The sequence below is a fragment of the Rothia gullae genome (genome assembly GCF_024294905.1).
Classification (GTDB): domain Bacteria; phylum Actinomycetota; class Actinomycetes; order Actinomycetales; family Micrococcaceae; genus Rothia.
The window spans coordinates 1-57,671 of the sequence record NZ_JANCOC010000002.1; the positions used below are offsets into that span (position 1 = coordinate 1).

The following is a 57,671-nucleotide window of genomic DNA, read 5'->3' on the forward strand; positions in this document are numbered from 1 at the left end:
CATGTGTTTCGAAAAGCCACGTTTTTGGTGGCTTTTCGAAACACATGTGGCTTCTGCGTGTCTGCGGGGGTTATATTCATGCCCCCACCCGAGGCAGATGGAGGGTGCACCGGGTTCATGGATTTTCGATAGGTTAGTGACTTTAATGCGGGTTAAAGACCCACCGCGAAGACACTAACCTATCGAAAACCTCTGTCTAAAAAGCAGGCGACCCCGGATGCACCAGGTTGATGGGCGGGAGCCGGTTATGGTTTAGCTTTTTCGGTGGCGGGTTAGTGACTTCAGGCTGGGGTTTTAACCATTACTAAAGACGCTAAGTCATGACTGAAATTGCTAGGTCATTACCGAATTTTCACCGGCGCTGAGGTGGAGCCTCTGCAGAGTTTGTGCCATGGTTTAGGGTCTTCGACCGTGGCTTTTAACTACGACCAAAGACACTAACCTATCGAAAACCTCTGTCTAAAAAACAGGCGGCCCCCGAATGTTCAAACATTCGGGGCCGCCTGCTGCGGTTATCTATATATTGGGTCAGAGCTGGTTTACATGTCGGGCCAGTCACGGTGCAGCGAATACTCCGTGTCCCCGTCACCGTTATCGTTCAGATGCCAACGCTGGCCGCTACGGATATCAGCCTTGCGCAATCTGGGGTTCGGGTTATCCTTCTTACCCATCGTGGGGTCGTTCTTGCAGCCCCAACGGGTGTCGTCGTAGCTGCAGTCGCCGGCTACGCGTCCCACATCAACCCACCACACACGGATTAGCAGCGGATCGACAGTTTCCTTCGTCAACACGACATCCAGAGCCTGCCAGTCGCCGCCGTTCACACGGAAACGACCAGAGTATGACACCGTTGCGTAAGCGTGGAAGTTGCCTGAACGCTTATAGACATAACTGGTCGCGGTCTTGCGTGACTCTTCGCCACGTATCCTGCTAACCGGCTTACCCATCGTGTAGAAGCTGCCCTCGTCACCGTTGCCGTACTGGATGGTCATCTGAGTAGGGTAGGACTCCATCTCAACGTGGCCGATCATGAGGTCGCCTTCCCACCGTGCAGTGGGGGCGTCAACATAGAAGTTGACGGCCTGGTTTTTGTAGACGTTGGGGTTGTCGTTACCTTGACCAGAGCCAAGGTTGTAGGACTGCTTCAAAACAGGGGCCTGGATGTCGGTTTTAGCGAATTGGTCCTCAATCTCTTGGAGCATTTCTTCAGGAGAAGGACCCTTGGGTTGTTCAGGGTCATTAGAGGTGAAGGTTTTAGCATCATTAGGCTTGCAGAACTTTGATAATTCGACCCCACCCCCTCTTTTTAACGTCTGCACGGCCATTCCATCTTCTAACATATATTCCAAGTATTCTTGTTTTCCGGGACGGTAATCCTCCGTATAACATGTATTATTTCCGTCAAGTGGGGCATAGTAATCAAGACCGATGCTGTCTTTCATGACCCTGTGCGTTTGACGTATTTCATTCATCCAAGCGTTATAGGAGCCATCTACTGGCTCTGTAGAGTTATTGTCATTTGAGGGTACATCTTCCTTTTTTCCTTGATCATTTCGACTTTTTCCACCTTTGCGGTGGTTGCCAGGAACTTTTACGCAATGTCCACTGGAGTCCTTAGTCGTGCACTCTGCACTCAAAGCGGATGAATTGTCAATTACTGAAAAAGTTGTTGCTAATACAACACAAATAAATATTCTTGGGTAACGGATTAGATTCATTTTATTCTACAGTTCCTCTTCTGACTTGCTACCAGCAATTTTCCAATAGCCGTCAGAATAGACGAAAAGGAAATAGAAAGTATCGTCACTGGTATCAGTGTTGGCCTGCATATCTAGGTGGCCTTCAGAATCTACATACAGGACTGAGTTCCAGAATCGACGATGCAACATTCGGTACTTTTTCTTTGCTTCATCGTAGATAAGTGGACCTTCTGGCTGATAAGCATCGAGGCCGTCGACAGTCCACCCGCCACGTCGGTAAAGATCCTCAATGTACTGGTAGAACTCATATTCTTCAGCATCTTCTGTCACATATTTGAAAGCGTAGGAGCAGTCGCCTGTCTGAATGGCATAGTTATGGGAGACAAGCCAGTCCTTCATCATCCGGTAGAGGCCTTCTTCGGTCTCAGGGTACTGAGCGGGCTCATTACGAGGCTTGGGAACATTCTGCGCAGGTCCATAGCCGTCTGCCTTACGGTACTCTCCATCGGGTGCCTTGGACTGCCCTGAGTATCCACGAGTAACCTTCGGTTTAGGGGTTGCACTCGCCGAAGGCGACTCAGATGCCGAAGCGGTCTCACTCGGTGCGGCGGAGGCGGTGGCTGCCGCCTCATTGTTAGCCTGCTGGCCGCACGCCGCAAGCAGGGCACCAAGGCCCAGTAGTGCGCCGCTACCCAACAGGGTACGGCGATTGAAAATGGTCGAATCCATAGAAGATACGCTCCTATCATCGGTGATGATGTGTTGTTTAGTTACTAGTCGGACCGTTTTTCGCAGGTCAAACTGACCACCGGAAGGAAAACAGCCCCGTAGCGCACCCAACAAACGCATCAATGCGTTATGGAACACTACAGTTACCACTGTAGCGCATCTTTGTGTCTATTTGCGTTGCTTTGAGTACAATAGTATCTGAACGTCATTATTTGGACACATCAATGCTTTATGTATCAAATAAATCTACACTCACGGAGGCACCGCCCCTCCAGAATTTGTGCCATGGTTTAGCGTCTTCGACCATGGCTTTTAACTACGACCAAAGACACTAACCTATGGCACAAATCCGCAACTCATGACCGGATCCCCATCTGTGACAGGTAGGCGGGCTACACGGCGAGCGCATACATATCGCGGAGGGCCTCTTCTGCCTCGTCGAGGGCGTATCCGCTCTGGCAGAGCGCGTCGCAGCCGTTACCGTAGCGGAGGCCGGCGAGGAACTCGCGGTCGGTCACCTCCGGCAGGTACACCATGAGGTATTCGCCGTTGTCAGTAAAGAAATCGTCAATGTTGGCGGCGTCCTGGCCGGAGTAGAAGGCGCGGAAGTCTTCGTCATTGTAGTAACCAACCGTGTACATGAGGGGCTCCTTTGGTCGCTCGGCGGAGTGGACGAGAATGCGTCGTTGTTCTCTACCACCAAGGTACGGGGCGCCCCTGACAAGATAAGGGGCTGCACCGCCTGTACCGGAGAAAATACACAAAAATATTGCGCGACGAGGGGTTTTCTGGAGGCGCACTCCCCCGCCAAACTCCCCCGCTGCACGGAAGATTAGGCGCAGACTGGCTTGCCTTCTGTGTGCCGTTGCCCCGCCTCCCACACACCGGGCGGAAATTCGGTCATGGGTTACGGACTTCGACCACGGGTTAGTGAATTTGGGCTGGGGTTTTAACCCCCGCCAAAGTCACTAACCCATGACCGAAAATCGGTGCTGCAGAGGTGGTAGATCACACGGCGGGTAGCTGACTGTTTCGATAGGTTAGTGCCTTCGCCGTGGGTCTTTAACCCGTAGTGAAGACACTAACCTATTGAAGGAGCCCCGCCTCTCCCCCATAAACGGCGAGAAGCCACATGTGTTTCGAGAAGTCACCAAAGAAGTGGCTTTTCGAAACACATGTGGCTTCTGGGCGGGATATGAATCCGGCTACGACTCTTCCCCAGCAATAATCTGCAGGCTCTGAATACCGCCCTGATTCACAATATCCAGAGCCAGAATACGCAACGGCGACAGAATATCCTCAATCGGTGCTAGTGGATCGATAAATGTAGACACCGGCTGAAAACGCTTAATGGGTTCAGAGTAGCTTTCCTCCGTAAGAACCTGCATAAACCCATCAAAGGTTCTCACCAAGATTGGGCTATTAGAATCACCCACCAAACCAACACGAATACGGAATCCCCCAGATACACGACGTTCTTTCGCGTGTTCCCGAAGAATGGAGAAGAAATCTATTAGCGCACTCTCAATATCCTTGGACCTACAATGATTAGGTTTTCCGACTGGATACTGGTTTGAAGCGGATGGCTTATTGTACACGCCCCCGAGCTGATACGCTCCCAACAAAGTCCCGTCATCGTGCAGGTATTTGCGATATTTACCAGCAATTGTTTGAGGTAAGTTCCGAATCACCCACCGGCGCATTCCTTTGACGTGTTCTCCTTGATTCCAAATAAAATTAAATTCAGTCTCGATTTTTTCTTCTTTTGAACAATTTCCTCGCCGTGAAGCAATGAGATAGGAATAAGCCCACGGGTTAGTATGCTGAATAGCTTTATCTCTATCCACTGAACCCGCAGAGATTTTAGGGGTTACAGGAACTGCTGCAATGGCAAGGAACACTCCTTGTTCAGGGTTAAGCGCTTCTGTCGCTTGTTCAAAGTACCCCTGCAGGGTCTTTTCCTGCTCGGCCCTACGCTGGAAACGCTCACGGAAACCGCGCTCAATATCCCGATAGGTCATCGGTTTTGTATGGGGGCCGTTACGGCGTGGAGCAGAAAAATTATTCTTCTCCTCCCGAGCAAAATGGGGAGCATCCACCGAATCCGGAATATGCATTAGTACAAGTTTTTTATCGGAGTTTTCCCCACAAGAAATTTTATTGAACTCCAGACCTACAACCGGAGGGTCAATTTTGGTATAGGCAATATTCAACATCTGCTGTTCTTCTGTAGCAGTCCATTCACAAGGGTGTATAGATTCAGCAATATCGGATGCTCCTTCGCCCACACCATAAATAATCCATCCGCCGCCGCTATTCGCCATAGCAGCGATATCCTTAGCAATTTCTTGTTTAGATTTATCCTCTTTGAGATTTGGAACAACTCGTTTCATGTCAAAGTCCGCAGTCTCTTCCAGGCCTGCCTCAATAGCCTTTTCAATAAGCTCCAGCGTGAGATCCCCAGGTTCCAAACCCAGGGCGCGGTGAATGGGTGTAAACATTAGAACTCCTTATCAAAAGAGGAAATACCCATAGAATCTGAGTGCTATCCGCCCTCAAACCTCAGTATAGATTCCTCACGAAATTTCTGCCCCTGAATCGGTCAAATTGTGCAGGTATGCGGGAGGGCTGCGTGCCCGCCGAGAATAACTCAGCCAGCACACAGCCCCCAACCTATAGAATCAGCTACTTAGCGGTTCGCCTGCGAGCGCGAGGCTTCTTAGCCGGCTTCGCGGCTTCCTCCGCCGCCGTCAGCTCCTGGTAGCGCTCAAAAAGAATCTTCAAACGCGCCTCATCAGAAGAACAACGACGCGACGCACCAAACGCGACATCCACCGCAGAATCCAACTCATCATGAGCCGCACGCAACGCAGGATCCATCGCCGCCAACGAAGCATACATATCAGCCAGCGACACCGGTTCACCCGCACGCTCCTCAATCGCCTCACGCGCAGCCAACACCTTACGGCCCGCAGCAATCACCTTACGACGCTGCTCCTCAGAAATCTCAGGCAACGGAAGATTATTCCACACCACCGTATTCGAGAACCTCAAATCAGACTTCAGCTGACCACCAACAGTACGCTGCCAGATGATAAACATCGAAGAAGAAATCAGGCCAAAGAGGAATCCGTCCGGGTCCAGAGCAGTAAACGTAGCATTACTCGCAATAGTATCCGCAGAAAAACGCTTAACCGTAAAAATCGGACGATTCGCAGATACCACAGACGGGATGCACACATACGGCTCTACAGGGCGCGCCTTATTCGGACGCATGAGATGCGGAATATCGCGAAGCTTATATGCGTCTCCCTTCTGAGGCTGAGCAGAACGCCACTCGCGGTTAGCCTCCACGCGAGCGCTCAGCACCGGGCTCGAAGCAATTTCCTCTTCCGAGGCATCTTCCAGCCACAGGCACCAGCGTTCCAGTCCCTGCACCAGCTCCTTAGCACCAACGAAAGGACGCAGATAACGGACCGCCACCGGGTCAGCGGCAACCACCGGGTAGTCCTCCACCTCAACAATCAGATTTCCACCATCCGTCGGCTGGCTTCCACGCACCACTTCAGGAATCAAAGAAGACAGAGGCTTAGATCGTTTCTCCGCCAAGACGTTCGGGCCCTCCACCAGGTAGGCGTTCAGAGCATGAACCGGTTCCTGCTCTACCGTTCGGCGAGTCGACCAATCATAGTCAAAGACACGCACATCACGCGACTTCTCTGGAGCTTCCGAACGAGTAAAGCCCGTAATCACGCAGTGCACGGCAGCCTTACCCGCGGCTTCAGAAACCCACGGGAATGTACGATACGCAAACTTAATACGCCAGCCATCCCGGAAAAGCGGGCCAAAGAGCGAAGCAACCGGCTGACCCTGAACAATCGAATTCGTAGACACGAAGGCAAAATCACCAGGAACTACCTTCACATCCAGCGCTTCAGTCTGCTCCTGCAATGTCTTCAGATAGCGAGCAGCCTTAGCCAACCACGCCGTCGCAAAATCCAGATACCCGGCGTAGTCATCGCCCCACGCCAAGCGCATACCCTGGTCCTGAGCATCACCCTTCTTCGCCTGACCGACGAAAGGCGGGTTACCCGCAATGTACACGCGCACACCATTCGCCACATCCTGCGCGGTCACCGGCAGAACCTTTGACCAGTCACGATCAACCTGCTCGCCCGAGAACTCATCAATCTCGGTCAGGGCATCGCCCTCAAGAATGTGGGCGCTATGGCTCAGAGGAAGACGCACCGGGGCGTAGCCAAACTCCTCCATCATCTTCTGATCCATCTGACGCTCCACCAAGAACATAGCGGTACGTGCAATCGACGCAGGCCACGAATCAAGCTCCAAACCATAGAAATTATCGATGGTTACCAAAGGCTCAATCGAGCGGGCACGCTTACGCACGTCCTCACTCACGCCAGCCTTACCTACGACCAGCGAGCTCAATTCACTCTCATCAATCTGACCCAGATTGCGCAGGCGAACCAGAATATCCAGCTCCAGCTTACGCATCTCACGGTACGCAATGATAATGAAGTTACCGCAACCACACGCCGGATCCATAAAGCGGATATTCGCCAATTCACGGCGCAGGTTACGCAGGCGAGTCACCTCATCTGACTTCTCCTCTGCCCCCGTGAACTTATCCCGCAGTTCATCCAAGAACAGCGGGCCAAGGGTCTTCAGCACATCCTCCTCCGAGGTATAGTGCTCACCCATCTCACGGCGAGTCTTCGCGTCACGCACCGACTGGAACATCGAGCCAAAAATAGCCGGAGAAACCTTCGACCAATCACGCTCCGAAGTCGCCAACAGCTGCTGACGGAACGTCTTCGCCACCGCGCCGCTCATCGCAGCAGGAAGCGGCACAGCGTCCGCAAACATGCCGCCGTTCACGTACTTAAAGCCAGACAGATACTCCGGAGCATCCGCCACAGCAGAAACACCCGAAGGCTTCTTATTCAACAGGTCAAAGAGCTCATTCAGGCGCTGCGCCAGATCCGTACCCTCCTGATGAGTACCACGAATCATCCGCTCAAACGAGTTCGAATCCTCAGACTCAGACCACATCTGCGTATCATCAGCAAAGAGCAAGAACAGCAGGCGCGCCATCACCGTCGAAATCTGAGCCTCAGACATGCCAGCCTTCGCCAACGACTCAAAAAGACCCGCCATCTGATTCGACGCAACACGAGTCTCATTCACCGTCTCAACATCAAAACCACGACGCATACGGTCCAAAAGGTCCAGAATCGACACGCCATTCGCAATGTCATCAGAGGTCAGATAGAGCAGAGCACAACGCTCCAACAGCGCCTCAACCTGAGCCTCATCCGTCACCAACAGCTCATGACGAGTCAAACGCGACGACGAAGCGCTCGGCCAACGCCACACCTGACGCGGCGTAAAACCAACACCCTCCTGCACAAAAATGCACAGGCGGTGCATGCTCAACGCACGCAGCGTACGGTCAACCTCAAGCTGCGAAGTGTTCGACGGAATACGGTCCACACGGCACACCCACACCGGAATGCCCGACTGCTCCGCCACACACTCCACGTTCAACACGCCAGAAGGAACCAGCGGGTCATCCACCTTCACAGTCTGAAACGAGGAATCTCCCAAATCCGACTCATCCCAGCCCAGAGATTCCCTAAAGAAATCACCCAGGCGACCCTCCACCAGGTACGAACGCGCCTGGTCCAGGTCATCATCAGGCCACACAACAGCCATAAAAATACTCCTTCACAAGAGAATAGTGAACCAACCGATTCACAGAAAAACTACACACAGCCCCGCGGTGCGAGACGCTTCACCGCGCCCCGCACCACAGACCACAGCACCCACCCGGGGCGCACTAACGTACGAGCTTCTTACCCTCAAAATCAGGATTTGCAATCGCCAACGAACACACCACACGTGCCATCTGCATATCAGATTCCTTCACCAACAGCTCATCGTCCTGCTGCATACGCAACAACGCATCCAACAAAGAGCGGTTATCCGCCTTACGGCGCAACATACGGCGAAGCTCAGACTCAGCCTGACGACGCAGCGGGTAATGGTACAGCTTATCCAGCACCTTCCGCTCCCGCTCCTGCAGTTCCAGAGTATCCAAGGAAGCCGTGCTATCAGCCCCGTAGAAACGACGGAACACCTGACGGCGCACACCACGCAGATTACCGTGCGTCGTACCTTCCTGCCGCAAAACGTACTGAGTCAACTTCTGCTGCAGGTCATAATCCTTCGGATCAGTTTTCTGACTCGGCGTCGAATACTCAGCATAGAACAAGCCCAGAGCCTTCGCCGGCGGCACCATGCTCTCCTTCGTGCTGTCCGTAGCCGGGTCATACGACCTCACCGCAAACAGGTCAATCTCAGAGTTAGTGCGCACATACGACACCATCAAAGCATTATCATCCGCCGGATGAACAGCCGACTCACCGCGCAACGCACGAGTAGCCAAACGCTTATCCTGCATCTTCATAATCCGCTCAGCATCCTCAGGATACTTCTTCGCAAAATCAGCCCAACGCTCAGCAGCCTCAGACACCGCGTCAATACCCTCTTCATCAGGTTCCGAACTATCCAGATTGCCCGAGTAGAAATCCTCAAGAGTACGAGCCGCAGCATCATCAGAAGACATGTCAGTAAAGAACGCCTGATCAGCACCAAAAGCCTTAGCGGCAGACTCCAAACGCTCACGAATACGCGAACGCAACTTCAAAGTCCTCTCCACCGTCTGATGCGAAATCAGATACACGTTCACCTCATGATGAACCTGACCCACACGATCCACACGACCCGCACGCTGAATCAGACGAATAATCGCCCACGGCAAGTCATAGTTCACCACAACGTGAGCATCCTGAAGGTTCTGACCCTCAGAGAGCACATCGGTCGCTACCAGCACACGCAGCTCAGGACCATTCAAGGCAGGAGCCTCCGCGTCAGATGCCTGCTCCGTCGGCACACGGTTCGACACCGGCGAGAAACGACGAGCATACGAAGCCGGATCATCAGTATCACCAGCCACCGCCGCCACATTCTCAACGCCCAACTTCCGCAGGCCCTCAGCAATGTAGTACGCAGTGTCCTTATACTCCGTGAACACCAGCACCTTATCATTCGCGTGCTTCTGCTCAATCAAATCACGCAGAGCATGCAGCTTCGAGTCAGTCTCAACCTGCCACGTGCCAAAGCGCCTCAGCATAGCCTTAATCAGCTCGCTATCATGCTGCAAATCATCACGCAGACGAGACGTAAACACAGTCGACGAAACCCACTTCGTCTGAGCCGGTGCACTCTGAACCAGGCTCTCATACATCTGCTCCAGGTTTCCGCTCAAGTCCTGAACCTGCAGGCCATCCACAGACTCAAAGTCAGCCGCGTCAGAACCCTCCAGACCCAACTGGTCATCCGAGAAACTACCCGTCGGAACACTCAGCTGATGATCAATCGCATAAATCCACAACTCATTACGAATCAACTGACGAGTCAACGACTGAATAAACGAATAACCCGAAGAACTCAAACGCTTATACAGACCCGAAAGCACAAAGCCACGTACATTACCACGACCCGAACGAGCCGCCTCAATAATCGCCTTATCCTCCGGAGAATGGTGCGCATTCGGGTTGTCATACCCAGAAATGTCATAACGCGGCAGACGCAAATCCCTCAAATCATCAAGGGTCTGATCATCCTCCATAAAACGAGCAGGATCATCAGCCTTAAAGCTATGGCTCACCGGCTGCGACACCCAATCCGGGTAATAGAACTTACCCGTCGACAGCTCCAGGTAGCTGCGCTCCTTCGTCACCAAACCATCAGGAGAAGTCCACATCTCCGTCGGTGCCTGGCGCTTAGTGTACGCACGAGTACGACGCACCAGATGGTCACTCATCAACGTGCGCCAATCCTCCGGCTCCTCAGAAATCTCAAAAGCACGCAAGGTCGACAGGTTACCCTCCAGCTTGTCGAACTTCTTCGAGTACTTCTCCAGACCCTTCTCCGGAATGATGCCCAGATCAGCGTCCTCATCAAGATACAGAGCCAGCTGCGCCTTCACATCACTAAACGACAAGTTAAACGGGGTCGCAGTCAGAAGCAGAACACGCGACTCATTACGCGAGACATACTCCTTAATGGCACGCCACACCTGCGTATTCTCATTACGCAGATTATGCGACTCATCACAAATCACCAGCTGATAACGCGCCAAATCAGGCAACTCAGCAGCCGCCATCGAATAGCGAACCACCTTACCCACCACGTCATACTCGCTCAGATGCTTATCCCACATCTGCTCCAAGTTCTTCGGGCACAACACCAGAACGCGCATATTCTCTTCGTTCTGCAACATCGACGCCACAGCAATCGCAGTCAAAGTCTTACCCAGACCCACCACGTCACCCAGCATCGTGCCGCCACGGCGCATCAAACGGCGCGCAAGAGTATGAGCAGCCGACTTCTGATAATCCATCAGCATATGCTCCAAACGCGGAGAAAGCGCATACTCCTGCTCACCAAAACGAGCGTCCTCAGACAGCTCGTAGCAGACCTTCATATACACGTCATACGGGTCAGCCGGCTCAACCCACGACTGATCAATCAAATCAATAATCTCGCGGGTAATATCAAACGACGTACGCTCACGCCACAGCTTCTCAAACCAATTCTTCAACTTCGCCGCATGATCCGAATCAGTCAACTCAACATTGAGCTCCAAATTCGTGTGCAAACCCGGACGAGTAAAGTTCGAAGAACCCACAAAACTCATCACCGGATGCATATTGCCAGGCTTCGGAGTGTGCGCAACATACGTCTTACCGTGCAACGCCTGCTTCGTATACACCTTCATCTGCACACGGCCAGACTCCAAATGCTCCTTCAAAGTCAACAAAGCCTGACGACGCGCAGAACTCGTACCACCAGCCATCAGCTGACCACGCAAATGCTGAACCAGCTCATCACGATAACCCGCACGCTCATCATTCTTCGGCACCGAAGATACCGACTCGCCGCGCATCTCCGCCTGCGCCTCAGCATGCATCTGCTCCGTAATCGAACGCGGCACCATACCCAGCAGAATACGAGCCACCGGAGTGCCCGGCTCAAACGGAGCCTGACCAATCTCATCAGCGAACTCATCCCACGCGCTCAAGTTCATATAGCCCGTCGCAATATCCAGACGGTCATAGTACTTCATCGTGCGATGCAGCGCGTCAGCAAGCTTCGCGCCCTTACCCTCCCCCTGCGGAAGGTAACCAAGATTATCGTAAATTTCAGCCATGAAAATAACCTTTACAGGTGAGTGATTAAAAAGTGAGTGAAAAAACTAGGCAACCAACAGCGCCTTAACCAGCTCCAACTGAGCCTTAACCTTCGCAGTACGACGCTTACGACCAAAAGTCGCCAACACAGCCGACTCAACATCCTGACCCTCATCCATCAGCTCAGGATTCTGCTCATAGAAGCGCCACGCGTTCGCAATCTCAACCGGACTAATCTGGTCAAACTCGCGCACCGCACCATCAACCGAAGGACGGAACTCGCCATACTCCTCGCGCGGCTCCTCAACATGCCACACGAACTTATGCTCATCCACCTGCAGCTCAGGCATGCGGTCCGCCAAACGGATAATCCAGTCGCGGTTCTTCTTCGCCAAACGGCTCACACCAAAGCACTGCGCCGCCAAAGTAGCCAAACGATCCGCCTGAACCGGACCCTCAGCAGACACAATCTCTTCAAGAGCAGCAGACATCTGATCCTTAGAACGCTTACTGCGCAGCGAATCAAAAATATCGCGGTCACCCAGCGAAATCGGCTCCCACGGCTCAAACGGGTAACGGCCCTCCCCCACCGCAAGACACAGCGGAGGAACCGAGGAATCAGAAGCCGGGGCCGGCTGAGAAGTCGAAGCAGGAGCCACCGTCTGAGCAGGTCGAGAAACCGGTGCAGGACGCGTCGGGCGAGTAAACGCACCACGAGGCGCAGACACCTCAGCCTTCGACGAACGAGCCGCCGAAGTCGCCTGACGAACCTCCTCATCCAACTCACGACGAACCGGAGCCGTCTCACCCGCACCAAACAAATCAGCATGCACACGGCTCAGCTGGCTCTCACACCACGCCTGCTGCTCCGACGCCCCCAACGCCTCAAAAAGACGAGCCGCCGAATCATAAATACGCACCGCATCGTTACGGTCCAAATCAACATAATGCGCGCTCTTATTACGGAAAATACGCAAATCCTGCGCATAAGTACGCACCTTACGAGCACCGTCAGGTTCAAAAGGGAACCTGTCATTCTGGGGACCCACACCTTCAGTAAACATACGAAGCTGAACCTGAAGGTCCTTCGGGTTATACAGATCAGGATGACGGAGGCGGTCACGATTCTCATCATGAATCTTCAAAATGATGGTCCAGCCACGCTCTTCAATAACCTTCTGAGGCATGAACTCCTTCTGAGCCAACAACTCAGTCAGCAGAGGGTCAAGCTCACGGCTCAGATAATACAGGCACGAGGAAATGTGAGCGTTTGCCTTTTCAATAGACATATAAAAACCATTTCGTTGTATGTGCAGCGGCGACCATTGCCACCACATTCATTATGCCTAATGAGAACGACATATGCGTACCGGTTCGTCATAATGGAACCCAACCCGCTTAACGGCGAAAAGCCACATGTGTTTCGAGCAGCCACCAAAGAAGTGGCTTTTCGAAACACATGTGGCTTCTGGACGTAGAAAAGTACTTACGCCTCCGAGGGTTTCGCGCCGGTCAGGCGGTACGCCTTGTACACGCCCGTCACGTTACGGACCACGTTCAGCACGTGCTCCAGCATGAAGCGGTCACCCAGCTCCAGGGCGAAGCGGTCCACCACGGTACGATCCTCCGAGGTATGCACGCGCGCATCCAGAATGTTCACACCCGATTCAGAAATTGCACGGATCAGGTCGCTCAGCAGGCCCTTACGGTCCAGCGCCTCCACCTGAATCTGCACACGGTACGTAGCGGTCGGCGAAGACGCCCACTCGACCGTAGTCACGCGCGGCTCCTCGTCAGCGTTACGCATGTTCGGGCAGTCACGGCGGTGCACCGAAATACCGTTGTAACGGGTCACAATGCCGATAATGTCATCCGGCGGAACCGGGGTGCAGCAGCGCGCAATCTTCGTCAGCACACCCTCAGCACCGGGCACAACTACGCCGTTATCGCCAATCGCCTTGCGGGTCGACTTCAGCAACGTCTCGTCAAAGTCGCTGACCTCAACCTCGGGTGCCGGCTCGTCGCCGCGGTGCACCTCAACGAGGGTGTCGATGACCTGCTTCGGCGCGATTTCGTGCTCACCAATCGCACGGTACAGCGACGCCACATCGTTCTTATGCAGCAGCTGAGCCACCTGAGTCATAATCTCCGGGCTCATCATCTTCTGCAGCGGCAACTCACTGTTGCGCATGCTCTTGGTGAGCATCTCGCGGCCGGCGAGTAGCGCCTCCAGGCGGCGTTCCTTCGCGAAGTACTGGCGGATCTTCGTGCGAGCGCGTGAGGAGCGAACGAACTTCAGCCAGTCCTCACTGGGGCCGGCGTCTTCGTTCTTCGTGGTCATAATCTCCACGGTCGCGCCGGTAGGCAGGACCGTGTGCAGCGGCACGAGGCGGCCGTTGACCTTCGCGCCGACCGTGCGGTCGCCGACCTCACTGTGGATGGCGTAGGCGAAGTCCACGGGGGTGGAGCCGTTGGGCAGGGCGATTGCCTCACCGTTGGGGGTGAGGACGACGATTTCGTCGGTATCGAGGGTGTCCGCGAGCGACTCGTAGAACTTCTCCGACTCGGGGTTGGAGTTCGAAATCTCGGCAATGGACTGCAGGATGCCGACGTTCATCATCGCCGAAGTCTGGGTGCCCGGCTCCTTCGGGTCCTTCGCGGGCGCGCCGCCACGAGCCGCGACCTTCTCGCCGCGCGACGCCGCCTTATAGCGCCAGTGCGCCGCCACACCGTACTCAGCTTCTTCGTGCATCTTATAGGTGCGAATCTGAATCTCAAGCGGCAGGTTACCCGGACCGTACACGGTCAGGTGCAACGACTGGTAGTTGTTGTTCTTCGGGTTCTTAATGTAGTCCTTGAAACGACCAGTCATCGACGGCCACAGGGACAGCACGTGGCCGAGCACGGTGTAGCATTCCGCCTCTTCCTCAACCATGATGCGCACGGCGAGGATGTCGTTAATCTCGTCGAAGCTGCGGCCCTTCGTCTTCATCTTCTGATGAATTGAATAGTAGTGCTTGGGGCGGCCGGTCACGGTTGCCTCAATGCCGACCTGTGCCAGGCGCTCCTTGATCTTGGTGCGCGCCTCGTTCAGGAACTTTTCGAGGGCGGGGGTGCGTTCGCCGACCATGCGCACCATTTCGGCGTAAATTTCCGGGCTCATGGCGGCGAAGGACAGGTCCTCCAGCTCCCATTTAATCGTGTTCAGGCCCAGGCGGTGCGCGAGCGGCGCGTAAATTTTCAGTGTCTCTTCTGCCTTCTTCGCGGCAGAAGCCTGCGGCACAAAACGCCAGGTGCGAGCGTTGTGCAGGCGGTCGGCAAGCTTGATGAGTAGCACGCGGATGTCCTTGCTCATGGATAGCACGAGCTTGCGGATTGTCTCAATGGAGGCGTTCTCGCCGTAGGTCATTTTGTCCAGCTTGGTCACGCCGTCGACCAGGTAGGCGACCTCCTCACCGAACTCTTCGGTGAGCTGCTCCATCGTGTAGTCGGTGTCTTCCACGGTGTCGTGTAGCAGGCCGGCGGCGAGCACGGGGCCGGCCGCGCCCATCTCTGCAAGAATGGCGGTCACAGCGACAGGGTGGGTGATGTACGGGTCGCCACTCTTACGCTTCTGACCCTCGTGGCAGCGGTTCGCCACCTCGTAGGCGCGCTGCAGCACCTGGATGTCTTCGTCCGGGTGGTAGCGGCGCACGGCACGCACGACCGGCGCAATCATCGGGGAGAAACGGATGGTGCCGCCGTGCGAGTCGGAGGCTTCCATCTTGCTGCTGCGGCTACCGAAGACCAGGCGGTTCGGCACACGTCCGCCAGCAGCCATGACGCGGTGCGAGCCGCGTTTCTTCTTTGCGTCAGACGAATCAGTTTCAGGCAGAGGAATCGGGCCAGCGGGCCGAACCGCGGGCTTCTCGGCGGTCCCTGCAGGGTTCTCAGCGTTGGTGTTCACGGCAGGTTCTGCACTCATTCCAGGCTCCTTCGGACTCAAGATAATCAGCCGCACACTCAAGTTCCTCATCATTGAGGGCTACACCGGCCAAACCAGCTATCAGCAGGCTCAAACGCGAGCGCACAGTATCTTCACTTCTTATCCTACCCAGCGGTCTGGAACGCGCCAAACTATGCGACGTTTTAACACGCCCGAGCGCGTTGTTTAGGAAATAATCGGGCACACTAAAGGGGAGCCGACACCTCTCGGTATCGACTCCCCTATCGTTAGTAACGCCAGTAGCGCTGGTGGAACGTTGGCTAACCGTTCAGGTTCACGCGGTGAATCTCAATGGTTGCACGTGCCGGCTTCTTAGCGGGCTTTTCGGTTGCCTTCTCGTCCCCTGCGGAATCCTCGGACTCCTCAACCTTCGCGGGCTCCTCCGAAGAGTCACCCTCAGCCTCGTCAGCATCCTCAGCGTCCTTGAAGCTGCCGCTCTCCACCTTCGCGGTGTGCTCACGAATCTGAGCCTCACCCAAACGCAGCGAAGCATACAGCGGAGCAGACACAAACAGCGTACCGAACATGCCCACCAGAATACCCACGAACAGGGACAGGGACAGGTCCTGCAGAGTACCCGCACCCAGGATGAACGCACCAATGAACAAGATCGCGCCCACCGGCAGAACACCCACAATAGCGGTGTTAATCGAACGGACCAGAGTCTGGTTCACCGCCAGGTTAATCTGCTCGGCAAAGGTCGCGTCACGGCGTTCCAGCACATCCTCGGTGTTCTCACGGATCTTATCGAACACCACCACCGAGTCGTACAGCGAGTAGCTCAGAATCGTCAAGAAACCAATAATTGCACTCGGAGTGATCTCGAAGCCGAACGCGGCGTACAGGCCGACCGTTACCACCACGGTGAAGAACAGACCCGCAATAGACGCCAGCGACATCTTCCAGGTGCGGAAGTAGAACGCCATACCAATCAGCGCAAGCACCACAAACGCGACCAGACCCCAGAACGCCTGACGGGTCACATCCGCACCCCAGGTCGGGCCCACAAACGAAGAGGTCACGTCATTCTCAGAGACGCCGTAACCCTTCTGCAGAGCCGCCTTCACCTGCAGAGTCTCATCATCGCTGAGCTTGCTCATCTGGGCACGAATCGTACCCGGCGCAATATTGGTCACGCGAACATCCGAAGCGTCCTTCGCCTTCTCGTGAATAATGCGCTCACCCGTAGCAGTATCAACGTGCGCGGTCTTCGAGACCACGAACTCCGAACCGCCACGGAAATCAATACCCAGGTTGAAGCCGCCACCAGCAGCCGGAATCAGAACCGAAACCGCCATCAGCACAGCCGCAAGCAGCAGCCACAGGCGGCGCTTACCCACGAAGGGGTACGAGCGGGCACCCGAATGCAGGTCATTACCGAAGCGGGCAAAAGCATTAGGTTTCACATCGGTAGCCATGCTTAGCTCTCCTTCTTCTCATCAGAAGCAGACTCGTCAGCCTCAGCGGCAGCACGCTCTGCACGGCGACGCTCAGCAATGCTCAGCTGCTTCTCCTCCGGGGTGCGGAGGCGACCGGCACCACGGTACAGCGGCGTAGCACCCAACGACTCAGGCGACAAGCCCGAGTGGAGGTGACCCTCACCGAAGTAGCGGGTATTCGCCAGCAGAGTCAGCATCGGGTGGGTGAACAGGTACACGACCACAAGGTCAGCAATCGCAGTCAAACCAAGGGTGAACGCGAAGCCCTTCACCGAACCGACCGACACCACGTACAGCACCACAGCAGCCAGCAGGTTCACAGCCTTCGACGCCAGAATAGTGCGGGATGCACGCTGCCAACCGTGGTTCACCGCCGACGGGATCGTGCGGCCCGCACGGATCTCATCACGGATACGCTCAAAGTAGACGATAAACGAGTCAGCTGTAGCACCAATCGCCACAATTAGACCCGCCACACCAGCCAGGGACAGGCGGTAGTTCAACGCCCAACCCAGCAGTGCAATCGCCTCGTACGAAATGATGCCCGCAACAATCAGCGAAGCAATCGTCACAAAGCCCAGCAGGCGGTACTGGAACAGCGAGTACACGAACACCAGCAGCAGACCAATCAGGCCGGTCAGCAGACCCACACGCAGCTGCTCCGAACCCAGGGTCGCAGAAATTTGCTGCTCCGACTGGATCGTGAAGCTAATCGGCAGGGCACCGTACTTGAGCTGATCAGCGAGAGCCTTCGCCTCCTGCTCGGTGAAGTTACCGGTAATCTGCGGCTTACCATCAGAAATCACTGCCTGTGACACCGGGGAAGACAGCACCTTGCCGTCCAGCAGAATCGCGAAGCGGGCACGCGGATCATTTGCGTTCTGTGCACGAATCGCGTTCAGGCGAGAAGTAATGTTCTGGAACTTCTCACGAGCCTCATCGTTGAACTGAATGTTCACAGCCCAACGGCCCGTAGTCACGCCCTGACCGCTCGTCTCCTGCGAGTGGCTTGCAGTAGAAATATCGCTACCGCTCAGCTCCACAGGACCCAGAATGTACTTCTCCCTACCGTCAGTGGAACACGCCACCATCGGCTTAGTCGGGTCCGCACTATCGGCGTCCTCATTACGTGCCGCGGTGCAGTCCTTCGCCTCATACTGCTTGTACAGGTCCGCAGTAATCCAGTTACGGTCCGAACCATCAGTCGGCTTCGCGGACGGCTTGGGCAGCTTATCGTTCGCAGTGCGGGCATCCTCAGCCACCGCAGTACCGGCACCAGAAAGCAGTACCGGGCGGAACGTCATATTTGCAGATGCCTGAATCAGCTGACGAGTCTCAGCGCTAATCGTTCCGGGAACCGAAACAACCACGTTATTACCCGAGCCGAAGGAGGTCGTAACCTCCGCCTCCGAAACGCCGGCACCATCAACGCGCTGACGAATAATCTCAACCGCCTGGTTCAACTGCTCCTGGGAGACGTTCTCATCCGAAGAGCCATTGACCTTCGGAGAAAGAATCATCTGAGTACCACCCGAAAGGTCCAGGGCGAGCTTCGGGGCCCAAGAACCTCCCGAGTAAGTGGTGCCGAAAATACCGGCAGCCATAACAACCATGAGCAGGACCATCGAGAGGAGCGCCCCTCGCGCGGCTGCAAGCGGTGAACGCTTAGCCATAATGTTCCTTCTTCGTGTGAATAGTATTGAGTGTTCTACAGATTCCGTAACGCGAAAACCCGACGCCGCTCACTGGGCGCCGGGCTCATACGCTCTGAATTACTTAGCAGTATCAGAAGAGGTATCGGAAGCGGGAGCTTCGGATGCGGTAGCCTCGTACGCGCCCTCGGTCAGGGGCGCTGCGGGGGCTTCCTCCTCAACAATGGCCATAATCGCGTTCAGTGCCAGGGTGATAACAACACCGTCCGCAATCTGAAGCTGCAGCTTGTTGTTCTCAAGGTCAGTGCTGACAACGGTGCCGTAGATGCCGGAACCAGTCATCACCTGGGTGCCGGGGACGAGAGACTGCTGCATTGCGCGCAGTTCCTCCATCTGCTTACGCTGACGCTTCTGGGCAGAGAACATCATCCATGCCAGTAGCGCCATCATGGCAATCATAATCAGGAGGTTAAAATCCATGGTCTCACTTTCACATCCGCACCCGTGCCGTTCACCGTGAGGGTTGAGCGTACCAGAAGGTGTGGAATCGTAGATACAGTACGTATCCATCCTACGCGAGAGCATGAGCTTTATCGCCCCGAACCAGCGTTTTTGTGAGGTTAACCTGAGTTTTGGACTCTCTCGGCGTAATTTATGTCGCTGATCAAGACCAGCGGAGCCCAATGGAACCCTACAGCGCCTGCAGAACCGGTAGGAGAGCTGCCGCGTCTGCAGAAGAGCTACCGCCCCTACAGAAGAGCTACCAGGGGGGCACAGAGAAGCCCGCAGGAGGCGGATACCTCCCACGGGCTACTACAAGTGTTATCAGCTGATACGAGTCTAGAGCTGATACGAGTCTAGAGCTGAATCTCCGGGGCCTCCAAGCCGAGGTGCTCCCACGCCGCGGGCAGAGCCACACGACCGCGCGGAGTACGACCGATCAGGCCCTCACGCACCAGGTACGGCTCGGCAACCGTCTCCACGGTCTCCGTCTCTTCACCCACCGCAATGGCGAGGGTGGACAGACCCACCGGGCCGCCGCCGAACTTGTGAATCAGCGCCTCCAGCACGGCGCGGTCCAGACGGTCCAGGCCACGCGAATCCACCTCGTACATGTCCAGCGCGGTTGCGGCATCGGTCGCGTTAATGCGGTCCACACCGTTCACCAGCGCCCAGTCACGCACACGGCGCAGCAGGCGGTTCGCAATACGCGGCGTGCCGCGGGAACGACCGGCAATCTCCGTGAAACCCTCGGAGGTAATCTGCATATCCATCAGACCCGCGCTGCGGCGCAACACCAGCTCAAGCTCCTCCACCGAATAGAACTCCAGGTGACCGGTAAAACCAAAACGGTCACGCAGAGGACCGGGCAGCAGACCCGCACGGGTCGTCGCACCCACCAGGGTGAACTGCGGCAGCTCCAGCGGAATGGAAGTCGCACCCGCGCCCTTACCGACCACAATGTCCACACGGAAATCTTCCATCGCCATGTACAGCATTTCCTCAGCAGGGCGGCTCATACGGTGAATCTCATCCAGGAACAACACCTCACCGGGGGTCAGCGAAGACAGAATCGCCGCCAAATCACCCGAATGCTGAATCGCCGGGCCGGAGGTGATGCGCAGCGGTGCCTCCATCTCCGCCGCAATAATCATCGCGAGAGTGGTCTTACCCAGACCGGGAGGGCCCGACAGCAGCACATGGTCGGCGCTACGGCCACGCATCTTCGAAGCCTCCAGCACCAGGGACAGCTGCTGACGCACACGGCGCTGACCCACAAAGTCATCCAGAGACTTAGGGCGCAGTGCCGCCTCAATCATCTTCTCTTCAGGCTCTTCTTCCATCGCCACCAGGCGCTGGGCGGGAGCTGAAGACGCCTGAGTACCGGGCACCTGACCGGGAAAATACCCGCCGGAAACCAGGGACGCCGCGGGCTGCGGCTCATAGGGATTCTGGCTCATAGAATTCTTCTTTCACAAAAGTTTGAGTGGGATACATCGAACAGGGTGCGCCACTTAGTGGCGACCCACCGTGTTCTGAGTACCCAAGGAGGCGAGCACACCGCGCAGAGCCACACCCACCGGCTCAGTCTCTGCGGCAGGGTTGTGCTGCACGTAAGCGTCAATAGCGGCGGAAGCGTCCTTCTCACTCCAGCCCAGGGAGGTGAGAGCGTCAAGCACCTGCGGCTTCCAGACAATGCCCTGGCTCAGCGGTAGCTCATCGGTCTGGCCATCGCTGAGAATCAGCTTGCCGGCAAGCTCCAGCACAATACGGCGGGCACCCTTCGGGCCAATACCGGGAACCTTCGTGAACGCCTTATCGTCACCGGTCGCCACGGCGCGCTCCACCTCAGCGGCAGTGTGAACACTCAGCACTGCCAGAGCAATACGCGGACCAATACCGGAAACCGAAAGCATCATATCGAACACTTCACGCTCGGCAGGCTCCGAAAAACCGTACAGAGTCATCGACTCTTCACGCACAATCATGGTGGTCAGCACGGTAGCTTCTTCACCGGTGCGCAGCTTGGAGAGAGTACGCGCGGTAGCGTACACGAGCATGCCGAAACCGTTCACATTAATCACCGCATGATCAAGGCCAACCTGAGCCACACGACCGGTCAGGGATGCAATCATTTCTCTCCACCTTTCAACACCGCGTCCCGAATCGGGCTCGCGGCAGTGTGCGGGCACCGGGAACTCCGGCACCCACAGAACGCACTCCCCCAGTTCAATGGGGAGACACTACAAGTATATTAGAATATTTCTTCTGAAATCAAGCATATATTCGAACTTCTTAGCGAATACACGCGAGCCAGCAGGAGGCAGCGCAAAGGCCCACGAAGGCTCCTCTAACGGCGGCACCTCTAGCGGCGAGCGCGCGCCTCCGCCTCTATCCAGGCACGCTGCGCCGGAGTCAACGACCCGCCACGGCGAGCCTGCACCGGGCGTGAACCCTGGTGAGTCTGCGTCTGGGCGGACATATTAATGCCCGAACCGATGCCGCCGCCACGCCAACCGTGACAGATTGCAATCGCCAGGGCATCAGCAGCATCGGCGGGCTTCGGCATGGAATCCAGCCCCAAAATGCGGGTCACCATACGACCCACGGACGCCTTATCGGCGCGGCCACTACCGGTCACCGCCGCCTTCACCTCCGAAGGGGTATGGAAGAACACCGGCACGCCACGCATTGCCGCAGCAGAAATCACCGCACCCGAAGCATGCGCCGTACCAATCACCGTGTTCACCTGCTCCTGAGCGAAGATACGCTCAATCGCCAGGGCATCCGGCTTGTAGGTGTCAATCCAGTGGGAGGCGGCATTGAAAATCCAGAGAATACGCTGGTCCAGAGACTCCGCCGGGATCGTGCCGGCAACACCCACGTTCACGAAGTGCGCCTTACGGTCGGCGGTCATATCGAGCATGGAGAAACCGCAGCGGGTCAGACCCGGATCAACACCCATGATGCGGGTTGCACCCGGCACACGCTCCACAGCGGCGGCGGCACGGTTCTCACGCATGCTATCGCGTGCGGCAGGTTGAGCGGCGGCCATCATCTTCCCTTTCGACAAACTCCCTATAGAATCTCTAGATTCTAACCCTTCAGAATCCTAGCACCCGGCACCGGGGCGTGCCACGAGCGCTGTCTCTACAAGAGCAGTCACCACACGCGCGGTCACCGTATCAACAATCACCACGAGAACAGTCACCGCGCGCCCCGCGAAAAGTACCCAGCGCATCCCCAAAATAGCCCAAGACGCTAAGAAGCCACTCCCCCAACCAGCCACCCTACGGCGGCTCAGTTAAAGGAGCGGCTTCTTCAAACATCAGATATCAGAATCCGAGTGATTACTCAGCTTCCAGCTCTGCCATGACCTCAGCAGAAACGTTAGCGTTCGAGTAGACGTTCTGAACGTCATCGAGCTCTTCAATAGCGTCTGCCAGCTTCATGAATTTCTTAGCACCCTCAGCGTCCAGGTCAACCTGCATGGTCGGGCGGAAGACCGGGTCGTCGTTGTTGTACTCCAGGCCAGCCTCGTCCAGCGCCTTACGGATCTCGGGCAGGTCGGTCGCTGCGGACACAACGGTGAACACGTCGCCCTCATCCAGAACCTCTTCGGCGCCTGCATCCAGAACAGCCATCAGAACGTCATCCTCGGTCAGACCGTCAGTCTTGGTGACCTCAGCAACGCCCTTACGCTCGAACAGGAACGCAACCGAACCCTGGTCAGCCATGGTGCCGCCGTTACGGGTCACAGCCAGGCGAACCTCAGACGCTGCACGGTTACGGTTATCGGTCAGACACTCAATGTACAGAGCGGTACCCTGCGGGCCGCGTGCTTCGTACATGATTTCGGTGTAGTCAATGGTCTCACCGGTCAGGCCAGCGCCACGCTTGATTGCGCGGTCAATGTTGTCGTTAGGAACGGAGTTCTTCTTCGCCTTCGACACAGCCAGGTCAAGAGCGGGGTTACCCGCAATATCAGCGCCGCCCATACGTGCTGCAACTTCAATTGCCTTAATGAACTTCGCGAAAGCCTTCGCGCGCTTAGCGTCGATAGCAGCCTTCTTGTGCTTAGTAGTCGCCCATTTAGAGTGACCGGACATTCGTATCTCCCTTAGTCAAAACCTCCGTGCGGGCACGGGGAAACGTCCCACGCACCGTACTGTACTCACATAACTATACCGTAGCGGAGGCGCACACCACCTCAGAAAGTACACGCCACCACCAGGAATAGGCTAGCGGGGGCGGGACGCAGCCGAAGCGCGCGCCTTCTCCACCAGCGAGTCGTCAATCATGTTCGGCGTGAACTCGCCAAACTTACGCTGAGCCGCCTGCTCAATCAGGTAGTCCGAAATCTTCGGGTTCTTCGGCAGCAGCGAACCGTGCAGGTAGGTGCCAATCACGTTGTGTACGCGCGCACCCTCATGCGCATCGGTCACGTTGTTGCCCTCACCCTTGGTGACGGTCGCCAGCGGGGTGCAGCCGGAACCCAGGTAAGTCAGGCCCGAGTGGTTTTCAAAACCAATCACGGTGCCAAACTCCTCAGACTCCTCAACAATGTTGCCGATCAGGCGGTCATCGCCGCCGACCGTGTGCGCATCAAAAATGCCGATGCCCTTCAGCACCTCACCCTCACGGGTGCGGAATTCCTTGCCGAACAGCTGGTACAGGCCACAAATGACGAGCATCGGCACGCCAGCCTCAGCCAGCGAGCGCAGCGTGTCACCGTTCGCGTGCAGGTCATCCTGAATCACGGACTGACCCGAGTCCTGACCGCCGCCACCCAGAATAATGTCAACATCTTCCGGGAAAGGCTGACCGGGGTTGTGGCCCAGAATCTGCACGTCAAAGCCGTGCGCCTGCGCGCGACGAGCCAACGCCAGGGTGTTACCCCAGTCGCCGTAAATGTTCATGTCGAGCGGGTACAGCTGCAGAATGCGCAGAGTCTTACCATTATTGGGGCCGGAGGCGGGGGTGCCCTCAAAAGTGTGAGTTGCCGTCATTAGGAGACCCTCTCAACGTCAGTGATCTTTGCGAGCTCTTCACGCAGAGCCAGCATTGCGGTGTAGGTGCAGAAAATACGCATGGGCGCGTTACCGCTGGAGGCGATGAAGCCCTTGAGCGCATCGGCGAGGTTCTCGTTGACCTCGTCAACCTTCACGCCGTCATGCTCCAGGCGCAGCGCCATATCCCAGGCACGCACACCCGAAACCATCTGCACGCCGGTCTTCTTCAAACTGTCGAAGTCAACATCCCACAGCCAGGACACGTCACGACCGTCAGCGTACTGGTCGTTAATCGTGATCATGGTGGCGTAGTCGTCAGCGTTCGCGCTCGCCAGGGACAGGCGGAAACCGCTCGGGTTCTTCACCAGCAGCAGCTGAAGCGGGCGGCCGGTCACGTTCAGAGTCTCACCGCGACCGAAGGCGGGGGTGATCTTCGCCAGCTCGGCGATGAGCTTATCTTCGTTGAGCTTCTCACCCATGACGGCGCGGGTCAGCGCCATAGCACCTGCCGCGTTGAAGATGTTGTAAATGCCGTAGAGGTTAATCTCGCCGACTCGCTCCGCACCCGCCAGGTCGAACGTAGCGGAGGTGCCGGAGAACGCGGTCAGGGTGACCTCAGCGTCGGGCAGGGTCGCCTTCGAGACGGTGCCGCCGCGCATCTCATCATCCGAAGGGAAGTACGAGCGCAGGGACTCATCCAGGCCGTAATACTTAACGGTCACGCCAGGCTGCACGTTCTCAGCGAGGGAGCGGATACGCGGGTCCTCACGGTTGAGCACCACGGTACCGGTCGTTGCGGAGGCGACGGTCGCCAGCATGCGGCGGGTCGTGTCAATCTCACCGAAGCGGTCCAGCTGGTCACGCAGAACGTTCAGCAGCAGGGCGTAGTCGGGCTTGACGGCCTTCACGAAGTGCACGGCGTGCGCCTCGTCCAGCTCAAGCACAGCGATATCAGCGTCAAGCTTGCCGCCGAGGGTCATCTCGCCCAGCAGTGCCGCAGCAACACCGCGCACAAAATTCGAACCGGTGCGGTTAGTGAAAACCTTCAGACCCTGAGCTTCAAGCAGCTGCACAGCCATCTTCGTGGTGGTGGTCTTACCGTTCGTGCCGGAGACAACAACCACGCCGTAGGGCAGCTTCGCGAGCTCTTCAGCGACGAAGTCGGGGTGCAATTTTTCCATGACAAGGCCGGGGAAGGCGGAGCCACCGCCGCGAAGCTTAGTCGCTGCGCGTACGCCCTGGCCGAGAAGACGAATGAGGGGTTTGGACATGCTTACAATTTTAGTACACGCACGCCAGCGGCTGGATGGTCCGGCGGGCTCGTTCGCTCATGCCGGACGGGGCGGGGTTACTGGGGTTTTGGTGCGGCGGGGGTTTTGGGGTGAGGGTATTGGCGCGGGGCTCCGGCTAGGGCGGAGCGCCGGGGGTATTAGAACAGCAAGCCCGCCTAGTACAGTGAACCTATCTAGAACAGAGAACCCTGCACCCTCACCCGCGTGAACTCCTGCGCAGGCTCCACCAGCACATTCCGCCACGCGGCAGTATTCACCAGGAACGCCGCGTCGGCATCGCCGGTGTGGGCGCTCAAAAACTGACCCGCCGCACCCGTACAAAAGAAGCCAGCCGCCCCGCTCTCAGGTCCGAAACCACCCAAACCAGAATCATACGGCGCCAGCGGTTCGGGCGATTGCGCCCGCAGAGCCGCATACGGGCGGTTCATGGCAAGCGACGGAATCCACGGCTCATCCAGAGCGGTGAGCGGCACCTCCGGGTCGGTGCGCGCCAGTTCGGCGAGCGCTTCGCGGGCGCGGGCGACCGCCTCCTGGTGGGCAACACGAAGCTGCGTGCCGGGTAGCGGGTTCATCCAGGCGCGGTACTTGCTCGCGACCTGCTTGACCTGCGGAATCTTCGCGAGGGCAGTTACGGCATCCTCGGCGCGGCGAATGGCAAGGCCGTCGGGTGCAAGCGCAATGTAGGTGGCGGTGGCGACCGCCTGCTCATCCAAGCGGCGCGGGGTCGAATGCAGTGAGCTCGTGCCGACCTTGTGCGTGCCGTCGGGGAAAGTCGCGATATAGAGGCGATGCTCCAGCATGGCGTAGGCGCGCATGGATTCGGTGAGCGTTCCGGGGTACAGGTGCGCGCTGTGCAGGGCGGTAAATTCATCGCGGGCAGTGCAGCGCGGGCACTGCTGGCCACGCTGGATGCGGGTGCCCTCGGGGCACGGTACGCGGCGGATTCCCGCGGATTCGGGGGTGGCGTCATTGCTCGTGCCGGTGGTGTATCCGGCGCAGTAGCGGTAGAGTTCCCCCTCGCTATCGCGCGGAATGCGCAACCCCAAATAGGCGCCGGGGGTCAACGGAATCTGGATGCGAACCCCGCTCGGAACGCCACGCTGCGCGGGGATTCTTTCCTGGATAGGGGCGCTCTCCCCCGTCATATGGGGCACCCCTGCCGCTTGAGATGCCCGGTTACGAACTCCTTCAGCAACCCCGCTGGGCACGACCGGCTCTACCTCAATGAGCGGGCGGCGGTTGGACCAGCGGATCTGCCTCCAGATGAGCAGCTGCGGCGCGCCTGCAGAATCACCGGCGGCGGCATTACCGGCGGCGGGCGTAGCGCTAAACTCGTCGAAAGCATTCTCAAGCAGGTTGGGGTAGTCCATAGCATTCCACTCTAGCGGGTCTGGCGGGTTCTTTCTCGCGGGCTCTTTCTTGCGGGGCGGGGCGGGGCGGGGTGCGGTGCATCCGGGTAACACGTCTATGGTGGCGCATCCAAGCGTTCGGTACAGGCACGCATCTTCGGAAGGCAAAAAAGAGGCCAGCGTCCTTCACGCTGATCCGCACCCCCGCAGTGTTGCCGTGCGTTCACGCACGACCGGGTGGGTTCTCAGCTGAGGTGCTGACCTCTGTGGTTGAGGCAGGGTATTCACCCTGCCAAGCCCGAAAGCGATCGGTGACCGCTATTCTTCGGTGAGCTATGCGGTGGTTCTGGAAGCCGGAAGCTTTCCAGCAGTGTCGCTACACTTAAAACTTTGCCATATCCAATGGACATAACATCATTCAAATACGCGTCGACTGCCTAATCTACGCATTTGTGACACAGAATTTCTGTGCACTAGCTGGCAAATTGAAGCAATTAGTGCAAAATTTCAAAATCACCAAGCCGCTCAGCCGGACTATCTGACGGATGATCTACGCCATCTAGCTGAGGCGGGCGAACCCCTCCGCAATAGCCACGCGCATATCGTCAAGCGTGCGGGACATAGTCTTGGTGTGAGCGATAATCGGCAAGAAATTCGTATCCCCACTCCAGCGCGGCAGAATGTGCTGATGCAGGTGATCAGCAATACCCGCGCCGCCCACCTTGCCCTGATTAATGCCAATGTTGAAGCCGTCATTATGCGACACCTCGCGCAGAACCTTCATGGCGAGCTGGGTCAGCTGCGCAATCTCCATGGTTTCTGCCTCGGTCGCATCATCGTAGAACGGGATGTGGCGATACGGGCAGACCAGCAGGTGCCCGGGGTTGTACGGGTAGAGGTTAAGAATCACGAAGGCATGCTCGCCGCGGTACACAATCAGCGACTCTTCGTCACTGCGACTGGGCGCGGTGCAGAAGGGGCAGGTCTTCTCGGTGTAGTCCTTCTGGCCACCGCTCACGTAGGCGGTGCGGTGAGGGGTCCACAGGCGCTGGAACTGGTCCGGTGCGCCGGGCAGCTCGAAGGAATCCTGTACCGAGGCTGCGGTGCCATGCTCGGGGGTCGTGTTCTCGCTCATAGTCCCATTCTATAGCCCGTACGCGGCAACGGGAACGCCCCGTCCGTCATGCGTGTCAGATATGAGATAACTCCCCCGGCAGCTCGCTTAGCTGTGCTGATTTTCCAGGTGAATGATGCGGGTGGCACCCTCAAAGGTCATCGGGAAGCTCAGCACGCCGTCCTCCATAACGAATTCCTTGGTTTCCTTATCGGAGGCGCACGGCGCGTGCTTCATCTTCTCGCGGTTCGCATGGGAAATATGGGTGAAGTTTCCGGTCTTCGCCTCAAAAGTGCCGACCCAGAAAATGGTCGCCATTTCCTCATTATTCAGGTGGTAGGTGACCACAATATTGCCTTCGTGAATGACTGCATCCATGTAGTTCTCAAGGCTGGTGGAGTCCTGCTGAACCCAGGTGCCATCAGCACTCGCAGTCGAACGCGTTGTGGGTTTGAGCGCCAAACCTCAACTGAACTGTTATAGCTACGCTTATATCCGCGCTACCGCAGCCCGGTCACTGTTCACGGGCTACTATTCGCAGACTCCTACTGCTTGCGGGAACGCAACGAGAACTTCTCACGAATAATCGTGAACGTCTGGCGGGTCTCCTCCAGCAGGGCGACCGGCTCCTGCTCACGCACCGCAACCTCATGAGATGCCGAGGAATCGGCGGGTTCACCAGCCCGCGCGGCACCCGGAGTAGTATTCGAGGCTGCCGCAGAAGCCGCCGACGTGGCAGTTGAGGCGGGCTCAGCAGGAGCACCCGCAACCCCAGAAGTGCCAGGAGCGCCAGGAGTACCAGGGGCAGTAAAGCCCGCGGCGGCGCTGAAACCGGCGCGGCGTGCCGCCTCCGCATCCGAAGGAACCGGGTGCACACCGTCTTCATCCACGACCTCACGCAACGTGTAGTCGCGGGCTTCACGGCGCGCATACTCACGAGCCAGCAGGGCACGCAACTCAGAAATCTCCTGGCGAAGATCGTCCACGTCAGCCTTGGTTGCGGGGTACTCCTGCTCCTCCCTGCCACCAAACTTTTCGATAATCCAGCTCGCGAGCGCACCGGTAGCAACCGCGACCAAGCCCCCGCCGTACAGCATGACGATCACGGCGATGACCCTGCCGATACCGGTGACCGGGTAAACGTCTCCGTAGCCGACCGTGGCGAGGGTCGTGAACATCCACCAGTAGGCGGTGGGCAGGTCACGAATCATCGCGCCCGGCTCGGAGGACTCCACCGAATAGATCGACAGGGCAAACATGATGATGAAGATCGCGGTGTATCCGAAGAGCTTCACCGCCAGCTCTGAGAGCCTCTTATATTGGCGGTTGGCGGTCATATAAATCATGGCGAGGAAGCTGACAATACGCCACGCGGGCAGCAGCACAATCGCCAGGTTCATCAGGTTATGCGTGATGAAGTAGAGTCGCCGTGGCGCCAGGTACAGGCGAATACAGTAGTCGGCGGCGAATAGGCCCCACAGAATCAGCTGAAGGATGTTGAGGTACCCGTCGTACGGCTCCTGGATGCGGGTGCTCATAATGGGCGCGGCGAACGCGAGCAGGTACAGTACGGACGCCACGAACATGGGCGTGGAGGAGCGTTCCTCCCACGCCGCCAAGTTCTTCTCGCCGCGGTACTTGCTGAGCGTGCGGAACAGGCGGGTGCGCGGGGCGCGACGCGGCGGGTCCGTGACGGTGCGGGTAACCGTGCGGATAGTCGTAGTGTGCGTTTCAGGTTCGCCCGCGTCAATAATCTCGGCGGCACCATCAGGGTTACCCTGGGTGGCTGCTTTCTGGTCGCCCTGCTTGCCGTGCGGGTGATGCGTGGTGCGGGTGATGCGGCGTTCCTCGCGGTGCGTGCCGTCCGGCGCATCGGTGGTGGCGTACTCTTCGACGACTTCTTCGTAGTCGTCGTCGGGGTCCAGGTCGTTGGAGTAGACGGAGTGGGTGCTGTCCAGGCGGGCGCTATCAATCTGCACGGCATCAACCTGTACTGCCTCCATGCCGGGGGCGGTAGCCTCTGCGGGGCTACTTGCTGCAGCACTAGTTTTGGCGGCACTGGATTCTGCCGGTGCCGACTGGGTATAACCAGCCTTCGTGGTATTCTCAGCGGCGGCTTCAGATGCGGTAGTTTCAGATGCAACAGTTTCAGGGCGCGCAGACGCACCCACCGGGCTGTTCCCCGGAATATTGCCCGAGGTATTCCCCGAGGTATTGGGTGCTGTGCCGTTCTTTACCGTGTTGTCTGTCTGGTTCTGTTCTGCCTTATCCATAGTGTGAATGATACTCCACGCCGTTGCGTTTGCGTTTCTATTTCGTTGCACTGTGACCTTGTGCTGTGACCTTTGGGCGGCGGTCTTTACACCGCGGTTTTGTGCACGATACTGTGTCGAAATCGGGCGGCGGTTCGGTTGCGGTGGAGAACCGTTCGGGTGCGAAGATGACGGTGTATTGTGCGGGTGTGGATCGTAAGGAGCGTAGTGTGCCTGCGGGTGGCCGCGTGTTTGTGGAGGATTTGGGGGTGCGTGCTTCGGCGGGTTCTCCCCTATTTTGTGGTTTGGTGACTTCTGATAGTACTGCTAGCTGGAATGTTACGGCCCTCGGCGGGCGTGCCTAAGGGCAGCTGCGGCGCTAATAAAGCCTGCACAAGGGAAAACAGGCACCTCTGGTAACGATTATCTTTTGTATTAGAGGTATATTAAGAACGGACTACCCGCCGTTATTAACCAGCCGTTATCAATCAATGGAGATACACCGATGACCGCTCAGTCGCCTGATACCACTGAGGTTGAACTTCCCAAGTTCTACGAATTCATTCCCAGCATTCTTGCTTACCTATCTGACGGCAACTCCCGCACCAATAAAGAGATTTATAGCGCTGTAGCAGAGCGCTACCCGCTTTCTGACGAGCAGCTACTACCCTACCTGCCGAACGGCAAGCGTCCCGTCTATGTGGACCGCATTAGTTGGGGCTTGACCTATCTCAAGATGTTCGGTGCGGTTGATTCCCCTCGCCGCGGTCAGCAGGTTATTTCTGACGAAGGCTTGAAGCTGATTGAGGCTCATCCTGGGGGCATCCCCGATGATGTCGTCGCGCATATCGTTCGTTCCGCCCGCAGCACGCGTGAGCGTTCCCAGTCTGATAGTTCCGAGCAGGACCCGCAGGAAACCCCGAAGACCGCTACCAAGACTGTTGCCGTCACGACTGCACCCTCTGAGGTGTCTGATAGCACCCCGCAGGAACTCATTGATGAAAGCATCACTCAGATTGAGTCCGCGCTGACGCACGATATTTTGGAACGCGTCCGCGCAATGTCTCCGACTGCTTTTGAGCATCTGGTGGTGGATGTTCTGTTGGCGATGGGCTACGGCGGCCCGGCAGGACGCGGCACCGTTACTCCGGCTTCCAATGACGGCGGCGTGGACGGAATCATTGACCAGGATGCGTTGGGTCTTTCAAAGATTTATGTCCAGGCTAAGCGTTACGCCAAGGACAATGTGGTGGGACGCCCTGCCCTTCAGAGCTTTGTGGGCGCACTGCATGGCAAGGCAACGCAGGGAGTGTTCATCACGTCGAGCTCCTATACGTCTGACGCACGCGGCTATGCGGAGGAACTTGGTGGCGGAGTTTCCCTCGTTCTGATTGATGGTGAGCACCTGGCGCGCCTCATGATTAAGTACGGTGTTGGCGTACAGGTGGCACGCACGTACACCATCATGAAGCTTGATGAGGACTTCTTCGACGAAGCCTAAACGTTACACAAGCGTGGGGTGGAAAGCATGTAGCTTTCTGCCCCACGCTTTCTTTTGGGTTAGCCGCCTTTTGGGTTAGCCGCTGGAATGTTACAACCCTCGGCGGTCGCGCCTAACAGCAGCCGCAGCGTTCAGAGTGTGGTGGGTGCGCCTCCGCAAGCCCGCGCTTACTCCCCCGGAAAACCAGCAAACACGCGGCAAAGCTACGCATCAGCACGGTGTATAACCCACTCCCCTTATGGTGACAAGTAGTCGCCAAGCTTAGCCATAGCTAAGCGGAAAAGACGGCGTTCAAAGGAAGATACTGGAATAAAGACAGCATTCACACACCTGTCACCAGTAAGGAAGCAAGATCATGACCGTCGTGTCAAATACATCTGAAGCCCTCAAGTCCCCCTACGCGGACACCCTCAACCGTCTACTTTCCGATGCACGCGCAGAAGCCGTCGAATCCAGCGTCTCCGAGCTCGAACGCCTGGCAATCTCCCACGACGCATCCCACTACCTGCTCGTGCCCGCCGGCCTGATTCGCCCCGACTCCGCCGAAGACGTCGCAAACATCTTCCGCGCCGCAGGCGACCTCGGCCTGCCGCTGACCTTCCGCTCCGGCGGCACCTCCCTCTCCGGCCAGGCAAGCGGCGACGGCCTCATGGTCGACACCCGCCGCCACTTCAAGAAGATTGAAGTCCTTGAAGACGGCAAGAAAGTGCGCGTACAGCCCGGCGCGACCATCATGATGGTCAACAACTACCTGGCACCCTACGGCTACAAGCTCGGCCCCGACCCGGCATCCTGGTCCGCCTGCACCATCGGTGGTGTGGTCGCGAACAACTCCTCCGGCATGTCTTCGGGCACCAAGTACAACACGTACAACACCCTGGACTCCATGGTGTTCGTGCTCCCCAGCGGCACTATCATCGACACCGCTGAGCCGGACGCTGACCAGAAGCTGCGCTCCCTCGAACCTGAACTTCACGAGGGCCTGCTGCGCCTGCGCAAGCGCGTCACCGAGAACCCCGAATCCATGGCGAAGATCCGCCAGCAGTACTCCATGAAGAACACCATGGGTTACGGCCTGAACTCCCTGGTCGACTTTGAAACCCCCGTGGACATTCTGCAGCACCTGCTGATTGGTTCGGAAGGCACCCTCGGTTTTGTTGCTTCGGCAACCTACCGCACCCTGCCGATTCTGAAGAACATTTCCACCGGCCTGCTCGTGTTCGACAACCTGATTGATGCTGCACGCTCCGTGCCTGAACTGGTCGCTAACAAGCTCGCTACCGTCGAGCTGATGGACGCCACCAGTATTCGTGTGGCTCAGCGTACCGGTCAGGCTGCGGAGGCGCTCGCCGCCATCGACGTGAAGGACCACGCCGCCCTGCTGGTTGAGTTCCAGGGCAACTCTGAGCAGGAGCTGAGCGACCTTGCCGCCGCTGCCGCCCCCATGTTCAAGAGCCTGCCCGTGGCGTCGCCCGTGTCGATGACCAGCAAGCTGTCTGAGCGTAACGCCCTGTGGGCGGCACGCCGCGGCCTGTACACCACCGTTGCGGGTAACCGCCCCTCCGGCACGAACGCACTGCTAGAAGACGTGGTTGTTCCTGTTGAGGTTCTGGGCAACACCTGTAGCGACCTGACCAAGCTGTTCGAATCGCACGGCTACCAGGACTCCGTGATCTTCGGCCACGCGAAGGACGGTAACATCCACTTCATGCTGAACGAGCAGTTCCGCGACCCGAAGCAGCTGGACCGCTACCGCGAGTTCACTGAAGAAATGGTTCAGCTGATTCTCGGTAACGAAGGCTCGCTGAAGGCTGAGCACGGTACCGGCCGTATCATGGCTCCGTTTGTGAGCCGCCAGTTCGGTGAGGAACTCTTCGACGTGATGCGCCAGATTAAGCGCCTCATTGACCCGAAGGGCTTCATGAACCCGGGCGTTCTGCTGGTTGAGCCGGGCACCGACTACGTGACCGATCTGAAGGTCGCTGAGACCGTTGAGGAAGAAGTCGACCGTTGTGTGGAGTGCGGCTACTGTGAGCCGGTCTGCCCCTCCCGTAACCTGACTTTGACCCCCCGTAAGCGTATTGTGCTGCGCCGTGAGATTGCTGCCGCTGAGGCGAACGGCGATCACGAGCTCGCTGAGCGCCTGCGTAAGGAGTACGAGTACTACGGTATTGAGACCTGTGCTGTGGACGGCATGTGCCAGACCCGCTGCCCCGTGAACATCAACACCGGTGACCTGATTCGCCGCCTGCGTTCTGAGAACCAGGACAAGCTGGCCGCTACCGGCTGGAAGGTCGCCGCACAGCAGTGGGGCGTCATGGACAAGGTCGCCGGCAAGGCCCTGACCGTGGCGAAGAAGCTGCCGTTCCCCGTGGTACACGGCACCACCAACATTGCCCGCAAGGTCATGGGTGACGACATGGTTCCTTCCTACAAGAAGGACCTGCCGGTTGGTGGCCCGGCACGTAAGCCGCATAAGGACGCAACCGCTGAGATTGTGTTCTTCCCCGCCTGCGTGAACTCCATGTTCGGTGGTGTGGACGGCGACGGCAAGCACGACCCGGTCAACGCAACCCAGGCGTTTATTCGCCTGTGCGAGCGTGCGGGCGTGAAGTACCGCATCCCGGACAATATTGGTGAGATGTGCTGCTCCACCCCGTGGAAGTCGAAGGGCTTCACCGACGGCTACTCGATCATGAGCGACCGTGTGTTGAAGTCTCTGTGGGAGGCTACTGACGGTGGCCGCCTGCCGGTTGTGTGTGACGCTTCGTCCTGCACTGAGGGTCTTGAGGTGATGCACCAGAAGGTGATTAAGGCGCTTGAGCACAAGATCGTGAACGGCCTGAAGCCGGGCGAGCCGGACTTCTCGCGTCTGCGCATGTACGATGCGGTTCAGTTCGCTGCCGATAACATGCTGGATAAGCTGGCCGTGTCTGCTCCCCTGCCGTCGATTGCGCTGCACCCGACCTGTTCGATGACTCACCTGGGTACTCAGCCTGCGTTTGAGAAGATTGCGAACGCGATGAGTGACGACGTGTACGTGCCGAAGAACTGGGGTTGCTGTGGTTATGCGGGTGACCGCGGTATGCTGCACCCGGAGCTGACGGCGAGCGCTACGGAGGCTGAGGCTTCTGAGCTGAGCGAGCAGAAGCAGTTTGCCGCATACATTTCGGCAAACCGCACCTGTGAGCAGGGTATGACCGAGGCAACCGGCCACAGCTACCAGAACGTGCTGCAGCTGCTGGAACGCACCACCCGCTAAAGGATAAGCGCATAGCGGCATAAAGAAGGGACCCGGCGGGCTATCTGATGGATAGCCCGCCGGGTCCTTTTCTGTCGATTTCAAATATATCTTATAGGCACTTCATAATTTTATTATGCATTTTGTTTACTAAAAAATATCGGGAACATAGGAAACAATTGACCCTTCCGGTATACTACGCGCTTCCATAATAATCAGATTATTGTATTCATTTCTATCTGGCTTCAAATATTTCAATACATCAATCTTTCTACAGCGCCTCTTAGTCTCAAATGTTTCTTCGACAAATTTTTTTAAGTCTGCATAATAATTATCCAACTTAGACCCTCTCAATTTTCGCTCCTCTTGGATCCTCGATGGAATATAAAGATCCGAGAATATTTCTTCTTTTGTATGTCGCTCAGTATTACGATATTCATGCACAGAGCCTTTTGTTGTCCCAATGTAAAACTCATACGAATATTTTACGATTTCTTCATTGAGATAATTAATCACCGACCTACCATCTTCGAGAATCCCATTAGTTATATCAATGTAACGTATGGGTAACTTTCCTCTATAAATTCCAGGAATTACATATCGAGGAGTAATCTTCAAAGCCACAGAAGGAGACATTGGTACTAGATAAGCAGGAGGAGTAACCTTACCATTTCGAGCACAAAATACAATACTCGCTTCCGCTCCCATGCTCTCGTCTACCCTATATGGATCAGTTCCACTTGCAATGGGCGTTATTCCCAAATCAGACAATAAAAATCGCTTCTCTTTATCAACTAATACATCTATTGCATAGAAGTATAAATCAAATTTTTCATACATTTTTATCCACTCTAGTCTAGTCCATTGAATCGAATTCTTTGGCTCAACTATTACTTCATGATCTACAAGATTAGAAATTTCATCACCACTATCCTGCACACCCAAAGAACGCAAAGCCTCACCTATGGACAAAATTCCACGCTGCTTATCCATTCCTCCCAAAGATGAGTCTAGCCAGTCACCAATAACTTCACCTGTTAGCTTAGAACGAACATAAAGGTGCGCAATGTATGGAATAAGAATATCTTTATAACGCTCGACTGTTAATTCCTCTTGTTTTTCAAAAGCGTCAATTAGTTTTGGTAAAACACTTTCTACTTTTTTAAATTTTTCGTCTAGAGCAATTGCGTCACGTATTTCATCATTAGCATCAAGGCCAGACTCGTTATTATTTAAATCTGAACTAAAATCTGAATCATAGCTCCCCAAATCCCACCCGATAGAATCTGCTGTTTCAAAATCAATCGAATGCTTATTAGCATACTTTATATATACCTTATTATCTCTCGAATCTGCTTCTTTAACAGTCGAAAATCGTGCTATAACACAAGCTGGAATTGTATGGTCCCTCTTATTCATGTCTCCTCTTTTCGAAAATAGGTAAAGTTATATAGATTAAAGTTAATTAGCAATTCCTTAACATGGCTCAACTAAATTTTTATACTTACCCTCCCCTTTCATGAATCTACGCCATTCATCATCAGAAATGTTAAACGGCATCCAAATAGAGTGACATTGGTAAGTCCTTAGATTCTCCGGGTTCGCAGAACCCTTGCAATAAGAATATAGGATATCAAACTCATCAAATTCTTTTTTACCATTCTTATCTATACATTCTTTCCTAAAAGACATATATTTCTTAAAGTCCTTGATTCTATCTACGGATCTGAGAACCATAACCAAACTTTCGAGAGACATGATATGAACTCCTTCTAGGTACTTTGGACGAATATACTCTGAAGCATGAATAGACAAAGAAATAACCTCATATTCTTTTAGGTCATTAGGAATACTATAATTTCCAGAATTAACAGGCTTCAGATGCTCCCCATTTTTAATTAGCTCCATACGCACCTTTAACTGAGTAATAGATTTTACAATATATCCACCGTTCCCTTCCGTACTAAACGCTCGTTCCGCAGATTTATTGAGATTGCTATATCTCTGATTTATTTTACATTCACCAAGTATCACGACTTTTTCATCTGACTTCCAAGCTATAACATCTGTCTCGTTATTATTCTTATTTTTAATATAAAAAGAATCAACACAATCAGCATTAAGGCACCTTCTGAAAAATTCCAGGACAACATCTTCAAAGGCTGCGCCACGTTTTCCAGAATCTCTGTCTAGTTTATTAAAAGGAATTTTATAGAGCCCCATTGTAGCCTCATGCCCATCACATGTATATATATCCCCATTCTGATACTTAATAAACTGTATTATCTCATCATCGCTTGCATATCGCGACTCTAAAGTCACAATATCCTCTATACCATACTTATTCTTCAATTCACTTTGCTCATCAGATACATAATCAATAAAACTATAACCTTCCATATTTTTAATCATTGGTATTTCCATGTATTGTAAGTATTTGCCAAATACCGAATGAAGGGCTCTACTTCGTTCAGTGGCATCCTTTCCTAAACTTGCATGAAGTTCAGAAAATTTCTCTGACCGTAACATTGCCTCAATAATCTTATAGTTAATCCAAGGAAACTTAACTCGCATTGATCTAATCCTCGATTTAGCATCATTGCGCATAATTTCTGAAATTAAGTAATCCATTTAATTAAACCTCTCTTCAATATGCCTGTCGGTAATATTGATAATATCCTGCAGTATTTCCATCTGTTTCTTGAATATCAGATATAAGCCGTATGGGGTAATAAACAAATACGATCCCCATAATTCGATTCTAAGATTTGGAGTCCACCCCTCTCCAAAAAGGGGTTGAAATTCAGGTTTAAAATACTGATACTCCCAATACACTATAATTTTTCGCTCTTGCTGATTAAATTCAGGTTCATGACTCCAGACCCATCCATGGGGATTCTTTCCGTCAGCAGAGCATTCAGCCGGGTCTATGCCCTTTATTCCATATATCTTAGTTAATGCCCTTTGTGTCATGTCATCGATTTCTGGGAAAAATCTTTGAATTATTTTAGATGCACATACCATACAACAATCATTAAATAAAATATCCTCTAGATTTTTCACTAAAGAATTAAAATATTTTTCAGCGTAATCATTTGAATCTACCCCCATGTTTAGTGTATTTTTACACATTATTACTTATCCTCCTTCTTTCGCTTTTGCACAAAGCACCAAACACTAATGCCAATGATAAATAAAACAACCCAGGCCGCGCAGAGCGGATTTGGAAAACCCATATCTTTCAAAACGGACGAACCATCATTCAAAAACGAGACTGCCCCAGGAATAATCATTACTATTGCCACCAGCAAAGCATACTCCGCAAGCTCCTCTTGACTCCTTGCTAGTTTTTCTTGGCTAATGGCCAAATCTTCCTGCCGTTGCGAAGAGTTAATCTCTTCGACCCGCTTAGTAGACTCTACTAGAATTTTTAAATTATCTTGAAAATACAGGGCATCCTCGACTTTTTCCATGGCAATGTAATGTAGTCCGCCCCGTGGATATGTACGCCCCATGTCATACATAATATACATTCTATTAATATTGTTATTAATTTTTTTTATTGCATCACTATCATTTAGTGCAACATATTCTTGAATCTGATTTATATAATAATTTACAAGAATAATTTTTAAAATCGACAGTATAACTGCATCCAAATGGAAAGACTCAGCATAGCCCTGGAAACAAATTGGCTTATGCTTATAGTTATCTCCATTGATGTCTGGAGTATAATAACAAATTCCTTGTGAACGCGCATAGAAACACCAGTCTCCCTTACCTAGCATATGTAGTGAGCTAGGGCTTTCAGTATTCCATTTATCCTGAATAGACTCAGACGGTTTCTTGCCTGTGGTATAATAGTGCATTATACACCAGAAATCTTTCTCTTCGTTTCCGGTATAATCTATAGGCTTGCTTATTGACAAAGATTTAAATTTGTCAATTACACTTAATTTGTAAACAAATGGCTTTATATTGCAACTCCACATTTGCGCCATCAAATCATCATTCGTGTCGTTTTCTATAAAACCATCCACCGGAATTATATTTTCTTTCACGAGATACGCATATATATTTTTATCTTCAAGCTGGACAGGCCCTTCCAGTAACCCCTCTTTTTTATGGATTTCAAAGATCGCCAAACCTGGAACTATTTCATCTACACAAATACTCTTCTCTGCAAAGAGAAGCTGAAATCCGCTAACGATGTACTGATCTCCTTTACCATTAGTTATCGGATTAAATCCTTTTAGAGATTTAGCGTAATACCTATGGCCGTCCGCATATATAAGCTTCCGTATAGCCTCAGAAAAATTTTCCTTTCGAGTATCGGCATTAGAAATAAATTCTTCATCATTACTATATTTCCGATATTTAACGTCAGGTATACCTGCAATCCATTCTATTCCCTGACTTTCGTTATTAATTCCAAAGGTTTTTAATTTCTTTTTATTAATGCAAATTGAAGCCAAAATATATGTCTTCATTGTCTCGCTCCTTAAATTATTCTTAGGCGTACAAATTTTTTGAATCAAATTCGCTAAATTCTTACATGCGTGAATATGCATCTCCTCCTTGAACTTACAGATAGAATATCCAGCGAATAAACGCTCTTGAAACACTCAAATCATGTCCAGACATCCTTATCCGAATCGTACAATTACCGGCACTTACGAACAGCAACGAACGTTAGCGCCATCACTTACATTAGCACGAAGACACCCGCCCGGACTAGGAAAAACGTCCCACCGACACAACTTTCTGCACCCAACCGACCCCTCGCCTCGTCAAAACAGAAAGGACCCAGCAGGACCACTAATATTAGTGTCCGCCGAGTCCTTCCTTACCTTTACAACTAGTTGTTACCTCCATTGAAGAGACGGGCGTGAATCTCCCCGTCAGCCTCAGTCACGATAATAACCGGCTTACCGCCCGCAACTTTGCGGGCACGGCGGAATATTTCAGCCTCATCTTCGCCTGGAGCCGCAGGGATAACATGGCACTCCCCTCCCGCCTTCTGTGCAGCGAGCGCAACAAGTGCCTTGTGCTCCGGGTTTCGGCGGGCGGACAGGTTGAAACGACCCGCAATACGAGCCCGTTCCTTCATCACTTCAATGCTTGCCATACTTTCACCCTTTCACACGCGCTTCAACAGCAAAGCCTACTACTTCTTCGTGAACAAACTTTGCTTCCTAAAAACCCGGAGGGCTATCCAATGGATGGCCCACCGGGTCCGTTTTCGTCTGCTACAGCACTTATTTTCGATTATTCAAAAGTCCAATAATCAATACTGCTATTGAGATACCGTAGAGAATTCCAAGCACTAGGTCGCTGACATTTGACACTACATTCAAGATAATTGCCAGGATCAAAAACAGCATCCCAACAGGAACATACTTATTCGACTTCATACGCTCGTGCTCCCTCAATAATCAACAGCGATACATCATTCTCAGAGCCATCCAGCCACCCATTTTCTGAATGACTATGGACGTTCGCTTTACTACCACGCTAGCACTCTGGAGCTAAAAACTAGCCCGCGACACAGCTTTCTGCACCCAACCGCCCCCCACTCTCGCCTCCTCAAAGCACAAAGAAACCACCCCCTCCGCAGCTTGTCGCCGCAAAGGGGGTGGTTTCTATATATGAGCTAGACCAGAAAGCCTAGTGTTACTCAGCAGCCTCAGTGCTGGGCTTAGGGTCTTCGTTCACGCGGTTGCGGATATGCTCCACAATACGTGCCACAGCCTCATCCACGGGCACACCGTTCTCCTGCTTGTTACCGCGGAAACGGAACGAAACAGCGCCGTGCTCCGCATCCTCACCGCCAGCAATCAGAATGAACGGAACCTTCTCAGTAGACGCAGTACGAATCTTCTTCGTGAAGCGATCCGAACCGTAATCCACCTCAACACGCACGCCGTGCGCACGCAGCTTGTCCGCGATCTCGGTCATGTAGTCGTTGAACGCCTCAGCCACCGGCACACCAATGACCTGGACCGGCGAGAGCCATGCCGGGAACGCACCCGCATAGTGCTCAGTCAGCACACCCAGGAAGCGCTCAATCGAGCCGAACTTCGCCGAGTGAATCATGACCGGCTCCTGCACGGTACCGTCAGCAGCCTGGTACTCCAGACCGAAGCGGCTCGGCTGGTTGAAGTCGTACTGCACGGTCGACATCTGCCAGGTACGGCCAATCGCGTCCTTCGCCTGAACCGAAATCTTCGGGCCGTAGAACGCAGCACCACCCGGATCCGGGACGAGCTCCAGGCCAGTCTCCTTCGCAACCTGCTCCAGAACCGCGGTAGCCTCCTCCCACTGCTCATCAGTACCGATGAACTTATCCTTCTTATCACCCTCGGTGTCGCGGGTCGACAGCTCAAGGTAGAAGTCAGTCATGCCGAAGTCCTCAAGCAGGCTCAGCATGAACTTCAGCAGGTGACGCACCTCGTCCGGTGCCTGCTCCTTCGTCACGTACGAGTGGGAGTCGTCCTGAGTAATCATGCGCACGCGGGTCAGACCCTGCAGCACGCCCGACTTCTCGTCACGGTACACGGTGCCGAACTCAAAGAAACGCAACGGCAGCTCACGGTACGAACGGCCACGAGAACGGTAAATCTCGTTGTGCATCGGGCAGTTCATAGCCTTCAGACGGTAGTGGCCGTTATCCAGCTCCATGGGCGGGAACATACCGTCCGCATAGTACGGAAGGTGACCGGAAGTGTAGAACAGGTCTTCCTTCGAAATATGCGGGGTGCTGACGTACTGGAAACCCTCCTGAATGTGGCGGGTACGCACGTAGTCTTCCATCTCGCGCTTAATCACGCCACCCTTAGGGTGAATCACCGGCAGACCGGGGCCAATGTTCTTCGGGAAGGAGAACAGGTCCAGCTCACGGCCCAGGCGGCGGTGGTCGCGGCGCTCCGCCTCAGCGATGCGCTCCTTGTACGCCACCAGCTCTTCCTTAGTCGGCCATGCGGTACCGTAAATACGCTGTAGCATGGGGTTCTTCTCAGAACCGCGCCAGTACGCGCCACCGGCACGCATCAGGGCGTAGCCGTTAGCAATCAGCTTGGTGTTCGGCAGGTGCGGGCCGCGGCAGAGGTCCTTCCAGACGGTCTCGCCGGTCTTCGGGTGCACGTTGTCGTAGATGGTGATTTCACCCTCGCCGACCTCCACGGATGCACCCTCGGCAGCCTCCGCACCAGAACCGGGACCCTGGCTCAGGGAAAGCAGCTCCAGCTTGTACGGCTCGTTCGCCATCTCAGCAACAGCCTCGTCGTGGGTGACCACGCGGCGGCGGAACAGCTGACCGGACTTGATGATCTTAATCATCGACTTCTCGATCTTCTTCAGATCTTCCGGGGTGAAGGGCTCAGCCACATCAAAGTCAAAGTAGAAGCCATCAGTAATGTACGGGCCAATACCCAGCTTGGCGTCCTTGCGGTACTCCTGCACCGCCTGCGCCATCACGTGCGCAGCAGAGTGGCGCAGAACGTTCAGGCCGTCCGGCTCATGAATGAAAACCGGCTCAACGGAATCGCCAGCAGACAGCTCGTGGGAGAGATCAACGAGCACGCCGTTCACGCGTGCCACAACGATCTTCGGGTCGTCAGCGAACAGCTCAGCGGCAGTCTTCGCGGTAACCTCGCGCTCCTCACCAGAAACGCTAATAACAATTGCTGAAGAATCAGCGGCAGACATAAGTCTCCTTAACTCAGGCGCGCGCGGCCGCTCGGGGCGCCGCGGGTGCGCATACTATTCCGCACTGTACTGGTGCACGGACACACACCATCTTACAACGGCTCCCAGCAAACGCTCAGCTTGAGGGCAGACTAGTCCGCATAATGTTCACGCGTATGCTCATACACGTCAACCACAATGTGGCTAATATGGTCGTCCTTCAGACGGTAAATAGTGGTGCGGCCCTGCTGCTCACGATCAATCACGTGCGCCTCACGCAGGATGCGCAGGTGATGCGAAGCGAGCGGCTGCGAAATACCCAGGCACGTGTGCAGTTCGCTCACGCTGTGCGGGCGGTGCATCAGGTGGTGCGCAATCGCCAGGCGCAGCGGGTTCGCGAGCGCAGAGAAAATCGCCACGGACGGGCCGAACTGTTCCTCCCAGTCTTTGGGGCCGCTGCCTTCGAGGAGGGGCGCGTTGGCGGGCGCCTCGTGGGCGTGCTCCGCGGTGTGCTCCACGGTGTGCTCGGCTACGTGCTTCGCTACCTGCTCGGCGGCGTAGTGAGCGTGGGTGGTTTCGGTCTGGTCTGTGGGCTGGCTCTGAGTCATAGTATTTTCACCTTATGTACAGGAAAGGGGGCACGTCAAGGAAGTTACGCCTGCGCGGCATGCGGTGTTCTCAGCGGATTCGGTGTAGTTCACGGGCATCCACTGTACCTGGTGCCAGGGGAACTGGTTGCCGGAGTTGCTCACAGAGCCAAGGGAAACCACGGTGCAACGGGTTAGCTACAGAGCAAAATAGTTACAGCACACGATAGTTACAGGGCGCCCGCCTCCGAGCAGACATTCACCAGCTCGCCAATACCCTCAATGCGGGTGCGCACCGTCTGCCCCGGCTTCAACCACTGACGCGGATACAGCGACAAACCAACCCCAGCCGGGGTACCCGTCGCCACCAGGTCACCCGGTTCCAGGGTCATAAACCGCGAAATATAGGACAGCAGCTGCGCCGGGGTGAACACCATATCCGCCGTCGTGCCGCGCTGACGCACCACGCCATCCACCTCACAGACCAACTCCAGGCCGGCAACCGGGTCAACCTCATCGGGGCTCACAATCACCGGACCGAACGGAGTCATCGCATCCCAGTTCTTACCCTGGAACCACTCCGAGGAACGACCCTGCCAGTCACGCACCGACACATCATTCATGACCGTGTACCCCATCAGAGCCTCAAGTGCCTGCTCCTCCGTGGCGTTACGCAGGCGAGCGCCCACGACCAGGCATAGCTCAACCTCCCAGTCGACCTTCGTGCTGCCGGTGCCGTCAGCGGCGGGCATACGGATCTGCTCGCCGGGGCCAATCAGCGCGTTCGGGAACTTCGCGAACAGCGCCGGATGCTCGGGCACCTCAAGGTTCATTTCTGCGGCATGGTCGCGGTAGTTCAGGCCGGCGCACACAATCTTGCCGGGCTTATCCAGCGGGCGAATAAAGGGTAAGGAGTTCCACAGCTCCTCGCCGTGGCCCATGACGGTCACGCCGTTCTCCTTCAGGATTGCCACGGCGTTCTTCGGGTCGCCAAAGTTCAGGCGGAACCGGCTGTAGAAATTCAGTAGCGGGCTGAGCTTCGCCGGAAGCTCGTACACGGTCTCTTCAAAGAAGCAGACCGCGCGGCTGCCCTTCGAGTCTTTAATCTGTGCCCAACGCATGGATGCTCCTTCGCTTCAGGTGGGGATATATCGAATAAGTTACGGATAAAAGTCAGAAATAAAACAACCTAGTGAAAACCGTTTTGGGCGTACACCTCAACGATGGCGTCTTCCAGGTCTTCCATGAGCAGGTGCGGGTTCGCGTCCTGCGCCGCGCCGACCGTCGCGGGGTCGAGGTCCATACCAAGGGCACGGTACACATCCGCGGTGACCGCCCGCAGCGGCGCAGAATCAGAGACCACGATGCCGGTGCTGAACCACCAGCCGCCGGTCACCACACGCTGGGCGGTGCCGACCAGTTTAATGCGGCCACCACCTGCGGAGGCGGGAAGCTGCGCGTGCACCGAATACTCGCCGGGGCAGTACTCCCCCGGGATCTCGCCCATGCGCGCATCCACGCCAACCTCGCGGAGCGCCTGCGCGTACATGGAGCCAAACAGTTCGTAGCGTAGGGTGTTTCCGCTGCGGGCGTCGGAGGCGGGCTGAAAATGGTCCACGACCAGGCACCCCTGATGGTAGGCGGCGGCGTGCCCGCCGACCTTGCGCACCAGCACCTCAAAGCCGTGCTCGGCACAGGCCGCGGCGGCGGCCGCGAAGCCGGGGTTCAGTTCGTCACGGCGGCCGAACGCGACTGTCGGGTTCGGCTGATACATGCGTAGAGTGGCTTCACGCTGCCCGTTTGCTACCTCGCGGAGCATCTGCACCGTCTGATTGTGGTGAATGAGGATATCGCCGGATTCGGGGCCGGTCTCTCGAATAATCTGCACGTTCCTATTTTACGGTTACGCTCGCCACAGCTCCTACGTCTCCCCACAATGCGAAAACGCCCACCCGGGTAGCTAAAACCTAGTAATCCCCCACCCCCTCCGCTAGGGTAGAAGAAAGGCTCAAAACACCTTGGAGGATTCCGTGCATCAGGACCAGCGCATCACCGCCCAAACCACCGCGCTACCCCGCGTCAGCGCTGAACAGCCCACCAACCCGGCGCTGACCGAGCCGCAGCCGCTCGGCGCGTTCCCCGACGGTTTCCTCTTCGGAGGCGCCACCGCCGCCAACCAGTTTGAGGGTGCCTGGAACGAAGACGGCAAAGGCCCCAGCCTGCAAGATGTGCTGCCCGCTGGCGGCCTGCACCCGCGCACCGCCGAACCCACCGAGGACAACCTCAAGCTGGAAGGCATCAACTTCTATCACCGCTATCGCGAAGACATCGCCCTACTCGCAGAGATGGGTTTCAAGGTCTTCCGCTTCTCCATCGCCTGGTCGCGTATCTTCCCCCGCGGCGACGAAGAAACCCCGAACGAGGCGGGCCTCGCCTTCTACGACCGCGTGCTCGACGAGCTCGAAAAGCACGGCATGGAACCGCTCATTACCCTCAGCCACTACGAAACCCCGCTGCACCTGGTCGAACAGTACAACGGCTGGACCAGCCGCGAACTCATCGGCTTCTACGAACGCTACGCCCGCACCGTGTTCGCCCGCTACGGCAAGCGCGTGAAGTACTGGCTGACCTTTAACGAAATCAACTCGATGCTGCACCTGCCGTTCATGTCCGGCGGCATTAACACCCCAGCGGATCAGCTCAGCGACGCCGACCTGTACCAGGCAATGCACCACGAACTGGTCGCCTCCGCACGCGCCACCGCTGCGGCACGCGAACTGGCGCCCGGCGCCCAGGTCGGTTGCATGATTCTTGCCATGCCCACCTACCCACTCACCCCCGACCCCGCCGACGTACTCGCCGCCATGCAGACGGAACAGGCAAACTTCGCGTTCGGTGACGTACACGTGCGCGGCGCATACCCCGGCTACTTCCTGCGTGCCCTGCGTGAGAAGGGCGTGGAGCTGAACATCACCGAGCAGGACCGCGAGGACCTGAAGAACACCGTGGATTTCGTGTCGTTCAGCTACTACATGTCCACCTGCGCGACCGGCGACCCGGCACGAGGCGAACGCGGCGAAGGCAACATCCTCGGCGGCGTGGCGAACCCGACCCTGCCCTCCAGCGAATGGGGCTGGCAGATTGACCCGACCGGCCTGCGCGTGGTCCTCAACCAGTATTGGGACCGCTGGCAGAAGCCGCTATTCATCGTGGAGAACGGCCTGGGCGCCCGCGACGAACTGGTCGAAGTGAACGGTGAGCTCACCGTAGAAGACGACTACCGCATTGACTACCTGCGCCAGCACCTGCACGCGGTACGCGAGGCGATTGAGGACGGCGTGAACGTGCTCGGCTACACCACCTGGGGTTGCATCGACATGATTAGCGCCTCCACCGCGCAGATGTCCAAGCGCTACGGGTTCATCTACGTGGACCGCAACGACGACGGCACCGGCACCCTGGCGCGCTACCGCAAGAAGTCCTTCCACTGGTACCGCGAGGTGATTACCAGCAACGGCGCGGAGCTGTAACTGGTAAGGCTCTAGACGCTGTTCCTTATGCGGCGACCCTAGACGCTGAACCCCGCGAAAATCCCTGCACGCGAAATCCAGCAGCAAAAAGCCCCCGAGACTCTGATCTCGGGGGCTTTCTACATGCCTGTTATGCCTAGCGCGGGCGGCTCTAGTCTGTAGGTAAATCTAGTCCATGGGTAGGTCGTTCAGGCTGGTGGACACGTACTCCCACCAGGTCGGCACCAACCCGGCATTCATCGCTACCCTCTGCGAGAGGATGTGCGACGGGCTCGTACCGTAGAACGGCAGGTACCCTTCCGCCAGGGTCAGGCGGGCCGCATCACACACCAGCACGCTGGCGATGCCTGCGCCACGCCAGGCGGGCAACACATCGATACCAATCTGGCGCATAATCGGCGAATCGTCACTCACGCCAACCATAGCGATAGGGTCTGCGAGTGCGGGGCTCTCCCCCGCCGCGGGTGCGCCAGATGCGTCCTCATCCACCGGGTATGCGGCGAGCACCAGCACATCCGGGCGGGTCACGCTAAAGCCCAGCGCGTTCGAGTAGCGTTTATCCCCGCGGAAGTGCTCAAACTGCTCAGCGTCCAGCAGCTCCACGCGCAGGCAGGTTACGCGCGCCTGCGTGTCCTGTGGGTCAACCTCAAGCGCCCCCGCGGAGGCATTTGCCTCCCGGCGGATGCTGCGCTCGCCGGTGATTTCGGCAAGCAACGCAGCCTTCAGCTCGGCGGGGTCAACGCGGCGCATCATACCCACACCGGGCACGGCGCACTTGACCTCCTGCGCCTGCACACCCTCGGGTACGACCGAGTTCAGCAGGGCGCGGCCTGGCGTGTAGTAGATGCTCGTGCCGCTAACCTGCTGGGTGTAGGGGGTGAGCAGTTCGTTGAGCTGGCGCAGCTGCGCGTAGTCGCCGAGCCAGTTCGACTGGTCGCCGAGCATGTAGTCGATGACCTTGTCCAGCACGCGCGGATGTTTGGCGCAGAGAATGCCGACGCTCGCGTAGTTGGCGACGCGCAACTCCCAGATGTCGTCGTTGCGGCGGCGTGCGGCGCCCATCTTCTCGGAGGGAGGCTGCACGGTGGCGAGCAGCGGCAGGCTTTCGGCTTCCGGGTAGTCGCGTAGCTCTTCGAGGGCGCGGCTAATCGAGCCGGGCGCCTGGCAGAAGTCCGCCTCCAGCTGGGTGTGCAGGATGTGCCGCGCACGGTCTGCGGTGGTCACAGCACCACGGTTCACGGCTCCCCGGTTCACAGCGCCACGGGTTGCTTGAGCTCCCCGAGTGGGTTCAGTTCCTTGAGTATCAGTCATGTAGGTTTCCTCTAGGGCAAGTTTTTGACTAGTTCAGGATCTCGGCAAGGAACGCGCCGGTGTGCGAGCCCTTCACCTGAGCCACCTGCTCCGGGGTTCCTTCAGCAATCACGGTGCCGCCGCCGCTACCGCCTTCGGGGCCCATGTCGATGATCCAGTCGGCGCACTTGACCACGTCCAGGTTGTGCTCGATGGTGATCACGCTATTGCCCTTGTCGACCAGCGATTGCAGCACGGCGAGTAGCTTGCGGATGTCTTCAAAGTGCAGGCCGGTGGTCGGCTCGTCCAGCACGTAGATGGAGCGGCCGTTGGAGCGCTTCTGCAGTTCGGTTGCGAGCTTCACGCGCTGCGCTTCACCACCGGAGAGGGTGGTTGCGGGCTGGCCCAGGCGAATGTAGCCCAGGCCCACGTCCACGAGGGTGTTCAGGTGGCGCGCAATCGGGGTGAATGCGGCGAAGAACTCTGCGGCTTCTTCCACGGGCATTTCGAGTACGTCGGCAATGGTTTTGCCCTTGTAGTGCACTTCGAGGGTTTCGCGGTTGTAGCGCTTGCCGTGGCAGGTGTCGCAGGGCACGTACACGTCCGGCAGGAAGTTCATTTCAATCTTCAGGGTGCCGTCGCCGGAGCAGTTCTCGCAGCGGCCACCCTTGACGTTGAAGGAGAATCGACCCGGGGTGTAGCCACGCATTTTCGCTTCGCTGGTCTCTGCGAACAGCTTGCGGATGTGGTCGAACACGCCGGTGTAGGTGGCGGGGTTCGAACGCGGGGTACGACCGATGGGCGACTGGTCCACGTGAATGACCTTGTCCAGGTGTTCCAGGCCGTCGATGCTCTTGTGGCGGCCGGGTACCTGCTTGGCGCCGTTGAGCTTGTTCGCCAGGGAGGTGTACAGAATGTCGTTGACGAGGGTAGATTTACCCGAGCCGGACACACCGGTCACCGCGGTGAACACGCCCAGTGGGAAGGACGCGGTCACGTTCTTGAGGTTGTTTTCGCGGGCGCCGCGCACGGTCAGCTGGCGTTCCTTGTCGACGGGGCGGCGGGATGCGGGCACCTCAATGCTGCGGCGGCCAGCCATGTAGTCACCGGTAATGGACTTGGTGTTCTTCAGCAGCTCCTCAAAGTTGCCGGAGTGTACGATTTCGCCGCCGTGCTCACCGGCGCCGGGTCCTACGTCCACGATCCAGTCGGCTTCGCGCATGGTGTCTTCGTCGTGCTCAACCACAATAAGCGTGTTGCCCATATCGCGTAGCTTAGTCAGGGTTTCGATGAGGCGGCGGTTATCGCGCTGGTGCAGGCCGATGGAGGGCTCGTCGAGCACGTAGAGCACGCCAACCAGGCCGGAACCAATCTGGGTTGCGAGGCGGATGCGCTGCGCCTCACCGCCGGAGAGCGTACCGGCGGAGCGTGAGAGGGTCAGGTAGTCCAGGCCCACGTCCAGCAGGAACTGCAGGCGCGCATCGATTTCTTTGAGGACCTGCTCGCCGATCTTGGCTTCGCGGGCGCTGAGCTGCAGGCCGCGCACGAAGGCGAGCGCGTCAGCTAGGGACAGGTCGGTGATGTCTGCGATGGACTGGCCGCCGACCTTCACGCCGAGGATGGTTGGGTTCAGGCGCGCGCCACCGCAGGAGGGGCAGGCGACCTGGCGCATGTACTGTTCGTAGCGGTCGCGGGCGAAGTCCGATTCGGTTTCTTCGTGCTTGCGCTTGATGTACGCCTTCACGCCTTCGAATCCGGAGGTGTAGCGGCGTTCTCGGCCGAATCGGTTGTGGTAGGACACCTCAACCTTGTAGTCCTTGCCGTCCAGGATTGCGGCGCGGGTCTTGGAGGGCAGGTCCTTGAAGGGGGTGTTCAGGTTGAAGCCGAGCTCCTCCCCCAGGCCTGCGAGCAGGCGTAGCCAGTATTCGGTGGTTGCTTTGCCTTGCGACCAGGGGGCGATAGCGCCCTCACCGAGGGTCAGGTCGGGGTTGGGTACGAGCAGTTCGGTATCTACTTCCAGGCGCGAGCCGATGCCGTCGCAGGCGCTACATGCGCCGAACGGCGAGTTGAAGGAGAAGGCGCGCGGCTCGATGGTGTCGATCTGTAGCGGGTGGCTATTAGGGCAGGCGAGGTTTTCGCTGAAGGAGCGGGTGCGTTCGGGGTCATCCTGCTCGCGGTCCACGAAGTCGATGAGCACGCGGCCGTCGGCGAGCTTGAGCGCGGTTTCGATGGAGTCGGTCAGGCGCTGGTGAATACCGTCCTTAATGACGATGCGGTCGACGACTACCTCAATGGTGTGCTTGTACTGCTTGGCGAGGGTGGGAGGGTCGGAGAGCTGCACGGTTTCGCCGTCCACTCGGGCACGCGAGTAACCCTGGGTGAGCAGGTCTTTGAAGAGGTCTACAAATTCGCCCTTGCGCGCACTGACGACGGGTGCCAGAATCTGCAGGCGGGTGCGTTCGGGATACTCTTGCAGAATGTCCACGATTTGCTGCGGGGTTTGTTGGGTGATTTCTTCGCCGCAGACGGGGCAGTGCGGGTGGCCAATGCGCGCCCAGAGCAGGCGCATGTAGTCGTAGATTTCGGTGATAGTACCGACGGTTGAGCGCGGGTTTTTGGAGGTGGACTTCTGGTCAATAGACACAGCCGGGGAGAGGCCCTCGATGAAGTCTACGTCGGGCTTGTCGACCTGCCCGAGGAACATGCGCGCGTAGGAGGACAGCGACTCAACGTAGCGGCGCTGGCCTTCCGCAAAGATGGTGTCGAAGGCGAGGGAGGACTTACCGGAGCCGGAGAGGCCGGTGAAGACGACCATCGCATCACGCGGAATGGTGAGGTCTACGTTCTTGAGGTTGTTTTCGCGGGCACCCTGAACCCGGATACTGGTCAGATCGTTCGCTTTGAGTGCGGTGCTACCGTGTGCCGGGCGGGGTGTCATCGAAAATCCTTTCGTCTTATCTTCGAACTTAAATTCTACACCCTCACGCCTTTCACCAGCGGGATTATGCGGCGGGTGAAGGCATGAGGGTGCAGTACTTATATGAAGGTGGAATGTCAGGAGCGGTTTACCAGCCGCGGGTTCCCCACTCTTCCAGGTGGGGTCGCTCGTCGCCGAGGGTGGTGGAGCGGCCGTGGCCGGGCAGTACGATGGCGTCGTCTTCGAAGCCACCGAAGAGCTTTTCGAGCACGCTGGAGAAGAGCTCACCGAACTGCTGCGGGGAGTCGGTCTTGCCCACGCCGCCGGGGAAGAGGGTGTCGCCGGTGAACAGCAGGGTTGCGGGGGTGCCGTCTTCCCAGGTGGTTTCGAGGGTGTAGACAATGGATCCGGGGGTGTGGCCGGGCACGTGCAGCGAGCGAATGACAGTGTCGGAGCGGTAGAAATCGAAGCTTTCGCCGCCGGTCAGTTCTTCTTCGACGGTGTAGCCTTCCTGCTCCTTAATAGCGACCGCATCAGCTGCACCCGCGGAGGTGACGGCACCGGTGAGGTGGTCGAGCTCCTTAATAGCGCGGATGTGGTCCCAGTGGCCGTGGGTGACCAGAATGCCGGTCAGACCGATCGCGCGGGGCCTGATTGAGTTGAAGTCCTCTTCCTTCTCCATAACGCGCACACGGCGTTCTTCACCGGCTGCCAGTTCGAGTTGCGGGCAGTCGTGCAGGAGCGCATCGAGAGTGAAAGCGTAGAGTTCTTCTGCGTCGTCCGCGGGGTCAATGAGTACCTGCTCGCCGGTGGCGCGCATGGTGATGAGGTAGACGCTGTTGTCCATCTCGGAGACACTGAACGCACGGACGGTCAGTTCGGGGTTCTCAAAGATGAGGGTAGGTTCTGGGTAAGTAGTCATAGTTCCAGTGTAGGGGGTTGTGACCGCACAGCATGCGCCTATGCGGTTCACTCCCGCTATTAGCGCATTCGGCATTGAATGCGTGGGATACATGTACAGGTTGTATGCGTGCGGGATGCGCAAGGAACAGATTCTGGAGCACGCTCAGTACAGATTGGGTTCAGCGCGGATTAGGTCTCGGCTGGATCCCCGCCCGGCTGAGGGTCCACTGAAATTCAAAGTTAAACAGAGAAGCGACTGCGCATCGATACACAGTCGCTTCTCATGACACCCAGGGGTATCTATCACTCACTCAAACACAAGCAACCCGAGGACTTTGGAAATCTCACGATTACTTGATGACTTAATAGTAGCGAACTTTTTGGGGGCTGTTTTACCGCTCAATTTGGTACGGAGAGCCGAATTTAGTGACCCACGCCTCATTGTAATCATTTTGTAATAAAAATAGCCGTTTTTTAGGCTATCGATACGTACCAATTTCATTTTTTTCAAGTTTACATGTGACCAATTTCACCCAAAATAATTTTAGAGCTTCCCTCATTTGACGCTTCAATACACCTTTATTCTAAGCTTCACACCAGTAATTTTACAGGCTCAATACTCAGTTTTAGCCCGGTATCCCGCGGAAGCAGAGGGTCAAGATCGAAATATCTTCAAGCTTTTGCAATTTTATAGAGCGGAAAAATGCGCCGCGCACCGTTCAAAAAGTGTACGAATATACACTTGAGAGAAAAAACAATTGGTCTGCTTAGACCCATTAGATACCCCTAAAGTAGAGCTTTTACCAGAAAACGATAACAACACTCCACCACTCAGACCCTTCCATAGCTCTCCATAAAATCCTTTTCAAAAATAAAATGCCTAGTCAGGACAATATTTTCACAGAATACAAGACGGTGTGTCACTAAAAAATCAACCTCTACAGATTGTTTAATAAAACCTAACCTTCAAGTATAAATAGAGCCCAATTATTAAGCTATGCACACCATTTCCACCTTCGTAGGCGCACTCGGTAAGCATTCAAGGAAAGGGTGAAAGTCCCCTCCACTAGGAGTTTCGCTATCCTTCACTCCCCCGCCATTCCGCACTATTCAGCAGCGTTCAGCGCCCAAAACACCAATACGCTCCACCTTTCACCGGCAATCACCCCATCTGCCGGTACCGGGCACAGCAAAGGCGGTGCCCCTCCCCCGCTTTGGGGAAGGAGCGCCGCCTCCACTAGCTATAAATCAGCTGGAACAGCCACCTTAGGGCAAGCCTTAGGACAGGCCGACCATCACGCCGTTCTCGTCAAAGCCGATGCGCTCAGCTGCGGGGCTCTTGCTCAGGCCCGGCATGGTGCGCATGGTGCCGCAGATAGCGTAGACGTAGCCAGCACCTGCAGCCAAGCGAACCTCGCGCACGGGCAGGGTCCAGCCGGTCGGTGCGCCCTTCAGAGTTGCATCCGAAGAGATGGACAGGTGGGTCTTCGCAATGACCACGGGCAGGTGCGAATATCCCAGCTCAGCGAAACGCTTCAGCTGCTTAGCGGCAGCGGGAGCAATGGAGATGCCGTCCGCGCCGTAGACCTTGGTCGCAACCTTCTCAATCTTGGTCTCGATGGAGTCCTCAAGATCATAGGTGTACTTCAGATCCGAAACGTCGTCACATGCCTCAGCAACCACGTCTGCCAGGTCGGTGGTACCCTTACCGCCCTCAGCCACACCGCGGTGGATAGCGACGCGAGCGCCAGCTTCCTCAGCGATACGGCGGATGGTCTCGTGCTCGGACTCGAAGTCGGTCGGGAACGCGTTGATTGCCACGACCGGCTGAACACCGAAGTTGCGCACAATCTCGATGTGCTTCTTGAGGTTCTCTGCGCCCTTCTCCACGTCGGAGGGGCTTTCCTGCAGCATACCTTCGGGCAGGGGCTTGCCCGGAACGATCTTGTACAGGCCGGAGTGGGACTTCAGGGAGCGCACGGTCACGACGAGCACTGCGGCGTCCGGCTTCAGGCCGGAGACGCGGCACTTGACGTTGAAGAAACGCTCCGCGCCCATGTCGGCGCCGAAGCCAGCCTCGGTAATCACGTAGTCGGAGTACTCCAGACCAACGTAGTCGGCGACCACGGAGGAGTTACCGGTTGCGATGTTGCCGAAGGGACCCGCGTGAATCAGTGCGGGGGTGTGCTCCAGGGTCTGCAGCAGGTTCGGGTTGATTGCGTCTGCCAGGATGACGGACATTGCACCGTCAGCCTTCAGGTCAGCTGCGGTGACGGGCTCGCCGTTGTAGTTCAGGCCAATCACAATCTTTGCCAGGCGCTCGCGCAGGTCCTTGAAGGAGGTTGCCAGCGAGAGAATCACCATGATTTCGGAGGCGCTGGTGATGTCGAAACCGGTCTCGCGGACCACGCCGTCCATACGTTCGCCCAGGCCCACGACGATGTTGCGCAGGGAGCGGTCGTTCATGTCGATAACGCGGCGCCACTCGATAGCGCGCGGGTCGATGCGCAGCTCGTTGCCGTGGTGCAGGTGGTTGTCAATCATGGCGGCAAGCAGGTTATGCGCTGCGGTGACGGCGTGGAAGTCGCCGGTCAGGTGCAAGTTCAGCTTCTCCATGGGAACAATCTGGGAGTAGCCACCGCCTGCTGCGCCGCCCTTGATGCCGAAGGTCGGGCCCATTGCGGGCTGACGCAGAGCCAGGATTGCCTTGCGGCCGGTCTGGGCGAAGCCCTGTGCGAGGGAGACGGAGGTTGCGGTCTTACCTTCACCGAGCGGGGTGGGGGTGACTGCGGTAACCACGATGTACTTGGAGCCGCGCTTGCGGGCGGTCTCTGCGTTGGTGGTTTCGTCGAGGAGGACCTTAGCAACGTACTTGCCGTAGGGCTCAAGGCGATCTTCGCTGATGCCGTTGTCTGCTGCGATCTTGTTAATAGGCCAAAGATCGGCGGCAAGTGCGATTTCGAGGTCGGAAGGGAAAGGCTTCTTCGTCATTGTCATCCTTCGAGTTGTACGAATCATGCTCTTTTATTCTATGCTTTGGCTCACTCATTTGTCCCTCACTTCGCCAGAAGGTGGCAAATAAACCCAATTTTTAATGCACTAATCCCCGCAACCGGCACCCTACGCTCACGTGGAGCGACAGGGTCGGTGCGGGGATTAGTAGCGCATACACGCCGGGCTGCCGGTACAGGAGCCAGTATAGGACCCGGCGCTACAGCAGGTATTACGGCATGGTCAGCAGAACCTTGGTGGCGGTACGCCGGTCCATTGCCTCGTAACCCTTAGCCGCCTCGTCGATGGGCAGAACCAGGTCGAAGACACGGCCGGGCTCAATTTCGCCCTTGTAAATCAGATCGATAAGGGTCGGCAGATACTTGCGCACGGGGGCGGGGCCACCCTCCAGGTGAACCTGCTTGCCGAAGAGCTTATCGGTGCCGATGGAGCTGTCGTGCGGCACGCCCACGAAGCCGATGTAGCCGCCGTGGCGTACGCAGCCGAGAGCCTGGTCGAAGGACTGCTGGGTGCCGACAGCCTCCGCAACGCCGTGTGCGCCCACGCCGTCGGTGAGCTCCATGACCTTGGCGATGCCCTCTTCGCCGCGCTCTTCCACGATGTGGGTTGCGCCGAATGCCTTAGCGAGCGCCTGACGTTCGGGGTTGCGGGACATGATGATGATCTTCTCCGCGCCGAGCTGCTTGGCGCCGATGACTGCGCTCAGGCCGACTGCGCCGTCGCCAACAACGACGATGGTCTTGCCGGGGCCTGCCTGCGCTGCGTCTGCTGCGTACCAGCCGGTGCCGAGCACGTCGGATGCCGCCATCAGGTGCGGGATCTGCTCTGCGGTGGGTGCGGCGGGGGTCTTGACGAGGGTGCCGTCTGCGAAGGGCACGCGGGCGTATTCTGCCTGGGTGCCGTTGGAGCGTGCGCCAATGAAGGCGTCGCCTGCTGCGATTGCCTTGAGGCAGCGGGAGGGGTAGCCTGCGGTGCAGGTTTCGCATTCGCCGCAGGAGATGCAGAAGGAGCCTACGACGAAGTCGCCGGGGGCTACGGTGGTGACCTCGGAGCCTACTTCGACGACTTCGCCGATGTATTCGTGGCCCATTGCGCGGTGGTCGACGGGCTGTGCGCCGCGGTAGGGCCACAGGTCGGAGCCGCAGATGCAGGATGCTGCGAGCTTGATGATGGCGTCGGTGGGGTCGAGCAGGGTCGGCTTGTCGACCTCGTTGACGACGACCTTGCCGGGGGCTTCCATGACGACTGAACGCATGATGTTCCTTTCGGGATTGTGGGATAGTAGTCCAACAGTACGCGCCGCACCCCGATATATCAATAATTTTTTATGCTACGGGGTGAAGGCAAAATCCCGACAACCGGAACCAGAAAAACCGCTCCTACTCCCCTGCTTCTCCCCTGTTTCTCCACCGCCTCTCCCCCGCTTCCGCGCCAGGTTACACCGGGAAATCCTGGGCATCCCGGCACGCTAAATAGCCCGGTTAAACGGCGGAACCTCCGCGCATCTACAGTGGACACACGGGGATTCCGCTCGGTTTATCTCCGCCTCATAACTAAAGGCAAGAAAGGGGGCTTAGAAGTCCCAAGCTTAGAAGTCCCAGTCTTCGTCCTCGGTGTTCACAGCCTTACCAATCACGTAGGAAGAGCCGGAACCGGAGAAGAAGTCGTGGTTCTCATCAGCGTTCGGGGACAGCGCCGAAAGGATTGCCGGGGACACGTTAGTCACGGTCGCCGGGAACATCGGCTCGTAGCCCAGGTTCATCAGAGCCTTGTTAGCGTTGTAGTGCAGGAACTTCTTCACGTCCTCACTCCAACCCACACCGTCATACAGGGAGTGGGTGTACGCCACCTCGTTCTCGTACAGTTCGTACAGCAGGTTGAAGGTGTACTCCTTCAGCTCTGCCTGACGCTCCGCGGACTCCTTCGCCAGGCCGCGCTGGAACTTGTAGCCAATGTAGTAGCCGTGCACTGCCTCGTCACGAATAATCAGACGAATCAGGTCAGCAGTGTTGGTCAGCTTCGCGTGCGAAGACCAGTACATGGGCAGGTAGAAGCCCGAGTAGAACAGGAAGGACTCCAGCAGAGTGGAAGCAACCTTCTTCTTCAGCGGGTCGTCACCGGTGTAGTAGGACAGAACAATCTTCGCCTTCTTCTGCAGGTGCTCATTCTCAGAAGCCCAGCGGAACGCCTCGTCAATCTCCTTAGTGGAGGCAAGGGTCGAGAAAATCGAGGAGTACGACTTTGCGTGCACGGACTCCATGAACGCAATGTTGGTATACACAGCCTCTTCGTGCGCGGTCACAGCGTCCGGCAGCAGGGACACAGCACCGACAGTGCCCTGGATGGTGTCCAGCAGGGTCAGACCGGTAAAGACGCGCATGGTCAGCTGCTTCTCTTCCTCGGTCAGGGTCTTCCAGGAGGGCACGTCGTTGCTCAGCGGCACCTTCTCCGGCAGCCAGAAGTTACCGGTCAGACGATCCCAAACCTCAAGGTCCTTCTCATCCTCAATACGGTTCCAGTTGATAGCCTCGATCACGTGGTCGACGAGCTTCACCTTTTCGCTCATTAGTAATTCTCCAATTCTTAAGGGGCGGCTACGGTCCTACGCGTGCCCAGCCAGTCGCGCAGGCGGTTTGCGTGACACCGTAACCACCCCTTCCAGTCTTTAGTTATAGTGTGCCATCTCAGGCTGAATGCGCCA

General features: G+C 56.4%; 40 protein-coding genes. 4 read left to right on the forward strand and 36 right to left on the reverse strand.

What is annotated here, in order from left to right:
* Positions 1–539: 539 nt before the first annotated feature.
* From NML54_RS01795 to NML54_RS01895, 21 genes are all read right to left on the reverse strand, one after another.
* A complete protein-coding gene (locus tag NML54_RS01795; RefSeq protein WP_254755647.1) occupies positions 540–1,202 on the reverse strand; it encodes a hypothetical protein in 663 nt (220 codons plus the stop codon).
* 522 nt (positions 1,203–1,724) lie between these two features.
* On the reverse strand, positions 1,725–2,429 hold the full coding sequence (locus NML54_RS01800; RefSeq protein ID WP_254755648.1) for a DUF6318 family protein: 705 nt from the start codon (positions 2,427–2,429) through the stop codon (positions 1,725–1,727).
* A 392-nt stretch (positions 2,430–2,821) separates the two neighbouring features.
* Positions 2,822–3,070 carry a hypothetical protein gene (locus NML54_RS01805; protein ID WP_005505891.1) on the reverse strand — a complete coding sequence of 83 codons (249 nt, stop codon included), beginning with the start codon at positions 3,068–3,070 and terminating at the stop codon, positions 2,822–2,824.
* A gap of 564 nt (positions 3,071–3,634) precedes the next feature.
* A complete protein-coding gene (locus NML54_RS01810; protein ID WP_254755649.1) occupies positions 3,635–4,930 on the reverse strand; it encodes an AlbA family DNA-binding domain-containing protein in 1,296 nt (431 codons plus the stop codon).
* Positions 4,931–5,114: 184 nt separating this feature from the next.
* Positions 5,115–8,165 carry a DNA methyltransferase gene (locus NML54_RS01815; protein WP_254755650.1) on the reverse strand — a complete coding sequence of 1,017 codons (3,051 nt, stop codon included), beginning with the start codon at positions 8,163–8,165 and terminating at the stop codon, positions 5,115–5,117.
* A gap of 124 nt (positions 8,166–8,289) precedes the next feature.
* Positions 8,290–11,727, reverse strand: a complete 3,438-nt coding sequence (locus tag NML54_RS01820; protein WP_254755651.1) for a helicase-related protein — start codon at positions 11,725–11,727, stop codon at positions 8,290–8,292.
* 45 nt (positions 11,728–11,772) lie between these two features.
* Complete coding sequence (locus NML54_RS01825) at positions 11,773–12,996, reverse strand: DUF3320 domain-containing protein (protein WP_254755652.1); 1,224 nt, start codon at positions 12,994–12,996, stop codon at positions 11,773–11,775.
* 197 nt (positions 12,997–13,193) lie between these two features.
* On the reverse strand, positions 13,194–15,671 hold the full coding sequence (locus tag NML54_RS01830; protein ID WP_254755653.1) for a RelA/SpoT family protein: 2,478 nt from the start codon (positions 15,669–15,671) through the stop codon (positions 13,194–13,196).
* Between the two features lie 281 nt (positions 15,672–15,952).
* A complete protein-coding gene (gene secF / locus NML54_RS01835; protein WP_254755654.1) occupies positions 15,953–17,110 on the reverse strand; it encodes a protein translocase subunit SecF in 1,158 nt (385 codons plus the stop codon).
* 2 nt (positions 17,111–17,112) lie between these two features.
* On the reverse strand, positions 17,113–18,804 hold the full coding sequence (secD, locus tag NML54_RS01840) for a protein translocase subunit SecD (protein ID WP_254755655.1): 1,692 nt from the start codon (positions 18,802–18,804) through the stop codon (positions 17,113–17,115).
* Between the two features lie 99 nt (positions 18,805–18,903).
* Entirely contained in the window at positions 18,904–19,263 is a 360-nt protein-coding gene (gene yajC / locus NML54_RS01845; RefSeq protein ID WP_254755656.1) for a preprotein translocase subunit YajC, read from the reverse strand.
* 377 nt (positions 19,264–19,640) lie between these two features.
* Entirely contained in the window at positions 19,641–20,627 is a 987-nt protein-coding gene (gene ruvB, locus NML54_RS01850; protein ID WP_172855776.1) for a Holliday junction branch migration DNA helicase RuvB, read from the reverse strand.
* Between the two features lie 171 nt (positions 20,628–20,798).
* A complete protein-coding gene (gene ruvA, locus NML54_RS01855) occupies positions 20,799–21,419 on the reverse strand; it encodes a Holliday junction branch migration protein RuvA (RefSeq protein WP_005505871.1) in 621 nt (206 codons plus the stop codon).
* A 230-nt stretch (positions 21,420–21,649) separates the two neighbouring features.
* Positions 21,650–22,339, reverse strand: a complete 690-nt coding sequence (gene ruvC / locus NML54_RS01860; RefSeq protein WP_254755783.1) for a crossover junction endodeoxyribonuclease RuvC — start codon at positions 22,337–22,339, stop codon at positions 21,650–21,652.
* Between the two features lie 295 nt (positions 22,340–22,634).
* A complete protein-coding gene (locus NML54_RS01865) occupies positions 22,635–23,393 on the reverse strand; it encodes a YebC/PmpR family DNA-binding transcriptional regulator (RefSeq protein WP_049345517.1) in 759 nt (252 codons plus the stop codon).
* A 132-nt stretch (positions 23,394–23,525) separates the two neighbouring features.
* Positions 23,526–24,293 carry a type 1 glutamine amidotransferase gene (locus tag NML54_RS01870; protein WP_254755657.1) on the reverse strand — a complete coding sequence of 256 codons (768 nt, stop codon included), beginning with the start codon at positions 24,291–24,293 and terminating at the stop codon, positions 23,526–23,528.
* Positions 24,293–25,576 (reverse strand): Mur ligase family protein, encoded by a 1,284-nt coding sequence (locus NML54_RS01875; RefSeq protein ID WP_254755784.1) that lies wholly within the window; start codon positions 25,574–25,576, stop codon positions 24,293–24,295. The genes NML54_RS01870 and NML54_RS01875 overlap by 1 nt, the downstream gene beginning before the upstream one ends.
* A gap of 185 nt (positions 25,577–25,761) precedes the next feature.
* A complete protein-coding gene (locus NML54_RS01880) occupies positions 25,762–26,958 on the reverse strand; it encodes a hypothetical protein (RefSeq protein ID WP_254755658.1) in 1,197 nt (398 codons plus the stop codon).
* A 538-nt stretch (positions 26,959–27,496) separates the two neighbouring features.
* Complete coding sequence (locus NML54_RS01885) at positions 27,497–28,072, reverse strand: HIT family protein (protein WP_254755659.1); 576 nt, start codon at positions 28,070–28,072, stop codon at positions 27,497–27,499.
* Between the two features lie 87 nt (positions 28,073–28,159).
* Positions 28,160–28,513, reverse strand: coding sequence for a hypothetical protein (locus tag NML54_RS01890; RefSeq protein WP_254755660.1), 354 nt, complete (start codon positions 28,511–28,513; stop codon positions 28,160–28,162).
* Between the two features lie 83 nt (positions 28,514–28,596).
* Positions 28,597–30,324: an ion channel gene (locus NML54_RS01895; RefSeq protein ID WP_254755661.1), complete on the reverse strand. Its 1,728-nt coding sequence runs from the start codon at positions 30,322–30,324 to the stop codon at positions 28,597–28,599.
* Positions 30,325–30,437: 113 nt separating this feature from the next.
* Between NML54_RS01895 and NML54_RS01900 the strand changes: the two genes are divergently transcribed.
* The 3 genes from NML54_RS01900 (at position 30,438) to NML54_RS01910 (ending at position 35,066) form a co-directional block, all read left to right on the forward strand.
* Entirely contained in the window at positions 30,438–30,668 is a 231-nt protein-coding gene (locus tag NML54_RS01900; protein ID WP_254755662.1) for a hypothetical protein, read from the forward strand.
* Between the two features lie 140 nt (positions 30,669–30,808).
* On the forward strand, positions 30,809–31,804 hold the full coding sequence (locus NML54_RS01905; protein WP_005505835.1) for a restriction endonuclease: 996 nt from the start codon (positions 30,809–30,811) through the stop codon (positions 31,802–31,804).
* Positions 31,805–32,159: 355 nt separating this feature from the next.
* Entirely contained in the window at positions 32,160–35,066 is a 2,907-nt protein-coding gene (locus NML54_RS01910) for an FAD-binding and (Fe-S)-binding domain-containing protein (RefSeq protein WP_254755663.1), read from the forward strand.
* Between the two features lie 129 nt (positions 35,067–35,195).
* On the opposite strand, the gene NML54_RS01915 is transcribed toward NML54_RS01910, so the two are convergent.
* From NML54_RS01915 to NML54_RS01955, 9 genes are all read right to left on the reverse strand, one after another.
* Positions 35,196–36,464: a DUF4238 domain-containing protein gene (locus NML54_RS01915; RefSeq protein ID WP_254755664.1), complete on the reverse strand. Its 1,269-nt coding sequence runs from the start codon at positions 36,462–36,464 to the stop codon at positions 35,196–35,198.
* Between the two features lie 57 nt (positions 36,465–36,521).
* Positions 36,522–37,676: a DUF234 domain-containing protein gene (locus NML54_RS01920; RefSeq protein ID WP_254755665.1), complete on the reverse strand. Its 1,155-nt coding sequence runs from the start codon at positions 37,674–37,676 to the stop codon at positions 36,522–36,524.
* Positions 37,677–38,156 carry a hypothetical protein gene (locus tag NML54_RS01925; RefSeq protein ID WP_254755666.1) on the reverse strand — a complete coding sequence of 160 codons (480 nt, stop codon included), beginning with the start codon at positions 38,154–38,156 and terminating at the stop codon, positions 37,677–37,679. It abuts the gene before it with no gap.
* A gap of 23 nt (positions 38,157–38,179) precedes the next feature.
* A complete protein-coding gene (locus tag NML54_RS01930) occupies positions 38,180–39,535 on the reverse strand; it encodes a hypothetical protein (RefSeq protein WP_254755667.1) in 1,356 nt (451 codons plus the stop codon).
* Between the two features lie 368 nt (positions 39,536–39,903).
* On the reverse strand, positions 39,904–40,173 hold the full coding sequence (locus NML54_RS01935; protein ID WP_254755668.1) for an aminotransferase: 270 nt from the start codon (positions 40,171–40,173) through the stop codon (positions 39,904–39,906).
* A 545-nt stretch (positions 40,174–40,718) separates the two neighbouring features.
* Positions 40,719–42,752, reverse strand: coding sequence for a threonine--tRNA ligase (gene thrS, locus NML54_RS01940; RefSeq protein ID WP_254755669.1), 2,034 nt, complete (start codon positions 42,750–42,752; stop codon positions 40,719–40,721).
* 131 nt (positions 42,753–42,883) lie between these two features.
* Positions 42,884–43,339 carry an ArsR/SmtB family transcription factor gene (locus NML54_RS01945; protein ID WP_254755670.1) on the reverse strand — a complete coding sequence of 152 codons (456 nt, stop codon included), beginning with the start codon at positions 43,337–43,339 and terminating at the stop codon, positions 42,884–42,886.
* A 209-nt stretch (positions 43,340–43,548) separates the two neighbouring features.
* Positions 43,549–44,439, reverse strand: a complete 891-nt coding sequence (locus tag NML54_RS01950; RefSeq protein ID WP_254755671.1) for a fumarylacetoacetate hydrolase family protein — start codon at positions 44,437–44,439, stop codon at positions 43,549–43,551.
* Positions 44,440–44,507: 68 nt separating this feature from the next.
* Positions 44,508–45,206: a lipoate--protein ligase family protein gene (locus NML54_RS01955; protein WP_254755672.1), complete on the reverse strand. Its 699-nt coding sequence runs from the start codon at positions 45,204–45,206 to the stop codon at positions 44,508–44,510.
* A 142-nt stretch (positions 45,207–45,348) separates the two neighbouring features.
* On the opposite strand from NML54_RS01955, the gene NML54_RS01960 reads away from it, so the two are divergent.
* Positions 45,349–46,848 carry a glycoside hydrolase family 1 protein gene (locus tag NML54_RS01960; RefSeq protein WP_371925780.1) on the forward strand — a complete coding sequence of 500 codons (1,500 nt, stop codon included), beginning with the start codon at positions 45,349–45,351 and terminating at the stop codon, positions 46,846–46,848.
* Between the two features lie 168 nt (positions 46,849–47,016).
* Here the strand turns inward: NML54_RS01960 and NML54_RS01965 are convergent, their stop codons facing one another.
* The 6 genes from NML54_RS01965 to nrdF form a co-directional block, all read right to left on the reverse strand.
* Entirely contained in the window at positions 47,017–48,159 is a 1,143-nt protein-coding gene (locus NML54_RS01965) for a GNAT family N-acetyltransferase (protein ID WP_254755673.1), read from the reverse strand.
* 28 nt (positions 48,160–48,187) lie between these two features.
* On the reverse strand, positions 48,188–51,076 hold the full coding sequence (gene uvrA, locus NML54_RS01970; protein ID WP_254755674.1) for an excinuclease ABC subunit UvrA: 2,889 nt from the start codon (positions 51,074–51,076) through the stop codon (positions 48,188–48,190).
* Between the two features lie 127 nt (positions 51,077–51,203).
* Positions 51,204–51,977, reverse strand: a complete 774-nt coding sequence (locus NML54_RS01975) for an MBL fold metallo-hydrolase (RefSeq protein WP_254755675.1) — start codon at positions 51,975–51,977, stop codon at positions 51,204–51,206.
* 1,259 nt (positions 51,978–53,236) lie between these two features.
* A complete protein-coding gene (locus NML54_RS01980; RefSeq protein ID WP_254755676.1) occupies positions 53,237–54,949 on the reverse strand; it encodes a formate--tetrahydrofolate ligase in 1,713 nt (570 codons plus the stop codon).
* A 232-nt stretch (positions 54,950–55,181) separates the two neighbouring features.
* Positions 55,182–56,225 (reverse strand): zinc-binding dehydrogenase, encoded by a 1,044-nt coding sequence (locus NML54_RS01985; protein ID WP_254755677.1) that lies wholly within the window; start codon positions 56,223–56,225, stop codon positions 55,182–55,184.
* A gap of 333 nt (positions 56,226–56,558) precedes the next feature.
* Positions 56,559–57,536 carry a class 1b ribonucleoside-diphosphate reductase subunit beta gene (gene nrdF, locus NML54_RS01990; RefSeq protein WP_254755678.1) on the reverse strand — a complete coding sequence of 326 codons (978 nt, stop codon included), beginning with the start codon at positions 57,534–57,536 and terminating at the stop codon, positions 56,559–56,561.
* Between the last annotated feature and the right edge of the window lie 135 nt (positions 57,537–57,671).

Coding starts and splice junctions, on each gene's coding strand:
- NML54_RS01795 (WP_254755647.1), bottom strand. CDS start 1,202: ATGCTCCAAGAGATTGAGGACCAATTCGCTAAAACCGACATCCAGGCC.
- NML54_RS01800 (WP_254755648.1), bottom strand. CDS start 2,429: ATGGATTCGACCATTTTCAATCGCCGTACCCTGTTGGGTAGCGGCGCA.
- NML54_RS01805 (WP_005505891.1), bottom strand. CDS start 3,070: ATGTACACGGTTGGTTACTACAATGACGAAGACTTCCGCGCCTTCTAC.
- NML54_RS01810 (WP_254755649.1), bottom strand. CDS start 4,930: ATGTTTACACCCATTCACCGCGCCCTGGGTTTGGAACCTGGGGATCTC.
- NML54_RS01815 (WP_254755650.1), bottom strand. CDS start 8,165: ATGGCTGTTGTGTGGCCTGATGATGACCTGGACCAGGCGCGTTCGTAC.
- NML54_RS01820 (WP_254755651.1), bottom strand. CDS start 11,727: ATGGCTGAAATTTACGATAATCTTGGTTACCTTCCGCAGGGGGAGGGT.
- NML54_RS01825 (WP_254755652.1), bottom strand. CDS start 12,996: ATGTCTATTGAAAAGGCAAACGCTCACATTTCCTCGTGCCTGTATTAT.
- NML54_RS01830 (WP_254755653.1), bottom strand. CDS start 15,671: ATGAGTGCAGAACCTGCCGTGAACACCAACGCTGAGAACCCTGCAGGG.
- secF (WP_254755654.1), bottom strand. CDS start 17,110: ATGGCTACCGATGTGAAACCTAATGCTTTTGCCCGCTTCGGTAATGAC.
- secD (WP_254755655.1), bottom strand. CDS start 18,804: ATGGCTAAGCGTTCACCGCTTGCAGCCGCGCGAGGGGCGCTCCTCTCG.
- yajC (WP_254755656.1), bottom strand. CDS start 19,263: ATGGATTTTAACCTCCTGATTATGATTGCCATGATGGCGCTACTGGCA.
- ruvB (WP_172855776.1), bottom strand. CDS start 20,627: ATGGAAGAAGAGCCTGAAGAGAAGATGATTGAGGCGGCACTGCGCCCT.
- ruvA (WP_005505871.1), bottom strand. CDS start 21,419: ATGATTGCATCCCTGACCGGTCGTGTGGCTCAGGTTGGCCTTGATCAT.
- ruvC (WP_254755783.1), bottom strand. CDS start 22,339: ATGGCCGCCGCTCAACCTGCCGCACGCGATAGCATGCGTGAGAACCGT.
- NML54_RS01865 (WP_049345517.1), bottom strand. CDS start 23,393: ATGTCCGGTCACTCTAAATGGGCGACTACTAAGCACAAGAAGGCTGCT.
- NML54_RS01870 (WP_254755657.1), bottom strand. CDS start 24,293: ATGACGGCAACTCACACTTTTGAGGGCACCCCCGCCTCCGGCCCCAAT.
- NML54_RS01880 (WP_254755658.1), bottom strand. CDS start 26,958: ATGGACTACCCCAACCTGCTTGAGAATGCTTTCGACGAGTTTAGCGCT.
- NML54_RS01885 (WP_254755659.1), bottom strand. CDS start 28,072: ATGAGCGAGAACACGACCCCCGAGCATGGCACCGCAGCCTCGGTACAG.
- NML54_RS01895 (WP_254755661.1), bottom strand. CDS start 30,324: ATGGATAAGGCAGAACAGAACCAGACAGACAACACGGTAAAGAACGGC.
- NML54_RS01905 (WP_005505835.1), top strand. CDS start 30,809: ATGACCGCTCAGTCGCCTGATACCACTGAGGTTGAACTTCCCAAGTTC.
- NML54_RS01910 (WP_254755663.1), top strand. CDS start 32,160: ATGACCGTCGTGTCAAATACATCTGAAGCCCTCAAGTCCCCCTACGCG.
- NML54_RS01915 (WP_254755664.1), bottom strand. CDS start 36,464: ATGAATAAGAGGGACCATACAATTCCAGCTTGTGTTATAGCACGATTT.
- NML54_RS01920 (WP_254755665.1), bottom strand. CDS start 37,676: ATGGATTACTTAATTTCAGAAATTATGCGCAATGATGCTAAATCGAGG.
- NML54_RS01925 (WP_254755666.1), bottom strand. CDS start 38,156: ATGGGGGTAGATTCAAATGATTACGCTGAAAAATATTTTAATTCTTTA.
- NML54_RS01930 (WP_254755667.1), bottom strand. CDS start 39,535: ATGAAGACATATATTTTGGCTTCAATTTGCATTAATAAAAAGAAATTA.
- NML54_RS01935 (WP_254755668.1), bottom strand. CDS start 40,173: ATGGCAAGCATTGAAGTGATGAAGGAACGGGCTCGTATTGCGGGTCGT.
- thrS (WP_254755669.1), bottom strand. CDS start 42,752: ATGTCTGCCGCTGATTCTTCAGCAATTGTTATTAGCGTTTCTGGTGAG.
- NML54_RS01945 (WP_254755670.1), bottom strand. CDS start 43,339: ATGACTCAGAGCCAGCCCACAGACCAGACCGAAACCACCCACGCTCAC.
- NML54_RS01950 (WP_254755671.1), bottom strand. CDS start 44,439: ATGCGTTGGGCACAGATTAAAGACTCGAAGGGCAGCCGCGCGGTCTGC.
- NML54_RS01965 (WP_254755673.1), bottom strand. CDS start 48,159: ATGACTGATACTCAAGGAACTGAACCCACTCGGGGAGCTCAAGCAACC.
- uvrA (WP_254755674.1), bottom strand. CDS start 51,076: ATGACACCCCGCCCGGCACACGGTAGCACCGCACTCAAAGCGAACGAT.
- NML54_RS01975 (WP_254755675.1), bottom strand. CDS start 51,977: ATGACTACTTACCCAGAACCTACCCTCATCTTTGAGAACCCCGAACTG.
- NML54_RS01980 (WP_254755676.1), bottom strand. CDS start 54,949: ATGACGAAGAAGCCTTTCCCTTCCGACCTCGAAATCGCACTTGCCGCC.
- NML54_RS01985 (WP_254755677.1), bottom strand. CDS start 56,225: ATGCGTTCAGTCGTCATGGAAGCCCCCGGCAAGGTCGTCGTCAACGAG.
- nrdF (WP_254755678.1), bottom strand. CDS start 57,536: ATGAGCGAAAAGGTGAAGCTCGTCGACCACGTGATCGAGGCTATCAAC.